At 40.5% G+C, this 55849-nt stretch carries 74 protein-coding genes and 1 tRNA gene (2 of these 75 only partly in view); all 75 read left to right on the plus strand.

The features are described from left to right. On the plus strand, positions 1-237 hold the 3' portion of the coding sequence (locus PGQ38_RS01565; RefSeq protein WP_270430653.1) for a hypothetical protein. Its footprint begins 87 nt before the window's first position; only the last 237 of its 324 coding nucleotides appear in the window; the start codon falls outside the window, past its left edge; it ends in the stop codon at positions 235-237. Then, complete coding sequence (locus tag PGQ38_RS01570; RefSeq protein ID WP_270430655.1) at positions 227-496, plus strand: hypothetical protein; 270 nt, start codon at positions 227-229, stop codon at positions 494-496. Before PGQ38_RS01565 ends, PGQ38_RS01570 begins: the two co-directional genes overlap by 11 nt. Further along, complete coding sequence (locus tag PGQ38_RS01575) at positions 489-659, plus strand: hypothetical protein (protein WP_173735445.1); 171 nt, start codon at positions 489-491, stop codon at positions 657-659. The genes PGQ38_RS01570 and PGQ38_RS01575 overlap by 8 nt, the downstream gene beginning before the upstream one ends. Before the next feature lie 10 nt (positions 660-669). Beyond that, positions 670-1428, plus strand: a complete 759-nt coding sequence (locus PGQ38_RS01580) for a helix-turn-helix domain-containing protein (protein WP_270430657.1) — start codon at positions 670-672, stop codon at positions 1426-1428. Then, positions 1400-3148 (plus strand): HNH endonuclease signature motif containing protein, encoded by a 1749-nt coding sequence (locus PGQ38_RS01585; protein ID WP_270430658.1) that lies wholly within the window; start codon positions 1400-1402, stop codon positions 3146-3148. The genes PGQ38_RS01580 and PGQ38_RS01585 overlap by 29 nt, the downstream gene beginning before the upstream one ends. Beyond that, positions 3139-3336 carry a hypothetical protein gene (locus PGQ38_RS01590; RefSeq protein ID WP_270430660.1) on the plus strand — a complete coding sequence of 66 codons (198 nt, stop codon included), beginning with the start codon at positions 3139-3141 and terminating at the stop codon, positions 3334-3336. Before PGQ38_RS01585 ends, PGQ38_RS01590 begins: the two co-directional genes overlap by 10 nt. A gap of 1 nt (position 3337) precedes the next feature. After that, positions 3338-3487: a hypothetical protein gene (locus tag PGQ38_RS01595; RefSeq protein ID WP_270430661.1), complete on the plus strand. Its 150-nt coding sequence runs from the start codon at positions 3338-3340 to the stop codon at positions 3485-3487. A gap of 52 nt (positions 3488-3539) precedes the next feature. Beyond that, positions 3540-3794 carry a hypothetical protein gene (locus PGQ38_RS01600; RefSeq protein ID WP_270430662.1) on the plus strand — a complete coding sequence of 85 codons (255 nt, stop codon included), beginning with the start codon at positions 3540-3542 and terminating at the stop codon, positions 3792-3794. A 65-nt stretch (positions 3795-3859) separates the two neighbouring features. After that, positions 3860-4072, plus strand: coding sequence for a hypothetical protein (locus PGQ38_RS01605; protein ID WP_270430663.1), 213 nt, complete (start codon positions 3860-3862; stop codon positions 4070-4072). Continuing rightward, positions 4069-4200: a hypothetical protein gene (locus PGQ38_RS01610; RefSeq protein WP_270430664.1), complete on the plus strand. Its 132-nt coding sequence runs from the start codon at positions 4069-4071 to the stop codon at positions 4198-4200. Before PGQ38_RS01605 ends, PGQ38_RS01610 begins: the two co-directional genes overlap by 4 nt. Further along, entirely contained in the window at positions 4197-4412 is a 216-nt protein-coding gene (locus PGQ38_RS01615; protein ID WP_270430665.1) for a hypothetical protein, read from the plus strand. The genes PGQ38_RS01610 and PGQ38_RS01615 overlap by 4 nt, the downstream gene beginning before the upstream one ends. Continuing rightward, positions 4412-4552, plus strand: a complete 141-nt coding sequence (locus PGQ38_RS01620) for a hypothetical protein (RefSeq protein WP_270430666.1) — start codon at positions 4412-4414, stop codon at positions 4550-4552. The genes PGQ38_RS01615 and PGQ38_RS01620 overlap by 1 nt, the downstream gene beginning before the upstream one ends. Beyond that, positions 4549-4743 (plus strand): hypothetical protein, encoded by a 195-nt coding sequence (locus PGQ38_RS01625; RefSeq protein WP_270430667.1) that lies wholly within the window; start codon positions 4549-4551, stop codon positions 4741-4743. Before PGQ38_RS01620 ends, PGQ38_RS01625 begins: the two co-directional genes overlap by 4 nt. Before the next feature lie 219 nt (positions 4744-4962). Further along, the gene (locus tag PGQ38_RS01630; RefSeq protein ID WP_270430668.1) at positions 4963-5280 is read left to right on the plus strand and encodes a nucleoside triphosphate pyrophosphohydrolase family protein; all 318 of its coding nucleotides are present in this window, start codon (positions 4963-4965) and stop codon (positions 5278-5280) included. Positions 5281-5282: 2 nt separating this feature from the next. Further along, a complete protein-coding gene (locus tag PGQ38_RS01635) occupies positions 5283-5570 on the plus strand; it encodes a hypothetical protein (RefSeq protein WP_270430669.1) in 288 nt (95 codons plus the stop codon). Further along, positions 5567-5890: a hypothetical protein gene (locus tag PGQ38_RS01640; protein WP_173735455.1), complete on the plus strand. Its 324-nt coding sequence runs from the start codon at positions 5567-5569 to the stop codon at positions 5888-5890. The genes PGQ38_RS01635 and PGQ38_RS01640 overlap by 4 nt, the downstream gene beginning before the upstream one ends. A 17-nt stretch (positions 5891-5907) precedes the next feature. Continuing rightward, on the plus strand, positions 5908-6111 hold the full coding sequence (locus PGQ38_RS01645; RefSeq protein ID WP_173735456.1) for a hypothetical protein: 204 nt from the start codon (positions 5908-5910) through the stop codon (positions 6109-6111). Continuing rightward, entirely contained in the window at positions 6111-6236 is a 126-nt protein-coding gene (locus PGQ38_RS01650) for a hypothetical protein (RefSeq protein WP_264294899.1), read from the plus strand. The genes PGQ38_RS01645 and PGQ38_RS01650 overlap by 1 nt, the downstream gene beginning before the upstream one ends. A gap of 188 nt (positions 6237-6424) precedes the next feature. Beyond that, complete coding sequence (locus PGQ38_RS01655) at positions 6425-6676, plus strand: DUF7336 domain-containing protein (protein WP_173735457.1); 252 nt, start codon at positions 6425-6427, stop codon at positions 6674-6676. Next, positions 6673-6897, plus strand: coding sequence for a hypothetical protein (locus PGQ38_RS01660; protein ID WP_270430670.1), 225 nt, complete (start codon positions 6673-6675; stop codon positions 6895-6897). Before PGQ38_RS01655 ends, PGQ38_RS01660 begins: the two co-directional genes overlap by 4 nt. Positions 6898-7435: 538 nt before the next feature. Continuing rightward, complete coding sequence (locus tag PGQ38_RS01665) at positions 7436-7819, plus strand: hypothetical protein (RefSeq protein WP_173735459.1); 384 nt, start codon at positions 7436-7438, stop codon at positions 7817-7819. After that, on the plus strand, positions 7816-8196 hold the full coding sequence (locus tag PGQ38_RS01670; protein WP_173735460.1) for an HK97 family phage prohead protease: 381 nt from the start codon (positions 7816-7818) through the stop codon (positions 8194-8196). Before PGQ38_RS01665 ends, PGQ38_RS01670 begins: the two co-directional genes overlap by 4 nt. 325 nt (positions 8197-8521) lie before the next feature. Next, on the plus strand, positions 8522-8680 hold the full coding sequence (locus PGQ38_RS01675; protein WP_173735461.1) for a hypothetical protein: 159 nt from the start codon (positions 8522-8524) through the stop codon (positions 8678-8680). Further along, positions 8680-8829: a hypothetical protein gene (locus PGQ38_RS01680; protein ID WP_173735462.1), complete on the plus strand. Its 150-nt coding sequence runs from the start codon at positions 8680-8682 to the stop codon at positions 8827-8829. The genes PGQ38_RS01675 and PGQ38_RS01680 overlap by 1 nt, the downstream gene beginning before the upstream one ends. After that, entirely contained in the window at positions 8826-8960 is a 135-nt protein-coding gene (locus tag PGQ38_RS01685; RefSeq protein ID WP_264294901.1) for a DUF7336 domain-containing protein, read from the plus strand. The genes PGQ38_RS01680 and PGQ38_RS01685 overlap by 4 nt, the downstream gene beginning before the upstream one ends. Before the next feature lie 85 nt (positions 8961-9045). Beyond that, entirely contained in the window at positions 9046-9918 is an 873-nt protein-coding gene (locus PGQ38_RS01690) for a hypothetical protein (protein ID WP_330674421.1), read from the plus strand. Positions 9919-10080: 162 nt separating this feature from the next. Next, on the plus strand, positions 10081-10353 hold the full coding sequence (locus tag PGQ38_RS01695) for a hypothetical protein (protein WP_270430671.1): 273 nt from the start codon (positions 10081-10083) through the stop codon (positions 10351-10353). Between the two features lie 332 nt (positions 10354-10685). Further along, on the plus strand, positions 10686-11678 hold the full coding sequence (locus PGQ38_RS01700) for a DUF5688 family protein (RefSeq protein ID WP_270430672.1): 993 nt from the start codon (positions 10686-10688) through the stop codon (positions 11676-11678). A 171-nt stretch (positions 11679-11849) separates the two neighbouring features. Continuing rightward, a complete protein-coding gene (locus PGQ38_RS01705; RefSeq protein WP_270430673.1) occupies positions 11850-12221 on the plus strand; it encodes a hypothetical protein in 372 nt (123 codons plus the stop codon). A 115-nt stretch (positions 12222-12336) separates the two neighbouring features. Then, complete coding sequence (locus PGQ38_RS01710; RefSeq protein WP_270430674.1) at positions 12337-12543, plus strand: hypothetical protein; 207 nt, start codon at positions 12337-12339, stop codon at positions 12541-12543. Positions 12544-12650: 107 nt separating this feature from the next. Further along, positions 12651-12854 (plus strand): hypothetical protein, encoded by a 204-nt coding sequence (locus PGQ38_RS01715; RefSeq protein ID WP_195699366.1) that lies wholly within the window; start codon positions 12651-12653, stop codon positions 12852-12854. A 3-nt stretch (positions 12855-12857) separates the two neighbouring features. Then, positions 12858-13112 carry a ribbon-helix-helix domain-containing protein gene (locus PGQ38_RS01720; RefSeq protein WP_270430675.1) on the plus strand — a complete coding sequence of 85 codons (255 nt, stop codon included), beginning with the start codon at positions 12858-12860 and terminating at the stop codon, positions 13110-13112. Positions 13113-13355: 243 nt separating this feature from the next. Continuing rightward, positions 13356-13598, plus strand: coding sequence for a helix-turn-helix domain-containing protein (locus PGQ38_RS01725; protein ID WP_195699368.1), 243 nt, complete (start codon positions 13356-13358; stop codon positions 13596-13598). Positions 13599-13679: 81 nt separating this feature from the next. Beyond that, positions 13680-13925, plus strand: a complete 246-nt coding sequence (locus tag PGQ38_RS01730; RefSeq protein WP_270430676.1) for a hypothetical protein — start codon at positions 13680-13682, stop codon at positions 13923-13925. An 80-nt stretch (positions 13926-14005) separates the two neighbouring features. Continuing rightward, positions 14006-14383, plus strand: coding sequence for a hypothetical protein (locus PGQ38_RS01735; RefSeq protein WP_195699370.1), 378 nt, complete (start codon positions 14006-14008; stop codon positions 14381-14383). Between the two features lie 145 nt (positions 14384-14528). After that, a tRNA-Ile gene (locus tag PGQ38_RS01740) sits at positions 14529-14602 on the plus strand. 24 nt (positions 14603-14626) lie between these two features. Continuing rightward, a complete protein-coding gene (locus PGQ38_RS01745; protein WP_270430677.1) occupies positions 14627-14917 on the plus strand; it encodes a hypothetical protein in 291 nt (96 codons plus the stop codon). Further along, complete coding sequence (locus PGQ38_RS01750; protein ID WP_270430678.1) at positions 14889-15455, plus strand: DUF2800 domain-containing protein; 567 nt, start codon at positions 14889-14891, stop codon at positions 15453-15455. The genes PGQ38_RS01745 and PGQ38_RS01750 overlap by 29 nt, the downstream gene beginning before the upstream one ends. A gap of 1 nt (position 15456) precedes the next feature. Continuing rightward, positions 15457-18369 carry a hypothetical protein gene (locus tag PGQ38_RS01755; RefSeq protein ID WP_330674422.1) on the plus strand — a complete coding sequence of 971 codons (2913 nt, stop codon included), beginning with the start codon at positions 15457-15459 and terminating at the stop codon, positions 18367-18369. Beyond that, positions 18369-18641 carry a hypothetical protein gene (locus PGQ38_RS01760; RefSeq protein ID WP_173735475.1) on the plus strand — a complete coding sequence of 91 codons (273 nt, stop codon included), beginning with the start codon at positions 18369-18371 and terminating at the stop codon, positions 18639-18641. Before PGQ38_RS01755 ends, PGQ38_RS01760 begins: the two co-directional genes overlap by 1 nt. A gap of 304 nt (positions 18642-18945) precedes the next feature. Continuing rightward, entirely contained in the window at positions 18946-19278 is a 333-nt protein-coding gene (locus PGQ38_RS01765; protein ID WP_173735476.1) for a hypothetical protein, read from the plus strand. Continuing rightward, positions 19265-19687 (plus strand): hypothetical protein, encoded by a 423-nt coding sequence (locus PGQ38_RS01770; RefSeq protein ID WP_173735477.1) that lies wholly within the window; start codon positions 19265-19267, stop codon positions 19685-19687. Before PGQ38_RS01765 ends, PGQ38_RS01770 begins: the two co-directional genes overlap by 14 nt. Before the next feature lie 7 nt (positions 19688-19694). Beyond that, positions 19695-20045, plus strand: coding sequence for a phage head-tail connector protein (locus PGQ38_RS01775; RefSeq protein ID WP_270430680.1), 351 nt, complete (start codon positions 19695-19697; stop codon positions 20043-20045). A gap of 1 nt (position 20046) precedes the next feature. Then, a complete protein-coding gene (locus PGQ38_RS01780) occupies positions 20047-20517 on the plus strand; it encodes a DUF7211 domain-containing protein (protein WP_270430681.1) in 471 nt (156 codons plus the stop codon). A 13-nt stretch (positions 20518-20530) separates the two neighbouring features. Next, complete coding sequence (locus PGQ38_RS01785) at positions 20531-22294, plus strand: terminase TerL endonuclease subunit (RefSeq protein ID WP_173735480.1); 1764 nt, start codon at positions 20531-20533, stop codon at positions 22292-22294. Between the two features lie 13 nt (positions 22295-22307). Then, on the plus strand, positions 22308-22556 hold the full coding sequence (locus PGQ38_RS01790) for a crAss001_48 related protein (RefSeq protein ID WP_270430683.1): 249 nt from the start codon (positions 22308-22310) through the stop codon (positions 22554-22556). Positions 22557-22626: 70 nt separating this feature from the next. Next, entirely contained in the window at positions 22627-23871 is a 1245-nt protein-coding gene (locus PGQ38_RS01795) for a phage portal protein (RefSeq protein ID WP_270430685.1), read from the plus strand. After that, the gene (locus tag PGQ38_RS01800) at positions 23864-25654 is read left to right on the plus strand and encodes an HK97 family phage prohead protease (protein ID WP_270430686.1); all 1791 of its coding nucleotides are present in this window, start codon (positions 23864-23866) and stop codon (positions 25652-25654) included. Before PGQ38_RS01795 ends, PGQ38_RS01800 begins: the two co-directional genes overlap by 8 nt. A gap of 24 nt (positions 25655-25678) precedes the next feature. Further along, positions 25679-25978, plus strand: a complete 300-nt coding sequence (locus PGQ38_RS01805; protein WP_270430688.1) for a hypothetical protein — start codon at positions 25679-25681, stop codon at positions 25976-25978. Positions 25979-25990: 12 nt separating this feature from the next. Beyond that, the gene (locus tag PGQ38_RS01810) at positions 25991-26341 is read left to right on the plus strand and encodes a DUF7253 family protein (RefSeq protein WP_465221164.1); all 351 of its coding nucleotides are present in this window, start codon (positions 25991-25993) and stop codon (positions 26339-26341) included. A 298-nt stretch (positions 26342-26639) separates the two neighbouring features. Then, on the plus strand, positions 26640-27320 hold the full coding sequence (locus PGQ38_RS01815; protein WP_173735485.1) for a major tail protein: 681 nt from the start codon (positions 26640-26642) through the stop codon (positions 27318-27320). A 90-nt stretch (positions 27321-27410) separates the two neighbouring features. Further along, positions 27411-27821: a hypothetical protein gene (locus PGQ38_RS01820; RefSeq protein WP_173735486.1), complete on the plus strand. Its 411-nt coding sequence runs from the start codon at positions 27411-27413 to the stop codon at positions 27819-27821. A gap of 28 nt (positions 27822-27849) precedes the next feature. After that, entirely contained in the window at positions 27850-28407 is a 558-nt protein-coding gene (locus PGQ38_RS01825) for a hypothetical protein (protein WP_270430691.1), read from the plus strand. Positions 28408-28425: 18 nt separating this feature from the next. Then, positions 28426-29187, plus strand: coding sequence for an N-acetylmuramoyl-L-alanine amidase (locus PGQ38_RS01830; protein WP_270430692.1), 762 nt, complete (start codon positions 28426-28428; stop codon positions 29185-29187). A gap of 10 nt (positions 29188-29197) precedes the next feature. After that, a complete protein-coding gene (locus tag PGQ38_RS01835) occupies positions 29198-29470 on the plus strand; it encodes a DUF2829 domain-containing protein (protein WP_270430693.1) in 273 nt (90 codons plus the stop codon). A gap of 15 nt (positions 29471-29485) precedes the next feature. Continuing rightward, positions 29486-29863: an HK97 gp10 family phage protein gene (locus PGQ38_RS01840; protein ID WP_173735490.1), complete on the plus strand. Its 378-nt coding sequence runs from the start codon at positions 29486-29488 to the stop codon at positions 29861-29863. Further along, complete coding sequence (locus PGQ38_RS01845) at positions 29860-36888, plus strand: tape measure protein (protein ID WP_270430694.1); 7029 nt, start codon at positions 29860-29862, stop codon at positions 36886-36888. Before PGQ38_RS01840 ends, PGQ38_RS01845 begins: the two co-directional genes overlap by 4 nt. A 2-nt stretch (positions 36889-36890) precedes the next feature. Next, positions 36891-39233: a fibronectin type III domain-containing protein gene (locus PGQ38_RS01850; RefSeq protein WP_270430695.1), complete on the plus strand. Its 2343-nt coding sequence runs from the start codon at positions 36891-36893 to the stop codon at positions 39231-39233. 1 nt (position 39234) lies between these two features. Further along, on the plus strand, positions 39235-40293 hold the full coding sequence (locus PGQ38_RS01855) for a hypothetical protein (RefSeq protein ID WP_270430696.1): 1059 nt from the start codon (positions 39235-39237) through the stop codon (positions 40291-40293). 6 nt (positions 40294-40299) lie between these two features. Then, entirely contained in the window at positions 40300-43602 is a 3303-nt protein-coding gene (locus PGQ38_RS01860; protein WP_270430698.1) for a tail fiber domain-containing protein, read from the plus strand. Between the two features lie 13 nt (positions 43603-43615). Further along, positions 43616-43870, plus strand: a complete 255-nt coding sequence (locus tag PGQ38_RS01865) for a hypothetical protein (protein WP_173715552.1) — start codon at positions 43616-43618, stop codon at positions 43868-43870. 3 nt (positions 43871-43873) lie between these two features. Further along, a complete protein-coding gene (locus PGQ38_RS01870; RefSeq protein ID WP_173715553.1) occupies positions 43874-44176 on the plus strand; it encodes a phage holin family protein in 303 nt (100 codons plus the stop codon). Next, positions 44176-44484 (plus strand): hypothetical protein, encoded by a 309-nt coding sequence (locus PGQ38_RS01875; RefSeq protein ID WP_173715554.1) that lies wholly within the window; start codon positions 44176-44178, stop codon positions 44482-44484. Before PGQ38_RS01870 ends, PGQ38_RS01875 begins: the two co-directional genes overlap by 1 nt. Before the next feature lie 108 nt (positions 44485-44592). Next, positions 44593-44784, plus strand: a complete 192-nt coding sequence (locus PGQ38_RS01880; RefSeq protein WP_173715555.1) for a hypothetical protein — start codon at positions 44593-44595, stop codon at positions 44782-44784. 81 nt (positions 44785-44865) lie between these two features. Beyond that, on the plus strand, positions 44866-45051 hold the full coding sequence (locus PGQ38_RS01885) for a MerR family transcriptional regulator (protein ID WP_173715556.1): 186 nt from the start codon (positions 44866-44868) through the stop codon (positions 45049-45051). Positions 45052-45112: 61 nt separating this feature from the next. Continuing rightward, complete coding sequence (locus PGQ38_RS01890) at positions 45113-46228, plus strand: tyrosine-type recombinase/integrase (protein WP_270430699.1); 1116 nt, start codon at positions 45113-45115, stop codon at positions 46226-46228. Positions 46229-46557: 329 nt separating this feature from the next. Next, positions 46558-47262, plus strand: a complete 705-nt coding sequence (gene radC / locus PGQ38_RS01895) for a RadC family protein (RefSeq protein ID WP_118580334.1) — start codon at positions 46558-46560, stop codon at positions 47260-47262. Between the two features lie 84 nt (positions 47263-47346). Beyond that, complete coding sequence (locus tag PGQ38_RS01900) at positions 47347-48360, plus strand: rod shape-determining protein (protein ID WP_118580233.1); 1014 nt, start codon at positions 47347-47349, stop codon at positions 48358-48360. Positions 48361-48415: 55 nt separating this feature from the next. Beyond that, positions 48416-49414, plus strand: a complete 999-nt coding sequence (mreC, locus tag PGQ38_RS01905) for a rod shape-determining protein MreC (protein WP_173717118.1) — start codon at positions 48416-48418, stop codon at positions 49412-49414. Further along, positions 49404-49931 (plus strand): rod shape-determining protein MreD, encoded by a 528-nt coding sequence (gene mreD, locus PGQ38_RS01910; RefSeq protein WP_173717119.1) that lies wholly within the window; start codon positions 49404-49406, stop codon positions 49929-49931. Before mreC ends, mreD begins: the two co-directional genes overlap by 11 nt. A gap of 56 nt (positions 49932-49987) precedes the next feature. Continuing rightward, positions 49988-52813 carry a penicillin-binding transpeptidase domain-containing protein gene (locus PGQ38_RS01915; protein WP_319017153.1) on the plus strand — a complete coding sequence of 942 codons (2826 nt, stop codon included), beginning with the start codon at positions 49988-49990 and terminating at the stop codon, positions 52811-52813. 130 nt (positions 52814-52943) lie between these two features. Further along, positions 52944-53726: a septum site-determining protein MinD gene (gene minD / locus PGQ38_RS01920; RefSeq protein ID WP_118580227.1), complete on the plus strand. Its 783-nt coding sequence runs from the start codon at positions 52944-52946 to the stop codon at positions 53724-53726. A 91-nt stretch (positions 53727-53817) separates the two neighbouring features. After that, a complete protein-coding gene (gene minE / locus PGQ38_RS01925; RefSeq protein WP_270430701.1) occupies positions 53818-54060 on the plus strand; it encodes a cell division topological specificity factor MinE in 243 nt (80 codons plus the stop codon). A 4-nt stretch (positions 54061-54064) separates the two neighbouring features. Continuing rightward, entirely contained in the window at positions 54065-55225 is a 1161-nt protein-coding gene (locus tag PGQ38_RS01930) for an FtsW/RodA/SpoVE family cell cycle protein (protein WP_270430703.1), read from the plus strand. Beyond that, a protein-coding gene (locus PGQ38_RS01935; RefSeq protein WP_118580218.1) for a D-alanyl-D-alanine carboxypeptidase family protein crosses the window boundary here: on the plus strand, positions 55222-55849 show its 5' portion. 428 nt of this gene lie beyond the right edge of the window; 628 of the gene's 1056 nt are visible here — the first part of the coding sequence; it begins with the start codon at positions 55222-55224; its stop codon lies off the right edge, out of view. Before PGQ38_RS01930 ends, PGQ38_RS01935 begins: the two co-directional genes overlap by 4 nt.

Here is a 55849-nt window from a genome sequence, read left to right on the forward strand (position 1 = left end):
GTACCGTATGGTGATGAAAAACACACCTTTGACTGCCGAAAAATTTGCATAACGCCTTCTGCTTATCAAAAAATCAAAGAATTTTATAAGCAAAGGTTTAATGATTCAGAATTGACCGTTGCTATGTTGTTTCTTGCATGTGGTCCTAAGATGACTGTTAATGAATTCCCTGATAAAAAATATATTGCGGAAGTTGAAGATGGATTTATATTGGAGGAAATAGAAGATGAAAATTAAAATTCGTGGAAATAAAAACGCAGATGAAACAACCGATATCACATTCATTATAAAATCTACATTACAGTGCTATCGTGCGACTATGGCAAGACCGAACATGTTTACCAAGAATCCATCAGAGCCGCCAGAACAAATGGCGATTGTTTTTCGAGATACTGCTGAGATTGATCGAATGATTGACTTACTTCAGAACGTAAAGAAAATGGCAATTGGACAAATTGATGGGTATGAACTGAAGAAGGGAAGTCAAGATGATTAAATGGGGCAAAGTAAAAGAACCAAGTGCTGTTTTGTCATGGAGAGAAGATGTTACAGCGGCCAAGGAACTTTTATATCCAAAAGAAGTTATAAGGCGGCTGGAGGATGAACCAGATCCGAATAAACGTCAGAGGATTCTTCATGATGCCAGACACCGAATGTAGGAGGAATAAAATGAGACCAACCATGAACGATAGTAATAATTGTGATAATTGTAGATTTCGCGAGAATAGGAGTAATATCAGTTCGCCATGTGATAAATGTTCGACTAGCTTATGTGTCGATCCTTTTACTCATAAAAAGTCATTCAGCACACCAAGCGAATGGATGCCTTTAACAAAGGCTCAGCTATTAGAGAGAAATTTAGAAGAAGAACTTCGGGCTGAGAACACATTATTGACAGGCAGTCTTAAAAATGGTTACAGATACAATATATCAGGAAAGGAATATAACAAAATGTATAAAGAAAAAACGCCTAGACAAAAAGCACTCATGTTTGTTAAAAAAGTAATATTCAATCCGCCCTATACAATCGTTTTCTGGGACGATGAAATTAAGACAATCGTAAAGTGTGGAGAAAATGAACAGTATGACCCTGAGAAGGGTCTTGCAATGGCGATGGCCAAACGATTATTTGGAAACCATGGATATTACTATGATGTATTCAAGAAATGGTTACCGAAAGATAAACCTTTAGCACTGGAAAAGAAACTTGTTCTTGGTATTGACCTATCGCCAGAAACAAGACCGCGTACATATTCTGTGAAAGAATTTGCCATGAAGCTGGGAGTGTCTGAAGACACAGTTCGCAGAAACATTAAGAACGGTAAGTTCCCTGGAGCTAAGAAAGAAAATGGCAAATGGGCTATTCCAACACCTGTATTTTGTAGAGGTAATGTCTTAGATGGACGAAACATGGATGGATGTTTATGATTTTCCTAGGTATCAAGTTAGCGATCAAGGAAAAGTAAGAAATAAGAGGACACACAAAATAAAATCCGCACACTATGACAATGATGGATATTTGAAAGTAACCTTGATGAATATCATAAATGGGAATAAAAAAACGAGTAGAAAAACTGTGCACAGGTTAGTTGCCGAATCATTTTTAGGTGGACCGCATCCGGATCTCCAAGTAAATCATAAAAACGGAGTAAAAGACGATAATCGAGTGGTGAATCTTGAATGGTGTACCGGTAGTGAAAACGTTAAGCACGCATATGCTACTGGCATTCGAAAACCATCCGGAGGGCGAGGTACGATACGTCCAGTAAGAGTGACTGAGTTGAATACGGTGTATCCCAATTTACACGAATGTGCAAAAGCAATAGGTTCTAATTCCGGTAATTTATCCCATTATTTGCATGAGAACAAAGATACTATAAAAGGTTACCATGTTGAATATGTGGACAAACTGGTAGAAAAACCAAAACAATTTCTATACGATTGTCAGATGGACGCCGTTAACAAATTACGGAATGGCTCAGTGCTTTGTGGAGGAGTTGGCTCTGGTAAAAGTAGGACCGGGTTATATTATTATTTCAAAGAAAACGGCGGTAGTTTTGTAAATCAGGAATATATTCCGATGAAGAACCCGCAGGATCTATATATTATTACCACCGCTATGAAGAGGGATACATATGAGTGGGATTCTGAAATAGCGAATTACAGGCTGTCCACCGATTCAAAGAAGAACGAACTTTATAACAATAAGATCGTTATAGATTCTTGGAATAATATTAAAAAGTATTCGGATGTTACGGGTGCATTCTTTTTATTTGATGAACAACGCGTATGTGGTTCTGGAGCATGGGTCAAGTCATTCTTAAAAGTTGCTAAAAACAATAACTGGATTCTTCTATCAGCAACGCCTGGGGATTCCTTCGAAGATTACATCCCGTTATTCATCGCCAACGGTTTTTATAAAAATAAAACTGAATTCGCCAGAGAACATATCGTATATTCCAGATTTACCAAATATCCCCAGATAGATCGGTATTTGAATACCGGAAGGCTTATTCGGTTACGAGATAAGATCCTTGTAGATATCGACTTCGAACGGTCCACAGTTTCCCATCATTCGGACGTATATTGCAAGTATGATATTCCGAAATACAAGGATGTGACTCGAAATAGATGGGACCCATTCAAGAATGAGCCGATTAGCCAGGCATCTCAACTCTGTTATATTTTGAGAAGAATCGTGAATACGGACGAATCCCGTGTGATAGCTCTGATGGAGATTTTAGAGAAAACTCCCAGGGCTATTATATTTTACAATTTTGACTATGAAAGAGAAATGCTTCTGCATCTCCTAAGCGATGACGAATATGTCGGCTACGAAATCGCTGAGTGGTCTGGACATGCTCATCAACCAGTACCAAATAGTGAGAGATGGATTTATCTTTGTCAATACACTGCGGGAAATTCCGGTTGGAATTGTATTAAAACAGACACGATTATATTCTTCTCACAAAACTACAGCTACAAAGTAATGGAACAGGCTTGCGGCAGAATCGACAGACTGAATACACCGTTTAAGGATTTATATTACTACCATCTGAAGAGTAGAAGCGGCATTGACCTGGCGATTAGCAAAGCACTTGATAAGAAAAAGAAGTTCAATGAAAGGAAATTTACCAAATGGAATTAAGTAAAGATGATTTTGAATTTTTCGAGACGGCTATGACAGATCAAGAAGCAGCTAATATTCTACGGAATATGATAAAAAATACACCAGCACCAAGGGCGGATATGAAATCTATGATTAGATTCACATTTAGTCTGGCTTTGCATAAGGCAATTAAAGCATTGGAGGAGAAGAATGGAAATGGTCATTAAAATGCACAAAATTAAAAACGGAGCAAAAATCAGTATTGGAAGCGATTTTAAATCACTTAATTTTACAGTAGAACATCATTTCAACTGGTTTCAGAAACTGATGATAAAATGGTGTTTTGGTTTTAAGGTAGAAGATTATGATGAAGAGTAATCGCGTAGAAAACAGTTCCTCTTATGAGAAAAATGTGAGGAGGAACAGATGCATGTTAGATTACGAATGCTTGTTTAGTAACCATTTATACGAAAAACTCAAAGGAGTCATTAAAGGCGGTATATTTGTAAAGATTAACGAAAATGACAGTCTGGTTGTTGAAATCAAAAGAAAGGATGGAAATAACTTTGGCGTATCATTTACGGATTTTTCAAATCGGGTCCTTAATGGCTTCACAACAGAGTATGCGGCGTATGAGGTGACTAAAAGGTATCAGAAATTTGTAATGCGACAGTTCTTTAAGTAATTTTAACAGCGGAAGGGATTCGAGAAAATCGGGTCTCTTCTTTTTGTTTTGGAAAGGATGATTTTATGCAATACGATTATAAAGAGGTAGATTTTGCTAAATACTGCAAAACTTGCGAGAACTACGACAAAGAGGATATTGACGACCCATGCAATGAATGCCTGGCAGAGCCGAAGAATTTATATTCCCATAAGCCAGTAGAGTATGTAGAAGATCCTAAGAGAGTAAAAATGCTAAAGAAAATAAAAATGCTAAAGAAAATGGAGGGTAACAATTGAGCACACTGATATTTGTTATTAAAGTTGGAATTCTTGGCGTGTTAGCAACTGTTGGCTGCATGTTTATGGGAATGGGAATCGCTTATTTTTTTGATAACTTAGAGAAGAAGGGGAGGAATTACAAATGAAAGTGAAAATGACTTATTATGTTTTATATATGACTGAGAACGGCATCGGTAACAGAGTCGTTCAAGTTGATGGATGTATTCAGGCTGCTGGACAGCTCCAGGCTATTTGTAATCAGATTATGAATCAAGATAAAGTAAACGGTGTTCAGATTTTAACATGGAGACATCTACCGGCGCACGACGAAATTATTAATGATGAGGAAATAGAGTGATGACATACGGCGAGTTTCTTTTACAAATATTAGACAGTTCCACGGATGTAGTCACAGCTGCTTATAATACCGGTTTCGAAGCTGGCAAGAAATATGTTATGGAGCAGTTACAGAAATTTCTGGAGGAGAATGAAAAATGAATACAATTGTTTATATTGCATTATCCATCTTATTTTTTGGATGTACGTTTGCTTGCGGATATTGTTGTGCGATGACAAAAGTATGTAAGAATATGAAAGAGATTTTAGAGTCTGTGAACCCCAAAGCAAACGACGCTTTTATCAAGGGCGTGCTGTTTGTTAGCAGAGGATTTTATAATCATATGAGATAAGGAGAGCAAAGATGTTGATCATCAAAATTATCGTATTATTATGGGTTATAACTGGCACGCTTTTAGGTGTTGGATTTTGTTATTCGGATAAATCAGATGGATACTTCGACGGTCTTGACAACTTTACTCTTATCGTAACGGTGCTAAGTATGATATTAATTGGACCTCCGCTATTTATATACAGTGTAATCAAACATCATAAAAGAAGAGGATAAAACAATGCAGAAAGAAAAATTTATATCCGGAATGAACGGGCATATTGTGTTGTCACCTATGGAACGAGAAAGGATTATCCAACGTAGTGTAGAACGTGAGCACTGGAAGACCAAGTCTACTATTTGCATGGAGGAAATGGCAGAACTTCAGCAGCAGATAAGTAAGCAAATCAGAGGGTATGATGATAGATATGGACTCTTAGAAGAGATGGCGGACGTTTATATTTCGTTAAAACTTCTTGAGTCCATTTTCAATGTCACACCGGAAGAAATGCAGAAAGCGATTGATGTGAAGCTGGCTAGGGAAAGGAGTAATCAGTAGGGATGAATGTTAATTATCACTGTGATGAACTGATTAGTGAGATTGTGATGAAATTCGAAGAAACCCAGGAACAATTTATATTTCAGACAATTAGTGATTTTACATCAAATGTTTACCAGATTGAAATTGATAAGCAGGAGCTGATTGATGCAATTACGTTAATCCGAAAATCCAGAGGAGCGGATATTATCTTTAAAGACCCCAAAATCAGATTAGGATACGTGGCTGGATATGATGATGGTAAGATTGATGCCGAAAGAGAAAAGATGAGAAAAGAGGAGACAAAATGAAAGATATCATTGTTAATGTTTTTGCTGTGGTTGGAGTTTTTGCAATTATTATTACCATTGGAATGTTCTTATTGATTATTATCGAGGACATCCGAGATTACATTAGAATAACAAAACATAGAATGAAGCGGGAATATGAAATCACTCACAGATTTGAAAAGAAACCATTAGCAAAATGTTATTGCATAGATTGTATACATTGTCGAGGATTCACATCGGATAATGATCATGTTCCGAGAGCAATTCCTTGCGATTTATGGGGATGTAATATCATTGCATATGACAACAGTTTTTGTTATCGGGCAGAACCCAAAATGTGAAAGGAGAAATAAAAAAGATGATTAAAGTTATTAAACCAAGGTCTCGTAGAAATATAGAATGCATGAACTGTGGAGCTTTGTTGAGCTATGAGAAAGAAGATGTGAAAAAAGCTGCTAGTAAAAAATTTAATGAGACGGCTTTCGAATTTGTTAACGATTACCACGATCATATCATATGTCCGGAATATGGAGAGGAGATTCGATTGGGGGCTATACGCTAATGGATAAAGATGAAATCATTGAACTCGCAAAAATATCAGGTTGTGATCTTGATGGGGATGTTGTTCTTATAGGCGATAAAACATATTACGTTCATATATTTAAAAATATTGTGGAGGAGATGTGAGTGAGTAATATTGGGATAACTTTATAATATATTTCAACCAAATGCAAAATGCTTACAATGCCGATATTGGGAGTCCGCTAGAAAAAACTTTATGGGGATTATTACTGGTGGTCGGTGTAGATTTAACTACTGTAAAAACCCACGACCAGAAAGGAGAAATCGGTAGGTATGAATAAAGGAGATTTCATATGAAAAAATTATATTTGGTATACGGGAATACGTGGTTTGGCGGATACGGTGAAGAAATACATATTTTCGGTGTTTTTTCGTCGCGTAAAATGGCTGAGAAAGTAAAGAAACAGGCAGAAGACGAATACTTCGAACAAGATCAACAATCTAGGTTTACAGAACTCAACGATAGATCTGAAGTCGAGTTTTATATCGTAGAGATACCTGAAGACACACGTATAGACGAAAAATTAGGAGGATACATAGAATGATTAAATTAAAAGATTTATTATCATGTTGTAGATCTAACGTGTACATTATGACTGGTCCCGTTCCAGCTCTTATTGTTTCTCCTTCACTCGATGCAAACGGCATCATTGACAAAGTGTTACTTGATACTGAAGTTAAATCTATATCGACATTGAATAATGATGGAATTAAAATACAACTCAAAACCAAAGGAGAAAGAGAAAGGGAGAAGCAAGATGAGTAAATCGTTATGCCATAGCTGTCGCCATAACTGCACAGATCATAAAACCAAATCGTCCATTAATCATAATGGAATCTGGTGCAATGCTAATTACGGCAGGGTCATAAAGAAGAAAGTTAAGGGTTGTAAAGATTATGAGCCTCGATCCGGAAGAGAGAAATGAGTGATGAGGATAAGAAAAAAATATAAAATGCCACATGGCTGGTATAAATTAAGAAAGAATGGCAATAAGTGGATGTATGAACAAAATTGTCTGATATTCGACACAAATAATTATCGTAGGCATCACGGGAAACGTTCTATTAGAAATGTTCAGATATGCATGGCTCTTAATTAGGCGCATATCAACCTCAGAAAGAAAGGGATAATAATATATGAGTAATATTGGAATCGCTGCCAACTTATTTCAACCAAGCGGAAAGTGTTTAAAATGTCGTCATTGGAATCCAGCCACAAAAGATTTCATGGGAAATGGAATGGGCGGATATTGTAGACTTGCTTACTGCAAAAATTCCCGACCAGAAAGGAGAAACAAAAAGAGATGATTAACATAATAATCCATAGACGGAAGGAAATTGACATTCACATTGTATTTGAAGCCCTTTCTGAGCAATTAACGATTCCATACAAGTACAATAGACGAACCCATACGATTGAGATACGAGAAAAGGTATCTCATCCAATTATGATTAGAGGAATGTATGGCTCGCTTCGGCAAACGCAAGGTTTGTATCCGGATTTCTATAACTGTTCTAGTCAAGAAGCAGAAACATATTTATCCGAGAGATCAACTGCGGTTGATGGTGTGGGTCTTAAACATGTCACAGACGTGGTAAAAATCATTGATATTTTAAAAATAGTAGAAAGTAATGATGATGAGTCTGATACAGCCGTGGATGTTAACTTAGGAGGGTATTGTGAATGATTCGGTTATCTGGGCGGTTTCTAAAATATAATCTTATTGATAAAAATGGTGTCCAATTTTCAAAATCAGCAACTATTAAAATCCCAAGCAAAGTCTTTGTGCTCTTCAATTTTGATAAGTCACATCCCATTGGTATTGCGAAAGTTATTAAAGATGAAGAAGGACTTTTGGCAGAAATTGAAAGCGGAATGGATGATGTCTTAGAATTACTTGAAGACGATAAGATTGGATGTGGTGGATATTATCGTGCGGTTAAAAGTCATATGGAATACGGTATAAAAGTTATCGACTCCGCTGAATTGGTGTCTATATCTATCACATTAGTGCCATCTAGTGCGGAATATTATGTTTCCAGAAAGGAGACGAGAAATGATTAAATTAGACGAAGAATCAGTATCTAAGATAATCAAAATCGCCATGTCCAATAATCAAAAATGTAATATTTGTGAATTTAGAGGAATGTGCTTTTTTTGCTTATTCATGTCTCAGCAATGATTATAAATATTATTCAAAGGGGTGACGGAAATGAAAACGATACAAATAGTCGTTCACGATTGTTGGGCGGAAGAACTTTATTCGAAACTTTCATGTTTATCTAGTATGATTCCTATTAGACAAGAACGACGTAGAGATGTGATAGAAATATCGGACGGCCTAATCTGCCCTGTACTTATTATCGGTAAATATGGGAGTTGGAATAGATTGGCAGGTTTGAGACCAGACTTTTGGATTGCTGGAGATGACGATTGTCGTGCAATGCTGACAATGAGTGCTGCCAAGGTCGGAGGAGTAGAACTTAACAGGATAGAGGATGTGCTGAAAATTGTAGAGATATTAAGAGTGGAGGATGTTTGTAAATAATGACGAACAATAAAGATTTCATCGAGGAACTCGCGGAGAGAAAAATCAGTCTCAAAGATTTCTTTGATTTGTTGAATGTCTGGGAAGGCATGAGATATGCGGAGAAAGGCATTGTTATAAGAAAACTTGTAGAGGAGGAAAAGAAGTGATCTTATATGTAGTTCATGGAAATACTTATTATAACGATTATGGTTATGGTCATATCGAAAAAATCTTCGGTGTTTATACAGAAAAAGACGCTGCTGAGGTGGCTAAAGATCTAGTAACAAAAGAGCTGTAGTTGAGAATTTATCAGATGTCGACGTGGATATTCTGGAAATCGAAGCTGACAAACTTGTGGAAATTGAGCTGGGAGGATATTGTGAATGAGCATTAAATTAGAAAATGTGGTTCTGGCAAGTCCGGAGCAGATGGAGTTTATTATTCAGGGAATGAGAAATCCTATGAATTCTTGGGAGAAGAGTGATACGTGTTTTTCTGATGAATCATGCGTGAATTGTTATGATAATCAAAGGGATTTATGTGATAAAGATTCGTTTTTTAGAAAAGATGAAAAACTTGGATCTAACGACCACTCGCTCATGCAGCGCTTATCCAATGCAGATACTGAGCATCGGAAGTATATGAGAATGATGCCGGTGTATGTGAGAATTACGGCACCGCTGTACTGGTGGAAAGAATTTGATACATATAAAGTTGGTACTGTTGCAAACTCCTGTAGTACGATGCACAAAATTGCTGAAAAAGAATTTACTCTTGAGGATTTCTCTACAGAGCATCTTATTTCTGATGAATCTATTCCAACCCGCATATATTCTGCTAAGGATATGATGGAAACCACGATCAAAAACCTAAATATGTTTCGTGAGTTATATTTAAAAACCAGAGATAAAACATATTGGTGGCAGATGATTCAGCTTCTTCCGAGTAATTATAACCAGACTCGTAACGTTATGCTGAACTATGAGGTGCTAGCGAATATCTACAGACAGCGGAAGAATCACAAGCTGGATGAATGGCGAGAGGTTTGTAAGTGGATCGAGAGTCTTCCGTATAATGAGTTGATTACCGTAGACTCTCGTGAGGCGATAAAAGAAGAGCTCAGGAAGGAAATCATGAAAGTCAATAAAATTCCAGCCCCTTGGGAACCTTATAATACAGCTGAAATGCATCCTGATCGGTTAATAACAATAGCGGAGATGGAAGCTGATGCAAGACGAGCGATAAGGGAGGAATAACGTATATGACGACAGTTGTTAGCAGTTTGGTATTGATATTAGAAAGTACTGTTATGTGTAGTATGGGATACAGCATAAATACTTGGCAGTGGTGGGCGATGATTTTGCTCACTATATTATATGCGTTTATAGTGACGGTTTCACATTATTTGGAGGACTAAAATGCAGGAACAAATGACTATAGATTCTTTATTAGGTATACTCACCGCTATTTCTGAAGCTGGTCATGGAAGCATGCCTATATTCATTGGTGAAAAATATCCACTGTTGGATAGTGCTTTGACAATCGACCATCTTCGGGATAAGTTAATAATCAGAAACAACTATTACGACGAAAAAATGGCAGAAGCATTGAGTAAGGCAAGGAGCGATTTAGGAAAAATCTATTATACTTATTTAGCGGATTGCCTTAAAGCCGGTGAGATGGAGGAATGAACTTGGAAACTGTAAAGTTTATTATCAGATTCGTTACTGTGATTATTGCCATCAGCATGTATTTCGCTGGATGGGTATTATATGTATGCATGTGCTCTAAAAATAAGGAATATGGTAATGCAGCGGATATCTTCTATGCCATATGGACAGTTCTACATCTTGTTGCTGTGATAATTATTTTTGTTTGGGCTTGGATGTGATTCGCAAAATTAACATTCTCTGTAATGAGTAGAAAACATATATGCAGACTGACGGTTGTACTCGAATAGGGCTACGGTAGAAATACTGTGGCTCTATTTTTATTTTCACACCACGAAAAGGAGGATTTTTGTATGAACAAAAAGTATGAAGAATTTGTAGGCTGTCTAAGGCATGAGTTAATGGAGCGTCTTGGGCTTGGGGAGAAACAAATCTACTTTGAAGAGCGAGATGAGAATGGAATGACTCCTAATGGTGATCGACTGTTTGTAGAAGTCCGAGCTTCAGCGGCAGGAAAAGAAGTCTGTGGAATTCACACGGAGGAACTTTTTGAAGATTACGAAGATGGTGTTTCAATAGAAACAATCGCAAACACAGTGGCGGGAGAGGTGCTGAAATTAAGAGCAGCTGGATTTTTTGAGAAGACAAAGAATCTGAACGATTATGAGAAAATAAAAGGGGACTTATTCATCCGCCCTCTTAATAGAAAACTCTATGAAAAAGAATTGTCCAAAGCCGTGTACAAGGTGATTGGGGAAATTGCGTTGGTGTTGTATATGCAAGTGGGAAAGGCGGAAAACCGGATCGCCAGTATGAAAATACGACGAGAGAATCTGAATGAGTGGGGGCTGAGCGCAGAGACAGTATTTGATACGGCGCTTCTGAATACCTATTTCATTTCCCCTCCTCGTATTTACTTATGGGAAGAAATGTTATCCAATCCAGATTACAGCGGTGAATGCTTTATGGATTTAAATAATATTTTTCAAATAGATAATTATGAGGTTGGAAATTGTCTTAGCACCGTAAGAAAAACAAATGGAGGAGTCGCAATATTTTTACCAGGCGTAGCTCAAAGATTAGCCCATTTGCTTAATGGAGACTTTTATGTAGTATTCACAAGTATCCATGAAGCAATGATACATAGTGTAGATAGTTTATATCCTCCGGAAGATTTGGAGCGAATCTTGAAAGAAACTATCATGGAGGCGACACCGGAGGAAGATTTTCTCACTGACAAGATATATAAATATAGTAGGAAAACCGGTACTTTTTGGATTTATAAAGATGGTACTTTCTTTAATCTTGGAGTGCCAGAATTTCTTGAACAAGAAAGGAAAATGTGATGACAAAAGCAATTGGATTATATCTAGTCTGGACTGGAATCATTTGGTCCGTTATTTTTATGGTAGGGATAGAGCTAGATGCGAACGAAAGAATTAGGACTGGTTTAGGATATATGCTTATTTCGGCTCTTATCGAGATTGGCTTTTATTTGTTGAACGGAGGCTTTTAATATGACCAGAGCTGAAATGCGACGACAGAAAAGAGAATCTGAGAAAGAGCACACAATCACATATAACCTCACTAAGGCTCAGCTGGATCAAATGGTGAATAGTCTTGTGCAGAAACAGATATCTGAAGCAAAGCGAGAGGCGGCAGATGAAGCAATCAACACTGCGCTTGCGTTATTTCTTGGACTACCTCTTTGTGTTTTGATGGATGAGTATTGGAAGAAGTCTTATGCGCAAAAACTACCGGGATTCACAGATAAGGTTATCGAATATTACGAAGCATGGCAGGACGGTAAGCTGAGCTTGGATGAGATTAAGGATAAGCTTTGGAAATATGGCGGAGTCCGGTTAAAGGCTGAGAAAGTGATGGTGTGAGGATGTTTGATTTTTTAATTGATGTCATGCTCGGGATGTTGTTAATATGTTTGATGGCAGTTGCGGTGTCATGGACAATTAAAATTATTATTGATATTTGGAGGAGTATTTGAAAATGGCAATAGCAAGAAAATGCGACAGGTGTGGAAAGTATTATGATGAGAATAAGAAATATAGATATGACTTGGGTATGGGAACTGTAATGGGGTTACGCTTCGAGACCCTTCAAGGTTTCAACAGTAGTAGAATTGATTTGTGTGATGAGTGTCTTGGAAAGATAAAAGAATTTCTTGGCACAGATATATTAAAGGAAAGGGAATGAAAGAATAAATTATGATGTTAGACTTATTGATTAGTATCTTATTCGGGATATTATTGGTGATCGGGCTTTGGACTCTCTGGATTATTTAAAAGAAAGGAAGAAAAGAAATGGGAAGACACAGTAATAGAAATAGTGAGGGGTTTGATGATCCTACAGCCTGTGGAGCGATAAACAGAGCTGATCGTGAGATTGATTATCGTAGATTTAAAAAGACTATGAGAGATTTGCATAATATTTGTGCAATGAATGGTTTTGTTATCCAGGGGCGTGTGGTGCTTCAGGATAAGACGAACGGAAAGGTTTGGAGATAGAATGTGGGAAGACCGAAAGGATTTAACGGTAAATGTGAACAGTATCGACTTCGACTGTCGCAGGAGGAGAATTACATTTTAAAAAAATTAGCGGAAAAGGAAGGTTTGTCTAAGGCAGAAGTCTTGAGAAAAGGATTGAAAATTTTCAATTATTTATCGAAAAATGATGGAATTATTGGATATCCAGAAATAGAAGAAAATGATAATGACATTAATGGATATCCAAAAACTGACGAGGAAGACGAAGACATCTGGTAATTATTGGATATCCAAAAAACTAAAGTAATAATTATTGGATATCCAAAAACTCGGTCAAAATCGTCAAAAAACACCATTTTAGGGCTATTTTGGACTAAAAATGGGATAATTGTTGGATATCCACTTATCCAAGAGGTAACCCCCTTATTATTACGTGAGAAAAAAATAAAATATATAAAGACTTTTGCCACCCCTTACCGCTTGGATAATATTGGATATCCAAAAACTAAATGGAGGAATTTTATGCGAAACAGCATTAGCGAAGTTGAGTTCATTTGTATTTTTGCAGACAACCTTAGCGATATTATGGATGAGGTTGGAATCAGTCAAAGACAGTTGGCGAAAAAAGCTCATATTACAGAGGCTGCGTTGAGTAGATATTTGAATAAGCAGCGAATGCCGAACATGAGAACGTTTATGAATCTCTGCTATGCTCTGCAATGTGAGTATTCTGATTTACTTCCTACATACAGTATGGTTGAATGATGTGGAAGTGACTCGTGATATTTACAAGCTCTATTATGGAACCATAAGGTTTACATTTATATTTCAGGAGGATTGAAAAAAATGAGCGAAGAAGCAAAAGTGACAGAAGTCGAGGAGAAAAAGTTAAGTGCGAAAGAGAAAGGGTTACTTATCGTAGGCGGGGTTATTACTATTGCTACTATTGGTGTAAGTTATAAACTTGGTAGCAAGGTGACTGCTTATAAAATAGAACTCGGTCTTGAGAATTGCTTTAAACATGATCCGACACTTGAGTCACACATGAAAAAAGTACTTGGTGAAGTAACATCTGAAATGAAAAAGAAATAAAAACTTTATATTCTAAATCAGGGCGCTTGAATTACAGGCGCTCTTTTTTTGGCTATACCACGAAAGGAGTGATATTTCTTGTGAACGAATTTGATACAAAAAGAGACGGTATTCCGGTTCGAATTGTCGAAACTGGCGAGGAGTTTAATTCTATACAAGCATGCGCAAACAGACTGAATGTTGATGCTAAATGGTTGGGGAAAGTCGTTAGAGGAGAAACAGGATTCAACACATGTCATGGTTATCATATCGTCGTTTCAGGAGGACGATATTCTTCAGATCCTCCACTAGATATTATAGGACGTCCTGGACAGCGAATTGAAGTTTTGGAATCTGGCGAAGAATTTCAATCGGCTAGAGAATGTGCAAGAAATATTGAGGGTGATCATAAGAGCGTGCTTAGAGCAGCTCGTAATAATAGAGAGTATAAAGAGAGGCATTTCAAGTTAATTACCTGATGTTACGAACGTGCCCCAAAAGATTACGTGCGAAAATTACATACACTTTTATAGAGAGAAGATGACGGATTAGCGATTTACGCTGGTTCGTTGTCTTTTATATTTTGGAACGTACTCGGATGTTCTTCGGACTCCGGGTCTTATTGGACCTTTAGCTCAGTTGGTTAGAGCGTCCGGCTCATAACCGGGATGTCGATGGATCGTACCCATCAAGGTCCACTCTATAAAAGAAAGGGATTTGCCATGAAAGAAAATAAATTTCAGGCTGACTTGAAGAAAGAATTAAAAAGCAGATTTCCGGGTTGTATTGTAACAAAATTGGATTCTGCTGATATTCAAGGAATTCCTGATTTATTGGTTTTGTATAAAGACAAGTGGGCTGCTCTTGAAGTCAAAAAGAGCGCTACAGCTCCACATCGACCGAATCAGGATTATTACGTTGAAAAAATGGATAATATGTCATTTTCAAAATTTATATATCCAGAGAACAAGGAGGAAGTATTAGATGAACTTCATCAAGCATTCGAATCTTAGCGGACTTCATGCACCGTTTTCTGCAAGTTCAAGTGCATGGCTGAGATATTCGGACGACAAGTTACTCACTGTATTTGAAAATCTGAAAGCTAAAGAAATCGGCACTAAGCTTCACGCTTGGGCTAAAGACACGATTGATTTAGGAATTAAGCAGCCTCGATCAAAGAAGACGATATACGCATATGTGAACGATGCGATAGGCTTCAAGATGGATACCGAGGTTGTCTTATACTATTCAAATAATTTCTTCGGAACAGCCGATGCTATCTGCTTCAGAAATAACATATTACGAATACATGATTTAAAGACAGGCAAAACCGGAAAAATCGAAGATCATATTGAACAATTGGAAGTATATGCAGCTCTGTTCTGTTTGGAGTATAAATATAGGCCCAGTGCGATTGATATCGAACTCCGTTTGTATAAACAGGATGAAGTTCTGGTACATCATCCTGATCCAGAAAAGATTTCCTACATTATGGACACTATTATTCATTTCGATGAACTTATAGAAAAGAGTAGATTGCAGGAGGTGTGATATGAGTTCCATACTTGAAGAGATAGATTCGTATTTTGGTTGCGGATCTATGAGCGATGAGGAATATTTGGAGCATTACGGTATGCCTAGAAGATCCGGTAGATATCCTTGGGGATCTGGTAAAGAGCCATTTCAGTCCAGTAGGGATTTCTTAGGTCGTGTCGAACAGATGAGAAAGAACGGATTCACCTATACTGACCCGCAGACTGGAAAGAAATATACTGGCGATAATGCTATTGCAAAGTCTCTTGGATATTCTTCTACTGATTTCCGAACTGTGTACGCTATCGCCAAGGATGAGCGTCGTGGATATGACGTGGCAAGAGCACAAGCTCTGAAGAAAAAAGGCGTGAGTGCAACTGAAATCGGAAGACAATTAGGTGTCAATGAATCTACGGTCAGATCATACTTGAACCCAAATTCGGAATCCAGAATGAAACAGGCAAGAGCTACTGCCGAGATGTTAAAGAAACATGTTGATGAGAAAGGTATGATTGATGTCGGGACTGGCGTCGATCGCGAATTAAACATTTCAAAAGAGAAGTTAGATCAGGCTCTCTTCATCTTACAGGCTGAGGATGGATACAAAGTCTACGGTGGTCGCTTTGCGCAGGTGACCAACAAGGGCCAGATGACAACACAACGAGTGCTCTGTAAACCAGACACTCCTCATAATGCCATTTATGATTTGGACAAGATTCATACCATTAAAGATTATATTTCAAGAGACGGCGGAAACACATACGAAAAGAAATTTCATTACCCAGAAAGTATGGATTCTAAACGACTGAAAATCCGCTATGCAGAAGAAGGCGGATTGGAAAGGGATGGTTTAGTTCAACTCCGTCCTGGTGTTGCTGATTTGTCTCTTGGTGAATCCAGATATTCCCAGGTTAGAATCATGGTTGATGGAAAGAAGTACATCAAAGGAATGGCTGTTTACGGTGATCCAAAAGACTTTCCGGCAGGTGTGGATGTTATATTTAACACCAACAAATCTAAGAGCGTTTCTAAACTTGATGTTCTGAAAGACATTAAGAACGATCCAGATAACCCATTTGGCGCAGCCATCAAAGAGAAAGATCAGGGTGGACAGTATTGGTATACCGATAAAAAAGGCGAAAAGAAACTTGGTTTAATTAATAAGACACGAGCTGAGGGTGATTGGACTGAATGGAAAGATTCTTTACCATCCCAGTTCTTGTCCAAGCAGTCCAAGGCTATGGCCGAGAAGCAGCTTGGTATTGCTAAAGCAGATAAGAAAGAGGAGTTTGCTGAGATTAATGCTCTCACGAACCCGACTATAAAGAAATATTATTTGGAGAAGTTTGCTCAGTCTTGTGATTCTGCGGCTGTACATTTGAAAGCTGCTGCTCTTCCGGGACAGAAGTATCATGTTATACTTCCGCTTACTACTATGTCAGATAAAGAAGTGTATGCTCCTGGTTATCCAGATGGAAGTAAACTTGCTCTTATTCGTTTTCCGCACGGAGGGACTTTTGAGATACCTATTCTTACCGTAAACAATAAGAATAGAGAAGCCATCAAAATGATCGGTAAAACTTCAATTGATGCTGTTGGTATTAATAGCAAAGTTGCCGAACGATTATCTGGGGCAGACTTCGATGGCGATACAGCAATGTGCATTCCTACCCATGATAAAGCTGGTAAGGTGAAGATTGCTTCCCGTCCTGCTCTTGAAGGTCTGGTTGGATTTGATCCTAAGATGGAATATGGTGGAGAGAAAAGAGTCGATAGTGAAGGAAAGGAGCATTACTATCGTGGCGGGCATGAGTATCAACTGTTGAAGAAGACCGATACCGAAATGGGTAAAATCAGTAATCTTATCACCGACATGACCCTTGCTGGAGCAGACGATAATAAGATGGCAAGAGCTGTACGCCATTCGATGGTTGTCATTGATGCAGAGAAGCATCATCTGGATTACAAGCAGAGCGAGATAGATAATAATATACCTGCTCTGAAGAAAGAATACCAGGCGCACTACGATTCGACCGGTCATCTGAGATTTGGTGGAGCATCTACCCTCATCTCAAGAGCTAAAGGTGAGATAGATGTAGATAAACGACAGGGACAACCGCATCCAAACCTGAAGGGTAAGCCGGATTATGACCAATCAAGACCAGAAGGCTCACTACTGTACAGGAGAGCCGATGACGCGGATTACACCACTACAAAAGTGGACAAGCGAACCGGAGAAATCATCGAAGAACATAAAGTTCGTACTCAGAAAAGCACTAAGATGGCGGAAACCGACAATGCCATGACCCTGGTGTCAGAGTATAGACACCCCATGGAACTGATCTACGCTGACTATGCTAACACAATGAAATCACTCGCTAATCAGGCACGTGTTGAAATCAGTAAGACCGGTAAGATTGCTTATAGTAAGGAGGCCAAGGCTAAGTATCAGATAGAAGTTGATAGTCTTGAAGAAAAGTTGAATAAAGCGCAACTTAATACGGTACGTGAGAGGACTGCCAACCGCATGGCTGCAGCCACCATCAATGCCAAAAAGAAAGAAGCTGAGGAAGCTGGTATTAAATTGAAGACTAAAGAAATTAAGAAGGATTCACAGAGAGCGTTGAGTAAAGCTAGAGAAGAAGTTGGTTCTATCTCCAGAAAAGATAGAAATATCCAGATAACTGACAAAGAATGGGAAGCTATTCAGGCAGGCGCAATTAGTGAGAACAAATTGAAATCCATTCTTCAAAACTGTGATCCTGATTCACTTCGTCAGAGAGCAATGCCTAAATCATCTGCTTCTATAAGCGCAGCTACAGCAAATCGTATCAAAGCAATGTCTTCCTCTTATACAATTCAGCAGATCGCAGACAAACTTGGTGTTTCTACATCAACAGTTTCTAAATATTTGAAAGGAGCAACAGCTTAATGAGTGATTGTAGATTAACGACATTTGACAATCCGTATGATCCATTTGAGCAGTTTGCTCTTTGGATGCTGTTTGATAACCGAAATGGTTACAATACATGCGGAAAGATAGATAGACTTACCCATTATTCTGATGATATGTCAGAAAAAGAGTTCGATGATGAACACGAAAGAGTTATTGATGAAATCATTGATAACGATTTTCTTAATATTTACAAAAAAGTGTACAGAAATCAAAAGAATACAGATCCAAATACCACAGAGGTGGCTTAATTGGAGTGAAAGATATAGAGGGGGGGTCTCGAAAATCACACCCCCTCCCTACATCGCCCCGGTCTTTGAAAATTCTCCGGGGGATATTTTCCAGAAAACATTTGGGTGAAACCACGGCTGATATTTTCTTAATTTACTGTGTTTAGGCGAACTTATAGAACTATTTCGCGCTATTTACGTATTTTTTTCATAGGTAAAATTCTCCTTTCAGTGAAAAGATAAATCCACATTTTCCGATGGCTCTATAAGTTCACCTAAACACAGTACAAAGTCTATTAAATTTGCAAGAAAGAGGTGTACAACTATGTCAAAAGCCAAGGAATCTAAGCGCCTTCGACCGGTATTGTCGCCGGAGGCAAGAGAAAACCAGCTCATATCCTTGGCGATGGACCGCGCTGAGGAAAAATTACTTAATGGAACGGCATCTTCCCAGCTGATTACTCATTTTCTTAAACTCGGAACAGAGAAAGAGCGATTAGAGAGGGAGAAACTAGCAAAAGAGAATGAACTACTCAAAGCTAAAACCAGTGCGATTGAAGCTAGCAAAGAATCTGCTGTAGAATATGCCAAAGTTCTTGAAGCCATGCGTGCTTATGGTGGCAACGGAAATATAGGTGAGAGCTATGACGAATATTAGAACATACTCCGAACTGGTGCGCTTGCCGACATTTAAACAGCGGTATGAATATTTGCGTTTAGGTGGCTCCGTTGGAGAAGATACGTTCGGGTTTGACCGATATTTGAATCAGATATTTTACAAATCTAAAGAATGGAATAGAATTCGGGATCAGGTGATTATTCGAGACCATGGGTGTGATCTTGGTTTGGACGGATACGAGATAAATGACCGAATACTCATTCATCATATGAACCCAATCACCAAAGCCGATATTTTGGAGCGTACTGAGTTTCTACTAAACCCAGATTATCTTATTTCGACTATGAAACGCACGCACGATGCCATACATTATGGCACATATGAATCACTGACTGATGTTTTTGTTATAGAAAGAACTAAAAACGATACATGTCCATGGAGGAGGTGATACTGAGATGGATAATGAAAGTATACTTGTGACAATCAAGAAAATGATTGGATTACCCGAAGAGTACGAGCAATTCGATACAGACATAATTACACATATCAATACCACATTCATGATTCTTAATCAGTTGGGGGTTGGACCATCTAAAGGTTTCAGAATCTCTGATAAAACAACTACTTGGAGCGAGTATCTACCAGAGGGATCTGATTTAGAGGGTGTAAAATCATACATACATCTGAATGTGAAATTGCTCTTTGATCCACCTCAGAATGCTACTCTCATGGATTCTATTAACCGACAGATTAACATGCTCGAATTTAGATTGGTTGTGAACGCTGATAAAGGAGAGGAGGTGTGATATGGAAAATGAATACTTATCCCATCACGGAATACTTGGTATGAAATGGGGTGTGAGACGGTACCAGAACAAAGATGGAACGCTTACTTCCGCTGGCAGAAAAAAAGCTTCAAAGATGATAGCTGAGTATACAAATCTTACCGGAAAGAATCTTAGACGTCATCCAGAGAGCGCCAAGGGTTCCGAATCTTCAAAGACGAAGTCGAAATCAAAATCCGTGAAAGATATGTCCGATGATGAAATCCGACAGAAGATTAGCAGGATAAAACTAGAACAAGAATTGAGCTCATTAACTCCAAAGCAAGTTTCTAAGGGTAAGAAGATTGCGCAGACAGTGATGAAAGATATGATTACTCCGGCAGCAATTGATGTTGGTAAACAGTTGTCAAAATCTTTCATGACAAAGACGATAAACAACACATTCAAGTTGGATGATGATGTAAAAATCTATACCAACAATAAGAAGAAGTAACAGGTGAACATTTATGGCATTATCGAATACAGCCACCCCGATTTATTACGGCCGTTTTCGAGATGCCGTGATTCGAGGTGAAATACCAGTTTGTAAAGAAATCTCCATGGAGATGAACCGAATAGATTCCTGGATCGAAAACCCAGGTATTTGGTATGACGACCAGGCTATTCTAGGTTTCGTAAGTTATTGCGAGAACGAGCTTACACTGACAGATGGAGAGAATCTTCATTTACTGGATTCATTTAAGTTATGGGCTGAACAGATATTTGGTTGGTATTACTTTGTCGATCGAAGTATTTATGTCCCAGGAGAGAATGGACAACCCGGGCACTATGAGAACCGCCGAATAAAAAAAAGGCTTATAAAGAAACAATATCTTATAGTTGCCAGAGGTGCAGCTAAATCTATGTACGCTTCTTGTATTCAGAATTATTTTCTGAACGTCGATACATCGACCACTCATCAAGTAACAACAGCTCCCACTATGGCACAGGCGGAAGAGGTAATGTCACCAATCCGAACTGCCATAACGAGGGCCAGAGGTCCTTTATTTCAGTTTCTTACCGAGGGTTCGTTACAGAATACAACTGGATCAAGAGCTAACAGGGTTAAATTAGCTTCCACCAAAAAAGGAATCCAGAATTTTCTTACTGGCTCACTGTTAGAAGTCAGACCTATGTCCATTGATAAGCTTCAGGGTTTACGTGTCAAGGTGGCCACGGTTGATGAATGGCTTTCTGGAGATATCCGAGAGGATGTTGTTGAGACACTGGAGCAGAGTGCTGCCAAAGAGCAGAGTGGTGGTAAGAATGATGACTACTTAATTATAGCCATCAGCTCTGAGGGTACTGTGCGTAACGGTCCTGGTGATGACGTCAAAATGGAATTAATGAAGATTCTCAAAGGAGAATATAACGCACCACATACATCAATCTGGTGGTACAAGCTTGATTCCATGGAGGAAGTTGGCAAGCCTGACATGTGGATAAAAGCTAATCCTAATCTAGGAAAGACTGTGTCCTATGAGACTTATCAGCTAGCTGTCGAGAAAGCAGAAAATAGTCCGGCAGCAAGAAACGATATCCTGGCAAAACGTTTTGGCATCCCGATGGAGGGTTATACCTATTTCTTCACGTATGGAGAAACTAAAGTACACAGAAAACGAGAATTCTGGCAGATGCCATGCGCTTTGGGAGCTGACTTATCTAAGGGTGATGACTTCTGTTCGTTTGTGTTTCTGTTTCCTTTGAGTAATGGCGATTTTGGAGTCAAGACCAGAAATTATATAACCGAACTTACTCTTGCTAAGTTACCAGGTGCGTTACGACGAAAATATGATGATTTCATAAAAGAGGGAAGTCTTCATGTTATGAATGGGAATATACTCGACATGACTCAGGTATATGATGATCTGGATAATCACATCATAGAAACAGGCTACGATGTTCGGTGCTTTGGATACGATCCATACAATGCAAGAGATTTCGTGGAACGATGGGAGCGGGAAAATGGTCCATTTGGCATTGAGAAAGTAATCCAAGGTTCGAAGACCGAGTCTGTCCCCTTAGGTGAACTAAAGAAACTTTCAGAAGAGAGAATGCTGCTTTTTGACGAGCAGCTTATGACGTTTACAATGGGTAATTGCATAGTTATGGAGGACACCAATGGTAATAGGAAATTATTGAAGAGAAGACACGAAGCAAAAATTGATACCGTAGCGGCTATGATGGATGCTTTTATTGCATTCAAACTGAATAGAGAAGCATTTGAATAATGGAGGAAGAATAATGAATGAATTGAAAGATACAATTGAACTTATGAACAGTTCCGATTATAAAGATCGGTTCAAAGCTGAGTATTATCAGCTCAAAATTAGATATACCAAACTTCATGCCATGCTTGTGAAATTAGAGGCTGGCAAACTTGATTTCACCCCATCCTCTTCAAGAGCAATCCTTTATGAGCAACAGCGGTATATGGTTGAGTATCTTCGTTGTTTGGAAGTTTGTGCGGAATTTGAGGGAATTGAGCTTTAAAATTTTTTACCCAAGAGTTAGCATATACTAACTTTTTGAGCCTGGAAAATATATATGGAGAAAAATCAAAATGGAATTTAATATCACAAGACGATTACAGCGTGCATTCAATGCATTTGCCAATCGTGATCCAACACGTGGGTACCAATCAAATGGACCGGGGTATTCTGCCAGACCAGATCGCCCACGATTAAGCGGTGGTAACGAGAGGTCTATTATCACCGCTATTTTTAATCGAATTTCTTTGGATGTAGCGAGTATCGGATTCAGACATTGTAAGCTGGATAAGGACGGTCGATACATAGAAGATGTGGATTCAGAGCTGAACAATTGTTTAACTCTGGAAGCAAATATCGATCAGACCGCACGATCATACATCCAAGATGTAACGATGTCTGCTATGGATGAAGGCGGGGTTGCTATGGTTCCTGTTTATACTACGGCGGACCCAATGCTTACAGATTCATATGATATTTTGTCTATGAGAACTGGAAAGATTTTGGAATGGTATCCGGAAAAAGTTCTGGTTCAAGTCTATAACGAACGTACTGGTGAGAAAGAGGATATTCTCCTATCTAAGCGCCAGATCGGTATTGTCGAAAACCCTCTGTACTCAATAATCAATGAACAAAACTCCACGTTTAAGCGATTGAGTAGGAAATTGAGCCTGCTGGATGTGACAGACGAAAGAACGGCGTCTGGCAAGTTAGATTTACTTATTCAGCTCCCTTATGCAATTAAGTCAGAAGCAAGAAGAAATCAGGCTGAGACCCGACGAACTGACATTGAAAAGCAGCTTACCGGGTCGAAATATGGTATTGCGTACATTGATTCCACAGAGAAAGTCGTTCAGTTAAACAGGTCTTTAGAGAATAATCTTATGAAACAAATCGAATATCTTCAGGATCTTTTGTATTCCCAGTTAGGTATCACACAGGAAGTATTGAATGGTACGGCTGATGAAAAAACGATGCTGAATTACATGAATAGAACGGTGGAGCCATTTGTGTCTGCTATTGCAGATGAAATGAAGCGTAAGTTTCTGTCTAAAACGGCTCGAACACAGGGGCAGTCGATCATGTATTTCAGAGACCCATTTAAACTTGTTCCGGTCAGCGGTGTGGCAGAGATTGCAGACAAGTTCACAAGAAACGAGATAATGACTGCGAATGAGATTCGCCAGGTTATCGGTATGAAACCGTCTAAAGATCCCAAGGCAGATGAACTCAGAAATAGCAACATAAGCCAGGCTAAAGAAGATCTGGCAGAAACACATAAATATCAAGAAGGAGGAGACAGAGATCAAAATGAATAATTGTGATTTCAGTGGATATGCCACACGAAATGATCTTACTTGCGGAGACGGTCGGGTTATTCGAAAAAATGCTTTCGCGGACAACGATGGATGCACTGTACCGCTTGTTTGGAATCACGATCATAAAAATCCTGAAGCTGTTCTCGGGCATGCGTTGTTAAAGAATCGTGCAGACGGAGTGTATGCCTACGGTAAATTTAATGACACTGAAGAAGGTAAACGCGCTAAGATGCTCGTTCAGAACGGTGATGTGAAATCCCTTTCTATCTGGGCAAACCAGCTCAAACAGATTGGGAGTGATGTAATTCATGGTAACATCAGAGAACTTAGCCTTGTTCTGGCTGGTGCGAACCCCGGAGCATATGTGGATTTTGTAATGGCGCACGGCGCTGACAAAGAGGATGAGCTTTTTGCTTCTTATGATGAGAACATTATGCTCTATCACTCAGCAGAACAGGAGGAAAAGAAAGTGACTGACGGAGAGCAGACAAAAGAAACAACCAAACAGGAAAATGGAAAAACAATTAAAGAGATCCTCGACACCCTTACCGATGAACAGAAAGATGCTGTCTATGCAATGGTCGGCATGATTGGAGGGGCTGCCGATGACGATGATAAGGAGGATAACGAAGACATGAAACATTCTATTTTTGACCAGGGTAATACCCAGCAGCAGACAAATGTGCTCAGCCACTCTGACGAAGTGGATATCATTAATATGGCTAAGAAGAGCAGTGTGGGAAGTCTGAAACAGGCCATGACAATTTTCGCCGAAGAGCATTCTGATGAGCTGGCTCACGGTGTATTTGATGCAGAAGTTGAGAAGCTTTTTCCAGAGTATGAACTTCTGAAGAAAGGTGAGCCGGAGACCCTTGAGAGAGACCAGTCCTGGATTGATACAGCTATTTCTAAAGTTCATAAATCTCCATTCAGCCGCATCCGTACCAGACATGCTGATGCCCGTATCGCCGAGCTTAAAGCCAAAGGTTATCAGAAGAAAGGTGACTACAAGGAGAACATGGAGAAAATCAAGCTGATTGGTAGATCTACCGACCCGCAGACCATCTACATCAAAGATGAGCTGAACAGGGATGATATTGTGGATATCACCGATTTCAAAATTGTAGATTATCAGTGGAAGATGATGAGACATGTTCTCAACGAGGTGATCGCTATGGCCATCCTGGTTGGCGATGGACGCGAAGAGGGTGACGCAGATAAAATCCATGAAGATCATATTAGATCTATCTGGAACGATAATGAACTGTATTGCATCCATGCTGACGTTGATGTGGCTGCCGCTAAGACTAAACTCCAGGGCACAAACACAGGTGCTAACTTCAGTGAGAACTATATTCTGGCGGAGGCTATGATCGAGGCTGCTCTGTATTCCAGAGAGAAATTCAAAGGAACTGGAACTCCAGATCTGTATTGTACACCGCATCTCCTTAACGTGATGCTGCTTTCCAGAGACCTCAACGGTCGTCGCATTTATGATTCTAAATCCGACTTGGCGAAAGCACTCAACGTAAACGAGATCCATACCGTTGAACAGTTCGAGGGTCTTCAGAGAACAACCAGTACCGGCGAAAAGAAAAATTTGCTCGGTCTGTTTGTGAATCTTTCTGACTATCAGTTAGGCGCAACTAACGGCGGAGAAATTACAAAATTTGAAGATTTCGATATTGATTTCAACCGTTATAAATACCTGCTGGAGACCAGACTTTCTGGTTCCCTCACAAAACTGTATTCCGCCATCGCTCTTGAAGAGCCGGCGGCTTAATTTATTTTAGGAGGAAATAATATTATGGAAATCATTCGTATGAACGCTGATGACAGAAATGTAGCAGCTAGAAAAATTTACGCCAAGGCTGACGGCGTAGCGTATCTTGATAAAACTCTTAAAGTGAAAACTACTCCGGCGGAACTTGAAGATGCATACATCAAGGGGATGCTTGTCGTTGATACAGCAGGTGTTATGTATCGTCCGATCAGCTGCAAAAATGTTTCCGACACAGTTACAGTTACATACGTAACAACTGACACAACTTCTGCTACAACTGCCAAACTGGCTACTGTAAAGGCAGAACCTGCTGCTAAAGAGTAAAGGAGATAAAAAATGAGCAAATGGTTCGGCAAAGTCGGGTATCAATTTCCCGCTACAGAAACTTCTCCCGGTATATGGAAATCAAGTGGAGTAGTGGAGCACGAGTATTACGGTGATATCACAAGTGACCGGCGTAAACGTCAAAATTTCGGCGAGATCAATGACACCCTCAATCTGGCAGATGTGGTTAGCATTCTTGCCGATCCATTTGCCTATGATAACTGTTCTCGTATCGTCTATGTAGAGATTATGGGAACAAGATGGAAAGTCACTGAGATAGATCCGAGTCAGAGACCGCGTCTGATACTTACCGTAGGAGGTGAATGGCATGGGGACACGCCTAGATCTTCAGATGAAACTTGAAGAATTGCTTGGGTGCAGACATGTGTATTATCAGCCACCTGACTCTGGTGTCGGTGCGGTCAAAATGGAGTACCCGGCTATCAGATACTCTAAAAGTAAGATTGATGTTCAAAGAGCTAATAACTCTGTGTATAAAAAAGATTACAGATATGACTTAATCGTGATAAGCAGAACTCCAGATCATCCAGTCATAGAGAAACTGTTAGAACTTCCTTATTGTTCATACGGTAAGCACTATATTGCGGATAATCTGCATCACGATACTTTAAAACTATATTTTTAAGGAGGATAACCTAAAATGTCAAAACTGAAATGGGATCAGATTGGTGAGCGTCTGTTTGAGACTGGTGTTGATCGCGGCGTGCTTTTTGTACAGGAAAATGGAACATACGAAAAAGGCGTTGCATGGAACGGTCTTAGTAAAGTATCAGAATCACCTTCTGGAGCAGAAGCGACACCGCTTTATGCGAACAATCACAAGTACCTTAACCTGCTTTCCACTGAAGAGTATGCAGGAACAATTGAAGCATATACATATCCGGACGAATTTGCCAAATGTAATGGTGAAAGTGAGATGCTTAAAGGCGTAACAATCGGTCAGCAGAAAAGACAGCCATTCGGCTTCGCTTATCGAACACTTATTGGTAATGATACCGATGGCACATCCCATGGTTATAAAATTCATCTGGTTTACGGAGCGCTTGCTTCTCCAAGTCCTGAGGAACATGAATCTGCAAACGCAGATCCAAATGTAAATCCGTTGTCTTGGGAGTTCTCGACTACTCCAGTTGAGGTTGAGAACTGCGAACCGACAGCTACACTGGAAATTGATTCCACCAAGGTGACTGCAGCTCAGATGTTAAAGATCGAGGAAATTCTTTATGGTAAAGATGCGACTGCTTCAGGGAACGATGGCGTAGAGCCAAGACTTCCACTTCCTGACGAGATTGTAACAATCCTCAAGGCAGTTACAGAATGATTTATATAATTAAATGAAAAAACTTGAAGACCCTTCCTTGTAATGAGGTTGGGTCTTTTTTATAGCCGAAAAGTGAAAGGAGAAAATAACATGTTAGCAAAGACAATTAAGTATACCGATTATAACGGTGTCGAAAGAAAAGAGACTCACTATTTCAATTATAACAAAGCTGAGATTGCTGAGATGGAGCTTTCTACAGCTGGTGGTCTTTCCGAAATGATTAAGAAAATTACCGAGGCTCAGGACGGTCCATCAATCATGAAGTTATTTAAAGACATTATTCTTGGGTCTTATGGTGTTAAGAGTCCTGATGGGAAGCAGTTTATCAAATCAGATGAGCTTTCAAAACAGTTTTCACAGACAGAAGCATACTCTGAGCTGTTCATGGAACTGGTTACAAATGCGGATGCCGCGGCAGAGTTTGTAAATGGAATTGTACCAAAGAATGCTGCAAAAGCTGCCAACAATGCTGAAACTCCGGTTTTACCACCGGTAGCGTAATTAACATGAAAACAATGGAGGATGGAATATGCTTCAGATTGTGATACCTGGTGTAGAAAGGGAAGAGTGGGATGAACAAAAAGATGAGTTTGTTTATCACACTTTAACAAAGCCCCAAGTATTACATTTGGAGCATTCACTCATCGCTCTTTCTAAATGGGAGTCAAAATGGTGTAGATCTTTCCTTTCCAAGGAGGAAAAAACTAAGGAAGAGATCGTTGATTATATCCGTTTTATGACTCTTGATAAAAGCATTGAGTCTTCAGTCTATGATAGACTCAGCGAGGGAAATTTGAAAGATGTAATGAATTATATAGAAGCTCCGATGACAGCCACTACATTTCCAAAGAGTAACGATAGACCTGGAAGAAAGCGACGTATTACATCGGAGCTTATCTATTATTGGATGATCGCGTGTGGAATACCATTCGAGTGCGAGCGATGGCATCTTAACAGATTATTGACTTTGATTAGAGTATGCAATACAGAAAATGCGCCGTCCAAAAAAATAAATGCCAGAGAAGCTGCCATGAGAAATGCTCAACTGAACGCAGCACGTAAGAAACAATGGCATACAAAAGGATAGATTTAAGGAGGATGCTACATGGGAACATATAACGTTCATGCGGGTCACTCGTTAGTTTGTCGAGGAGCTTCTGGTTTTCTTGACGAGGTTAATGAGGACCGTAAAGTAAAAAACAAAGTTATTGAGCTCCTTAGAAAAGAGGGGCATACAGTATACGACTGTACAGACGATGTTGGCGATGAAAGAGGAAACCTGGCAAATATTGTTGAGAAATGCAATAAACATGAGGTTGATATTGATATCTCAATTCATCTTAATGCAGGTGGCGGCACAGGACCAGAAGTATGGTTATACAGTGATAAGCTGAATGACGTTGCTGCTCGTATTTCCGCAAAGATCGCAAAGACTTTTGGTCTTAATGACCGTGGTGTTAAATATTCACAGAAACTGTACGTTCTCCGCCATACAACAGCTCCAGCACTATTAGTAGAATGCTGCTTCGTAGATTCCGAAAAGGATAAGAACGTGTGGGATGCTGACAAATGTGCCAAAGCGATTGTAGAAGGAATTCTCAATAAGACGATCGTAGAAAAAAAGCCGCAGAAACCAGCGAAAACAGGTGTTGTCGTAGGTCCTTGTGATTTCAAGGTTAAGGTCGAGACCGATAAACTGAAGATTCGAAAAGGTCCTAGCACCAAGTACAAATTAACTGGTCTTCGTACCGGAAAAGGTGTGTTTACGATTGTGGAAGTAATGACAGGAAAAGGGTCTGATTCCGGCTGGGGTAAGCTTAAATCTGGAGCAGGCTGGATTCCGCTTGATAAAGTGAAAAGAGTTTAAGGAGGATAATATGAATTTCGGACAGGCATTAGAAAAAGTAAAAGCAGGAGATAAGATTTTCAGACATGGATGGAACGGTAAGGGAATGTTCGTTGTCTACCAGAAAGGCTATCCAGATGGAATCCCTTGTAATCTTCAGACTGCCAAGGCGTGGGGAATGAATGAAGGCGATCTGTTTAAATGCGAACCGTATTTACAGATTAAAACAACAGATGGAAGTCATGCTATGTGGGTTCCAAGCATCAGGGACGTTCTTGCAGAAGATTGGGAATACATTCATTAATAAGGAGATCGTAGCATGATAAGTTTCGAACAGAAAGGCGACTTCAAAAAACTGTCTCGATACTTTGAGAGGCTGAGAGAAGTCACAAAACTCGGTGTGTTGGATAAGTATGGCCGAGAAGGCGTGGCCGCTCTTGCTTCCGCTACACCTGTAAAAACTGGTAAGACTGCCGCATCATGGACGTATGAAATAGAACGTCAAAATGGATCGGTGGCTATAGTGTTTAAGAACACAAATGTCAATAAAGGTGTTCCTATTGCGATCATTCTACAGAATGGTCATGGGACTGGAACAGGAGGCTGGGTTCAAGGGAGAGATTATATTAATCCTGCGATCCAGCCTATTTTTGACAAAATCGCCGAGGCTGCTTGGAAGGAGGTGACCAATCTATGAGTGCAGTTGTTGATGAACGAGTCGTCGAAATGCGATTCAATAATAAAGACTTTGAGCAAAACGTTAAGACAAGTATGTCAACCTTGGATAAACTTAAACAGAAGTTGAATTTAAAAGGCACTTCCAAGGGTTTTGAAGAGTTGGGAGCTGTCTCGAAGAAAGTTGACATGAATGCTTTAGGTAAAAGTGTTGATGTTGTTTCTGCTAAATTTTCCGCACTTCAAGTTATGGGAGTTACCGCTTTAGCTAATATCACAAATTCTGCAGTTAATTCGGCTAAAGCGATGATTTCAGCTATCACAATAGATCCTGTTCGTGACGGTCTGACAGAATATGAGACTCAGATGAATGCGATACAGACAATCTTAGCTAATACTCAGAAAGAGGGCACCGATGTAGAGAGAGTCAATGCCGCCCTTCGTGAATTGAATACATACGCGGATAAAACAATATACAATTTCACTGAGATGACAAGGAATATCGGTACCTTCACCGCAGCTGGTGTAAAACTGGACGATTCTGTATCTGCAATTAAAGGTATAGCAAACCTTGCAGCCGTGTCTGGCTCTAATTCTCAACAGGCTTCAACCGCTATGTATCAGTTATCTCAGGCGCTTGCTTCTGGAACTGTTAAGCTTATGGACTGGAACTCTGTAGTAAATGCCGGAATGGGTGGACAGGTCTTTCAAGACGCTTTAACCAGAACGTCCGAACATCTTCAGACCGGAGCTAAGGCTGCTATAGAAGCTAATGGCTCATTCAGAGAATCTCTCAGCACTGGGTGGTTGACTACAGAGGTTCTTACTCAGACTTTGGATCAGTTTGCTACGGCAGCTGAGACACAAGAAGAGTATCAAGCAGCTGTCAAAAAGTTTGTGGAGCAGGGATACACCAAAGAAGAAGCAACTCAGATGGCTGACATGGCAAAAACTGCTAATGACGCAGCCACAAAAGTAAAGACATTCCATCAGCTTATAGACACCTTAAAAGAGGCTATGGGGTCTGGTTGGACTACATCATGGCAGCTCATCATCGGTGATTTCGAAGAAGCAAAAGAAATGTGGTCTAATGTCAGTGATTTCTTCAGCAACATTATCAATAACGTATCTGATTTTCGCAATGACGTTCTCAAAAGTGCATTGGGTAAGGGGTTCACAGAGCTTGCTGATAAGATCACTGGTGTTACTGAGCCTGTCAATAAAGCTATCGCTGCTGTCGAAGATCTTGGTTCTGTCGTAGATGATGTATTAGCAGGTAAATTTGGCAACGGAAACGAAAGATTCAATGCTTTAACCGAAGCAGGTAAAAATTATTACGCCGTCCAAAACAAAGTAAATGAAGCTCTTGGATGCGCATTTAGATATACTGAGGATCAAATCAAAGCGCAGGACGAAGCTCTTGGCACAACTACAGCTGAAACTGGGGCAACTACAGAGCTCACCGACGAAAAGAAAAAACTCATTAAAGAGATTGCTAATTTGTCTGAAGAAGAAATGCGAGCCAAAGGATATACTGAAGATCAGATAAACGCATTCAAAGAACTTAAAACGATATCCGAAAAACTTGGTATCCCGTTGAATGATTTCATTGACAATATGGATCAGATTAATGGGCGTTGGTTGCTTTTGCAGTCTTTTGTAAATATTGGAAAATCTATTTCGGCTGTTGTTGGAAGTATTGGTAAATCTTGGACTGATCTCCATGGAGCACTGTCAGTTGATGATCTTGGGAATAAATTGTTTAACGCTATAGGAGCATTTCATAGTTTTACGGCATCTTTGATTCCAACAGACGAAACCCTAGGTAAGCTTGAAAGAACATTCAAGGGCGTTTTCGCAATATTGGACATAATTTCTACTGTTGCTGGAGGAACGGCTAAGTTTGCTTTTCGTGGCTTGAACGCAGTTCTTAATGCTTTTGATTTGGATTTACTTGACGTTACGGCAGGAATTGGCGATGCAGCTGTGGCGTTCAGAGACTTTTTATTTAGCAATGACTTGGTAAATAAAGGGTTCGAAGCATTTGGCTCAGGGGTCAAAATGGCTGTTGAAGCGTTCGCAGATTTGGTCGATGCTATCGGAAATATACCTCAAGTCCAGGAGTTTATTGAAAACTTTAAGAATATTGACTGGTCTGAGATTGGAAACAATGTCGTCGAAGGATTAAAGAATGGGTTAGAGGCTGGTATTTCTTCTGTACCGGACATCCTTATTGAGATTGGTCAGAGTATGCTGTCTGCAATTAAAGGCGTACTTGGCATTCATTCTCCTTCAACAGAGATGTACGATATAGCAAAAAATGCAATCGCGGGCTTGGTGAATGGACTGAAGGATGGAATAACTGACGCGACAAGCGCATTGAAAGACGTTGGTTCAAACTTACTTTCAGAAGCACGAAAGTTAGATTGGGGTAGGATTTTTACAATTGGGTCGATAGGAGCATCCGTCATTGCTGGGATTGTAACTATCAATAAGATAATTGATATAATGGATAAATTCGCTACACCATTTGAAAAGTTTGGAAAAATTCTTGGAACTGTAAATGAAAGTATAAAAACAATTACAGAATCATTCTCTAAGAATTTAAAAGCTAAAGCGTTCAAAACCAGAGCTGAAGGTATCAAAAGTATGGCGATTGCTATTGGTATCTTGGCTGCATCTGTTTATGCGTTAGCTCAACTTGACCAAGGCGCACTCGCGAGATCGGTAGCAGCTATTGCTTTGCTATCTGGAATTCTTGTTGGGTTGGCTTTAGTTGTAAATAAGCTTAGCGAGGCGACCGTAACGTTGGATGGCGAAGGACGTGCTTTGAAACTCGACGGTTTGAAAACCGGACTTGCAGGAATAGGTGTCGCTCTTCTGATGTTAGCTGCAGTTGTTAAAATCATGGGTGGAATGAAACCGGATGAAATGATGCAAGGCTTTATCGGATTGGCTGGTGTCATTGTTGCCATTTCCATAGTATTGAAAACATTTGGTAAATGTGTAAAAGGTGAATCGGCTAAAAATATTGATAAAGCAGGTATAATGATAAAGAAAATGTCTGTTGCGTTGATATTAATGGTTGCGGCAATTAAGCTTATTGGACTTCTTTCCGCAGAAGACCTAGTTAAGGGCGTCGCATTCATGGGAGTATTCATCGTGTTTACCGGTCTGTTATCAGCAGTTACCAGACTGAGTGGAAAAGGTGTTAGTAAACTTGGTGGCATGATGGCTAAGATGGCAATTGCTATGGGATTGATGGTGGGTGTCTGTAAGCTTGCCGGTATGCTTTCCGCTGAAGAGATGCTCAAGGGCGCAGCATTTGCGCTTGGCTTTATTATATTTACGACAGCACTGAAAAGAGCAATCAAATCAAAAGATGATGCTAAATATCTGAAAATGGCTGGTGTTATAACATCCATGGCACTGGCTTTAACTATGATAGTTGGTGTCTGCAAACTTGTAAGTATGCTATCGGCTGGTGAACTGATAAAAGGATCTGTGGCCGTCGTTGCTTTTGGTGCGTTACTTGTAGCTCTTGTGAATGCTGTTAAAGCGACTGGACCGGAAGCGACAAAGATTGGTGGAACACTATTAGCTATGACCGCTGCAATAGGTATATTAGCTGGTATTTGTGTTCTTATGAGTTTGATGGATGTTAAGAGTCTAGCGAAAGGTCTTACAGTAGTTGGTTTATTGTCTGGTATGATGACGGCTATGGTTTGGGCTACCAGAGGAGCAAGCGATTGTAAGAAGAATCTGATTGTAATGACAGCTGCTATCGCCGTTATGGCGACGTCTGTGGCGGCGTTGTCGTTGCTCGATTCATCGAAGCTTATCGGTGCGACTGTTTGTTTATCAGCCCTTATGGCGACGTTCGCGCTAATGTCCAAAGCATCAGGAGCAGCCGGAAGCTCGATCAAAGGCGTGGTTGTTATGACAGTGGTTGTTGGAGCACTTGCTGGAATAGTGTACATGTTGGCGCAACTTCCAGTTGAAACAACATTACCAACGGTGACAGCTTTGTCATCGCTGATGCTGTCCCTATCAGCATCCATGCTAGTTATGAGTAAAGCCGGGAACGTGTCGGCAGGAGCAGTAGTAGCGGCAGCTGGTATGGCATTTGTTGTTACGGCACTAGGCGCAGTAATCACGCTGTTAAGTCAAAATGGAATGATGAATGTTCCTCTTGATACCGTTGTTTCTTTGTCCGCTCTATTATTGGCACTTTCTACATCTTGTGTGATACTTAGCAAAGTTGAACCGATAGCTGGAGCAGCTGCTTCTGGGGCTTTGAAACTTATGGGTGTGCTTGGTATTGTGTCAGCTGTCATTTTAGGAATTGGCGCATTAGTTAGTCATTTCGTAGATGAATCTGAATTGGATAAGTTGGTTACAACTCTAAGTAAGCTTGGCGAAGCTTTAGGAACGTTCTTTGGAAGCATCATTGACGGATTTCTCAATGGCGCTACTGATGGTCTTCCTGAAGTGGCATATAATCTGAAAGAGTTCATCAACACGTTCTCTGGAATTGACAATAATGCTGCTAATAAAGTTAACTCGCTGATAAACGCTTTGTCGGCACTCGGAAGTGCAAGCTTAAAGAATGCTATCGCCAACTTTTTGGGTCATGGACTTGGCGATTTTGGTGCTCAGATAGGTGATTTCGCAGATCAGATGAATACTGCGGCAGATGCTGTTGCTGGTATATCCGATCCCGGTTTGGATAACCTAAAAGCCATTGCAGACATTGGACAGTTATTTGGTGAGCTGCAGTCTACGATCAAACCGACTGGTGGGATATTAGCCGGTATCGCTACTTACGACATAGGTGATTTTGGCTGGGATATTGGTACGTACGCCCGAAATCTTAATCAGGCGGCATCGGCAGTAGCTGAAATCTCGGATGAAGGACTTACAAATCTCGGAACAATAGCCGATATCGGTATGGCGTTTGGGAAATTACAGAACACGATTGAGCCGACAGATGGGTTGGTGACTTTGATTTCCGAGAAAAGTCTTGGTGATTTTGGCTGGAATATTGGTACGTACGCCCGAAATCTTAATCAGGCGGCATCTTTTGTGGCGCAGATTTCGACTGATGGCCTTGCCAATTTAGGAAAAATAGCCGATATAGGAACAGCGTTTTCCGAGCTACAGTCTACACTTGATCCAACCGATGGAATCGTTACGTGGCTGGATGGCCATAAGGATATAGGAGATTTTGGTGAAGAAATTTCAACGTACGCGAGCAATCTTAACACGGCAGCTTCCGCAGTTGCAGAGTTATCTGACGATGGAATAACAAATCTTGGCGTAGTCGCTAACATTGGCGACGCCTTTGCTGATCTTCAGAAATCAGTAGGAGATGCTATTGATTTATTTGATGTGCTCGACGGAGCGACCTTAGATGGCTTTGGTGAGAAAGTTAAAACATATGCAGAAAATGTTAAGAAAGCGTCAGATGCCGTAAGCGGAGATAACGCAATTGACACCGAAGCGATAGCACGCGCTAAAGAAATGGGCGATTTACTCGTTGCGTTCCAGGAAACCATTCCGAAAAAAGGATGGTTTGACGGTATAGTTGATCTTGGTGAATTTTCTAATGAAATAACACTATTCGGTGATGCTATCGGCAATCTTAATGAGGCTGCTAGTAAGGGGGATTTATCTAAGACTAATGCTGTTATAACGTTCGCAAATAGTCTGAAAGCATTTACTCAGGATATAACTGACGGTGAACTGGCTACTCTTCAGAATTTTCCAGAAAAGGTCGGTTATGTCGCAGATGGAATTTCGGCATATTACGAGATTTTAGACGGCGTAGATACTGCGGCGGTAGCTTCTTCTATTAGCTCAGCATATAAGATCAAATCCTTTGTGCTGAGTCTCAGTAACTTCTCATCCGATGGAATTGAGAACTTCAAAGTTGAAGACCTTGGACAGTCGTTATCTGATTATGCAGGAAAAGTGGCATCCATGGATTTCACACAGATTGCTGGATCATTGACAGTAGCCTCAAGACTTGCAACTTTCATTAAAGGTCTCTCTGGACTCGATACAAGTGGAGTGAGCAGCTTTAAGAAAGCTGTTTCGACTCTTGGTCAGACAGATACAAGCAACGTTGCTAAAGCGTTCAGCTCTGCTTCTGGAGACATAACAAGTGCTGGAAATAGTATTGTCGAGTCTCTTTCCAAGGGTATAAGCAGTAAGAGTAGTGAAGCCACTTCAGCGGCATCTGGTGTGATTGACAAGATGAACTCTGAAATTATGCACAAAGCTTCTGTGTTTTTAGCAGCTGGTACAGCTCTTATACTGAAGCTTGCAGCTGGCATCAGAGAAAATAGTAGCTATGCCGAATCAGCAGCAAACTCAGCCGTAAGCAATGCGGCAAATTCTATACGAGGGTTCTATAGTAGTTTCCATGAGTCTGGCTCTTATGTCGGAATAGGACTCATTAATGGTCTTAATTCGCAGTATCAGGCAGTATACAATGCTGGTTACCGTTTGGGACAAGCAGCAATCCTAGGTGAACGTGCTGGACAGCAATCCCATTCGCCATCTAAACTGGCAGAACAGTCAGGTGTCTGGGTAGGCGAAGGTCTCGTTATCGGCGTTGATTCTATGGGGCGCAAAGTATATGAAGCTGGCGAATCTCTTGGCGAGAATGTTACCAGTTCTTTATCATCTGTAATTTCCAAAGCTTCAGATCTCTTTGAGATGAGCATGGATGCTGAGCCAGTGATTAGTCCAGTTGTGGACTTAACGAATGTGAAAGCTGCATCTAGCAGTATGAGCAGCATGTTCTCTGACTTATCTATTGGAACGAACGCTAATCTTAGAGCAGTTGACGTAATGATGTCCAACAGAGGTCAAAATGGAAATTCTGACGTTGTGGCTGCAATTAACAGACTTGGAAAGAAACTTTCAAATATGGGTAACACGTACAACAGTATAGACGGCGTTACCTATGACGAATCAAGTAGTGTAAGTAACGCAATTCAGACATTAACACGAGCTGTGGTAGTAGAAGGGAGGCGATAATAGTGGCTGATGCCAAAAAGAATACTTCAATGGTGACTTTAAGTAAAATCCAGATTCAGAATGGTACAGAACGCACTATGTTCGCCACCTGGACATGGAATAAGAGTCATACTTCTGGCTATAGGGTTATATGGAAATATGGAACAGGTCAGGGGAAATGGTTTTGGGCTTCTGATACGACTGAAACACAGAAACAAAGTGTATGGACAGCTCCGGAAAATGCAACGAAAGTACAGATTTGTGTCACACCAATTTCCGAAACCCATAAAGTAAATGACAAAGAACAGGCGTATTGGACAGGAAAACAGGCATATAGTAAGTCATATGTTTTTCAAAAGGCTGATGAAAAAGTTCCTGATAAAGCGCCTACTCCAGATGCTAAGCTGAATGAGTATACTAAAAATCAGCTGGATATAAGCTTGTCGAACCTAGACAACGATTGGTCTGCCGTCGGAGTCAAGTTCGCGATAAAAAGAGACGACTGGGATTACATGAATGAAATCGGAAGCGTCGAGATAAAAGATCGTGGAGCAAGTATTTCATATATTGTTGAACCTGGACATACATACAAAGCATGTTGCGCAGGATATAACAAGAAAGATCAGCTTGGAGATTATTCTGACTATTCAAGTGAAGTAGTTACAGCACCGTCCACTCCGGATCACTTCATAATTTCCAGAGCAGTGTCTTCCACATCTGTTGAATTGACTTGGGTAGAAGTCGCTAACTGCACGGGATACGAAATCGAATATACTACAAACGATGCATATTTCGACGCGAACCCAGATCAAGTAAGCAGCAAGACAATCGAGTCCACTGCGACGTATGCTACTTTTACTGGTTTGGAGTCTGGTAAGGAATATTATTTCCGAGTAAGAGCTACTAATAGTGCTGGTAATTCCGGATGGAGTATGCACGCTTCAGTTGTTCTCGGCAAGGAACCATCCGCACCTACCACGTGGTCGTCCACTACGACTGCTATGGTTGGGGAATCATTGAATCTTTATTGGGTTCATAATTCTCAGGATGGTTCTTACGAGAAAATGGCAGAACTTGAATTGACGGTGAATGGTTCTACCGAAACAAAAACATTTTATAACAACACGTCAGAAAACGATCAGGATAAAGCTCGTTCTTATTCGGTAAATACAGGGCAATATACGGAAGGTACAACTATTAAGTGGCGAGTAAGGACTTCCGGCATCACCGGTGCGTACAGTGAATGGTCTGTATTACGTGAAGTGAATGTATACGCACGCCCAACGGTTGCTTTAATTGTAACCAATCAAAATGGAGCAGTAATATCTTCATTATCCTCGTTTCCGTTCTATCTTAAAGCTTCTCCTGGACCGGCTTCTCAAAAGCCTATTAGTTATCATGTAGAAATTACAGCTGACGATGGTTATGAGACTGTCGATCAGGTCGGGAACGTGATTCGGATATCTGCCGGTGAGTCTATATACTCCAAATATTTCAATTCCAGTTCGATATTAATAGTTGAATTCTCGGCTGGTAATGTTGATTTTGAAAATGGCATGACTTATACGGCAACAGTCACAGTATCCATGAATTCCGGACTTAGCTGCAGCGCATCGAAAACTTTTACTGTTGATTGGGAAGAGACAATATCTGAACCTAATGCGGAGATTGGATATGATTCTGAGAGATATACTTGTCAGATAAGACCCTATTGTGAAGATATGGACGGAAATCTCATAAACGGCATATTACTGTCCGTATACAGAAGAGAATACAATGGCGAATTTATTGAGATAGCAAGCGGTCTTCCTAATAGTGCGTCTCACTACGTTATAGACCCGCATCCTGCATTGGACTACGCAAGATACAGAATTATAGCCACAGAGACTGCAACTGGTGCTGTTTCGTATTACGATGTACCTGGTTATCCAATCAACGAACCTGGTGTTATTATACAATGGAGTGAAGCATGGTCAGCGTTTGATGTGTCGGATGCAAACGAAGCTGATGTTGTTGATACACCTCCGTGGTCCGGATCGTTAATAAGAATTCCTTACAACATTGATGTATCGGATAAAGCAGATCCGGATGTAACTTTAGTTAAGTATGCAGGAAGAAAGCGTCAAGTAAGTTATTACGGAACGCAACTTGGGGAATCATCGACATGGAAAGTTGAAATTCCAGCTGATGATAACGAAACATTATATGCTTTGAGAAGACTCATGATTTGGACTGGTGACGTCTACGTGAGAGAGCCGTCCGGAAGTGGATATTGGGCTAATGTCAAAGTATCGTTCAGCCGAACTCATTGTGCACTAACTATACCAGTCACGTTTGATATTACAAGAGTAGAAGGAGGAATGTAACATGCCGGATTGGACGAAATCCATGCAGCAGTCCTTTGAATACTATATTGTTGACCCGGGTACATGGAAAGACGCCGATCAAATCGACACTGTAAAATCTTCAATCATAGAAAGAGATTCGGATGCCGAAACAAAAGGGTCTGCATCTTTTAACATCAATGAGAGACTCGGCGAATGTTACATCCGAGCTTACCTCATCACAATTCAAAATGGAGTTAGAGAAAAATACCCACTTGGGACATTTTTGATTCAGACCCCATCTTCAAGCTTCGATGGTATGGTTCATACAGTTAGCATGGAATCGTATACTCCACTACTTGAATTGAAAGAGAATCCTCCGCCTGTTGGTTATTTTCTTCCGAAAGGCTCTAATATCATGGAGGAAGCATACAAGATCATAAGAGAACATGTAAGAGCTCCGGTTGTTCAGGCAAAAAGCAACGAAAAGTTGTATAACGATTTCGTGGCAAATACTGACGATAAATGGATCTCTTTTGTGTCAGATTTAATAGCAAATGCAAAATTTGAATTAGGACTTGATGAATTAGGCCGTGTTCTGTTCTTACCAGTTCAGGATACGGCCACATTACGTCATGTAGCTGAGTTCAGCGATGGTAACAGTTCTATTCTCTATTCAGACATCAGTGAGGAGTATGACCTGTATGGTATTCCAAATGTAGTGGAGGTTGTATATTCAAAGAATAATTCGAATTTTTACGTAAGAGTCGTAAACGACGATCCGAATAGTCCGACATCAACCGTAAGTCGTGGCAGAGAGATTATATATCGTGATTCTAACCCGGAATTCTCTGGAGAGCCAACTAACTATCAAATCAAAGAGTACGCGAATAAGCTACTTCAAAAACTTTCCACTGTAGAATACAAAATCACTTTTTCACATGGTTATTACCCGATCCGGCTTGGGGACTGTGTGCTGTTAAATTATAAAGCTGCCGGGATAAACAATGTAAAAGCTAAAGTAATCAAACAGTCAATCACTTGTGAGACTGGCTGCAAGGTCACAGAAACGGCTGTATATACATCGAAATTGTGGGGGTGATAATCATTGAGTTTATCTAATGATGTCGTATCCCAGTTTGCGAAGACAGTAAACGGTAAAAATAAAGAAAAAACTGAAAGTACGGTTTATGGAACAGTAGTCATTTATGGAGGACAGAGATACGTCAAAATGGATGGCTCAGACTTGCTTACCCCTTGCGATACCACAGTAAGTGCTAATGAGGGAGAGCGTGTTACCGTTCTTGTGAAGAATCATACCGCCACCATCAACGGTAACCTTTCTTCACCATCAGCACGAACTGGGGATGTCAAAGATGTAAGGGAACAGGTTTTAGAAGTACAGCGGGTGGTTGCTGATAAAGCCACCATCAAAGATTTAGAAGCAGAACGAGCTCGAATCAAAGAATTAGTTGCCGATAATGTTGTGATCAAAGGACGCATGTCCGCAAGTGAAGCTGATATTGGAGAGTTGAAAACAAATAACGCAAAGATTACCGGTCGACTGGATGCCAATGAGGCAAGCATTAAGAAGCTGGATGCCGAGAAGTTAACCGCTAAGGACGCAGAGCTGAAGTATGCGACTGTTGAAAAGTTACAAGCTACAGATGCTAAGGTTGGTAATTTGGAAACAGATAACGTGTCTGTTAAGGGACGATTGGACGCTGCTGAAGGTAACATTAAGAATCTGAATGCTGATAACGTTGCCATTAACAAGCATTTGAGTGCTAATGATGCCGATATTAAATCCTTGCGGGCAGAAAAACTAAACGCAAAAGACGCTGATATCAAGTATGCGAACATTGATTTCTCCAACATTGGTATAGCAGCTATGGAGAAATTCTATTCTGAGTCGGGTCTCATTAAGAATGTGGTGGTCGGCGATCAAACCATCACTGGTGAATTGGTTGGCGTAACTATTCGAGGAGATTTAATCGAAGGCAATACTATTAAAGCTGATAAGTTAGTTATTAAAGGAGAAGATGGACTTTATTACAAACTTAACACGAATGGTTCTACCATTACTTCTGAACAGACGGACTACAACAGTCTTAATGGTACTTTGATTCAGGCTAAGAGTATTACAGCAGACAAGGTGGCTGTGACTGATTTGGTAGCTTTTGGAGCAGATATTGCTGGAAATCATATAGGAAATGGTGCTATATATTCTGGGGTAAAAACATCAGCTCTTAATACGACAAAAGGATTCTATCTCGGTTCCGACGGACAAGTTGGTATAGGCGATGCAAATCATTATATTCAGTTCTATAAGGGAGACAATGGAGAATTTCATCTTAGAATTAGTGCTGAAGACATTTTGTTCGGAAAGAGCAAAAAAACTATCGAAAGTGCAATCAGCGAAATAGATACAAAAGTCAACAATGTTAAATCCATAGTTGGTAAAACGTATACATATCAAATCGGTACAAATATGACAGATGTCCCTACAGGAGGATGGTCTATTTCGATGCCTAATGTTCCGCAAGGACAGTATCTGTGGACAAAAGAGACCACTTTATATTCAGATGCGAGTACTTCAGTTGGATATGTTGCTACCAGAATGGGCGTTGATGGAACAGGAGGAGCAACCGGTCCACAAGGTCCGCAAGGTCCTCAGGGCGTTAAGGGTGAAAAGGGAGCAACTGGTCCACAAGGTCCTCAGGGCGTTCAGGGTGTTCAGGGTGTTCAAGGTCCAAAGGGGGATGGTCTTGATGTTAAAGATACCAGAAACACCAACCAATCTCCAATCTGGTATATACAGAATTATCCGATGACAACAGTGAATGAGCTAAAATTGGCTAGTTCACTTGGTCTATCTGGTGAAAGTTATTGTTTATTAACAACATATGTTCCATGGAAAGATAGTACTGGAGGATATCCCAAACAGACGGCAAAGATAGAGAATCGTGAGTTGTGGCGAGTCGGCATTAATAATACGACATGGGGTAATTGGAACGATGCCTATTCCCTTGCAAGTTCTGCTGACATGGGAATAGCCAATTGGTGTTACAACAATGATCGTACCTATATCAACGGAGGACGATTATATGCCGGAACTGTTACAGCAACTCAGCTTGCAGCTGATTCAGTTACTGCTGACAAAATAGGAGCCGCTGCTGTAACCTCAGAGAAAATAGCTGCATTGTCTGTTACAGCCGCCAAGATTGATGTTGCCGATTTATTTGCGCAAAACATTACGGCAACAGGAACTATTAGCGGTTTGACATTAACGAGTGCAGACGTTGTTGCTAAAAGAATCATCGCTACAAAAGAAATCTCGTTGTCATGTAAAAACACTGCTGATGTCGAAAGGGTTCTTTATTACGATGGAACTTCTGTACGAGTTGGAAAATTACTCAATGCTGCCGGTGCACAAAGTGGGGCTGGATTCGAGTTCTTTGATAAAACAATCACTATGTATGGTAGTCTGAATCTATACAGCGGCGACATTACAATTCCTGGCAAAGTTCAGGGAAAAACAATAACTGCGACTGTAGACATGAATACTAATACCATATATGCATCTAATTGGTTTAGATCGCGCGGTACTACAGGATGGTATAGCGAGGATTATGGTGGTGGCTGGTATATGACGGATGCCGATTGGATTCGGGCATATAACGGAAAAGGTATAACAACCAATGGTAACATGTCCATTGGCGGTTATATTCAGAGTAATAACATAATAAATACAACCTTCGAATATCAGTCCAATAGAGGATCAGTAGATTGGCGCTTTGGTGCGGCAACGGGTACAGGCGATGAAAACTTCTTTGGCTTTTTTGACGCCAACAATAGAAAAATCCCACTGGCAATTGACGGAAATTTCGGAAACATTTACGTTGGGTTCAATGTGGGAGGTTCAGGTTCGAAGACTGCTGTAGGGATTTATCTTGGCGCTCAAGTGGATGGAAATAGAGCTTTTATTTACCACGGAGATTCGTACGCTGGATCAATATGGATTCAAACCAGACTTGATGGATCGTGGAAATGGTTTAGTCTCGGAAGGGTATGTAGCACAGCTCTTTCCGACATTCGACTAAAAGGTAACATAAGAGACACTGAAGTAGAAAATGCCACCAAAGTTATAGAATCAATGAAAATTCGTTCTTTCGAGCGAAAAGATTCTCATAAGAAATACAAGATTGGCTTTATAGCAGACGAACTCGAACAGCTTGTTCCTAACCTTGTCGATGGCGGCGGAGAAGTTGATGGACACCCATATTATAAATCTGTCAACAACTTGCAGATGCTCGCATATGTTGTGAAGTCAATGCAAGAACTCAATCAAAGAGTAAGTGAATTAGAAAAAGAAAACGAAAAACTCAAAAGAAAACTTAACTTAAACTAGGAGGATTAACATTATGGCATTAACAACATCAAGAAGTATTAGTTTATCAGGTCAGTCTATAATAAATGGAATAACAGTAGAAACATACAATGCGTCTGTAAGTGAAACAAATCCAGAGAGCATGTATATCAACCAGTCTACTGTAAACCATGAGATGCGCAAGGCGAATCGAGCCCAGTGTCGCAAAGACAGAGACGAATTTGAGGAACTTGCTTACAGTATCCAGGATGAAATAATTTCTAAAGTGGCAACAGCAAAGGAGGACTAAAACATGGATATTTCAACTTTAACTTCATTATTAACCGATCATTTTGTAGTGGTGATCTTTGCGGCTTCATTAATCGTGGGATATATTATCAAGAACACAACCATTTTCAAAAAAGTGCCAAATGATGATATTCCAGCCATTCTTGCTGTATTCGGAGGCATTCTTAACGCAGTAGTATCAGGACCGTCTGTGGAAACGGTTGTGTGGGGAGCTTTTATGGGATTGGCGTCTACAGGTGCGCATCAGGCGTTCAAGGCATTTGTGGAAGGTAAGAGAAGCACAGATACAATTGAGGGGGACAAATAATGCCGGAAGCAGGTTTTCTAATCACATCAGAGCAGATCATCTACCTCTGCGGATTTGTCGCGGCTGTTTGGGGAGTCTACAAAATTATCAAAGAACTTCGTAAGCCATCTGATGATTTGAGAGATAAGGTGGAAAAACACGAACGGCTCCTGGATAACGATAATAAGCGTATACATAAAATCGAGGAATCAAACCAGTTGATTCTCAGATGTATGCTAGATCTCATCAATCATGCGATAACCGGTAACGGAATCGAGAAAATGAAAGAGACAAGAGATGTTCTGCAAGATTTTCTGATTAATAATTGATAAGTAATGAAGAAAGAGGCTGCGTATATTTTACATGGCCTCTTTCTTTTCGCGAAAAGCACATGCTCCTTTATGAGAAAAACATACCTATTGAAGGAGGATTAGATTATGAATAAAAAGAATGAAAAAATTATAAAAGAATTAGTGTGGTTGGAAGCTGTCATAATGACGTATATAGTTACGTTCGTGTTGGTGATGCTTGGGTCAGCCTATGCTGGTGTAATGTTCTTTATGGTTGCATTCTTGGTATTTGGTTTCTGTTTCAGTGTGTGTGAAGAGAAAGATGAGGGTCAGCAATGACTCTCACTTTTTCTTTTAATTTTCCGTACGCAGGCGACGGTCTCCGTTGGTACTATCAAAACTAGAATGGAGGTAGTCAAAATGGAAAATAAAGAAGAAAAGAAGTTACTTACTGTGAAAGACTTGTGTGCATATTTGAGTATAGGAGAAACCAAAGCGAGAGAGTTGTTGCATAATCCTGATAATGGTTTTACTGTTCGAATAGGAAACCGATTATATGCTCACAGGGATAAAGTCGATGCTTGGTTATTGCGAAATATCTTTTAAAATGGTATATTTGGGGTAAGTTCAATTTGGATTTTCCCCATTACGGAAAGGAGTAGTACATATGGGAAAATCACTAAAAGGAAAAGAACTGGGTATCGGTATCACTCAAAGACAAGACGGCTTATATCAAGCTAGATTCACAAATCGCTTTGGAAAAAGGGAAACTTTATATGATAAGAACCTAAACAATCTCAGAACCCAAATGCGAAAAGCCCAGACTGCTGATGACAATGGAGTAAATCTGGTAAAAAGTAACATGACATTAGACGAATGGTATAAGGTTTGGATAACTACATGTAAAGGAAATTGTAGAAATACGAGCGTCATCCAGTATGGTCGGATTTATGACAGTGTAAAAAATGAACTTGGTTGGCGGAAACTACAATCTTTGACTCCTGTGCTACTGCAAAAAGCATTAAATGATCTTAAAAGCGATCAGCATAGACGAGACGTTAAAATGGTACTATCGAATATGCTAAGTAAAGCGATGGAAAATGACTTGTTAGTTAAAAATCCTGCGAAACATTTAGTCACTAGAATATGCAACGAACCTAAGAAGGAACGTCGAGTACTTACCATCAAAGAGACGGAGTTATTCATCGAGTATGCGAAGAACTGTCGATACTATAATTTGTTTATTGTTGCTCTTGAGACTGGAATGAGAATAGGAGAACTTGGTGGTTTGTTTTGGAGCGATGTTGATTTCAAAAAGCGAGCTATTTCTATAAACCGAACAATGTGCTATGTACAAGGTAAAAATGGATATTATTTCGAAACGCATAGTCCAAAAACAGTCTCCGGAAAACGACTGATCCCTATGACAAATAAGTGCGCAGAAGCTCTAACACGTCAAAAACTTATTCAGTCGTCATGTAAAAACACTGAATTTTCTGATTTAGTATTTTCAACAATGCGAAATCGTCCGTTGCAAGAAATGTCCATTATTACCTCAATAAACACTATATTAACCAACATGTCCAAAGATGGCATTCATATTCAAAAATTTCGTCCTCATGCTTTTCGGCATACTTTTGCAACAAGAGCTATAGAAAACGGAGTTAATCCTAAAACTCTTCAAAAGTTATTGGGACATAGTACATTACAAATGACGATGGATCTTTATTGTCATGTTACTGATGATGCCTTGTTTAACGAGATGAAAAAAATGGAAATATAGAAATGGTGTAAAAATGGTGTAGTAGTTCATAATGATTGTTGAGACTACTGAAAATACTGGGAAAGTCAGTACAATCATTAAAAAGTTCAGAAATTTTTAGGAGAGAGTGTACATCTCTCCTTTTTTATGCTAAAATGAGTCTGCATTGTGAAACACAGTGCGGGGGAATTTGTCTTTGTGTCTCGGGGAATAAGAAGTATCTGCTTATTATGGCATGAAGAACAGTCCCATTACTGTTCATTGGCAAAGCTGTGCGAAGTAAGTTTCAGGTATGGCGTGAGCAGTATCCTGTCAGTCCTGGAGAACTGCAGGTGAAAGATATGAATGAAATGAAACAGACCATCAGAGAACTGCCGGAGTCGTCACGTCCTTATGAGAAATGTCTGCAGTGGGGACCATCCGTGCTCAGCGACAGCGAGCTTCTGGCAGTGATCCTGAGAAGCGGTGTACAAGGCTGCAATTCTCTTGTACTCGCCAATCAAATCTTAAGTCTTACGAAAGATACCTCCTATCCGGGACTTCTGGGACTTTTACATATGTCCATTCCGGATCTGATGAAGGTGAACGGAATCGGGAAAGTCAAGGCCGTCCAGCTGAAATGTATCGGGGAGCTTTCCAAGCGGATGGCGTCTGCTGTTGCCAGACCAAGACTTTCTTTTAACGAACCCATCACGATAGCAAAATACTATATGGAACGTCTCCGGCACGAAGAGCAGGAAATATTGATCGTTATGCTGCTGGATGGAAAAAACCATTTTCTTGGCGAGCAGATGCTTTCCCGGGGAACCGTGAATTCAACTCTGATCACTCCAAGGGAGGTTTTTATGGAAGCATTGAAGTTTCACGCTGTAAGTGTGATCCTGGTTCATAACCATCCAAGCGGAGATCCTACGCCCAGTGAATGTGATAAGAAAATTACAGAGCGTATTTACCGGTCTGGGGAGATTCTTGGGGTGAAGCTTCTGGATCACGTTGTGATCGGTGACCAGAGATACATTAGCTTTAAAGAACAGGGAATGATGCCGGAGGAATGATCCGCCGGAAGTGCTGACGCCGTCTGTAAACCAGTGGCGGGTATTTGTTTTTGCAGGGCATAGTAATGATGAAGGGACAGATATATGCTGTTTGAAAAAACATATGGAATAGACCTTGGAAGCAGTTCCGTCAAGGTCTATTCCATGATTCGAAATAAAAGCTACATTGAGAAGAACATGATTGCGGCCAAGGGCCGCAAAATCATAGCCGTGGGCAACGAAGCGTATGAAATGTTTGAGAAAGCACCCTCTGATATTTCCGTAAGTTCGCCGATGGCTTTTGGTATGATAGCCAATCTGGAACTGCAGGAAATTGTACTTTACAGTATGATGAAAAAAATTGATAAAATTTTGGGAATAGGCTCTGTCATGTACTTTGCAGTTCCTCTGGACATGACTGCTATTGAAAAAAGAGCTTATTATCAGGTGGCGAATGGACATTGGCTGCGGAAGAACAGGGTTTACATGGTAGAGGCTCCTATTGCAGATGCCATAGCTATGGGTGTGGATCTGGAGAACAATGCAGGAAGCATGATTGTAAATATTGGTGCCCAGAGTACGAATTTTTCCATTGTTACGGGAGGCCGTATTATCATAAATAAGAAGATTCCAATTGGCGGACGTCAGATGAATGAGGCAGTGTGCAGTGAAGTACGCAAGCGTTATAATCTTCAGATCGGCACCCGTACAGGGAAGCGGCTGAAGCTGGTAATGGGACGGCTTGCAGACCAGCACAAGCAGGCCCGTAAGGTTGTAGGAATTGACAGTGTTTCCGGTCTTCCCAGGGAAGAGGTTATTTCTGCCTATGTAGTCAATGCGGGAATCATGAACTGTGTCAATGAGATCGGTGCCCAGATGAAAGTTTTTCTGGAACGTATCCCGCCGCAGATCTCCTACCACATTGCGAAAGAAGGCATTTTCCTTACCGGAGGGAGCACCAGAATCCCTCATATTGATACATATCTGGCAAGTTATACAGGCTATTCTTTTAACCTGTCAGATCTTTACGAAACTTCAGCTGTCAAAGGGCTGGAGAAGATCATCCACGACAAAGAACTTCGTAAATGGGCTCAGCCCATCACACAAAGAAAATTATAGTAACTGTGAAGGTACTGAACAGTTATAAATCATAAATTTTTAGGGGTGCCATTTTATGAAAAACCTTAAGAAAAAATTTCGATTTCGCATAAATCTGAAAAGTAAACATTTGCTGGCGATTATGACACTTTTCTGCCTGAGCTGTATTGTTGCTACATTTGCTTCAGGAATTTCCACGGCTCCTTTGCAGGAAACAGCAGGAATTGTCATAGTTCCTTTTGAAAAAAGCATTGAAAAGATCGGCAGTATGGTCCGTTCCGTCAGGGACAGCTTCAAGGACAAACAGGATCTGCTTTTTGAAAATGAAGAGCTGAAAGCAGAACTGGACAGCCTGACTACACAGAATAACAAACTGATTCAGGATCAAGGGGAATATCAGAGACTGAAAGAGCTTTACAATTTGGACCAGACCTATGAGGACTATCCGAAGGTAGCTGCGACTATCATTTCCAAAGATCCTGGAAACTGGTACGATACCTTTATGATCAACAAAGGTTCTGATGATGGGATAAGGGTCGATAATAATGTGATCGCAGGCAAGGGGCTTGTTGGAATTGTCACAGAAGTTGGTTCCTCCTGGGCTACTGTCCGTTCCATTATTGATGACAGTAGCAGTGTAAGTGCCATGACAGTAAGCACTTCTGATAACTGTATTGTAAACGGAGACCTGGAACTGATTGATGAAGGAAAGCTTCGCTTTGAGCAGCTTTATGATCAGGAGAACAAGGTGACTGTCGGGGAACGTATTGTCACTTCCAATATCAGTGAGAAATTTGTAGAAGGATTGTTTATCGGCTATGTAAGCGAAGTGCAGGTAGACAGCAATAACCTGACTAAGACAGGAACCATTGTAACACCTGTGGATTTCCTTCATTTGAAGGATGTATTTGTTATTACTGTGAATAAGCAGGATCTGGTAGACGGAACCGCGCAGGTGGAAGGTAATTCTGACAGCGGCAGTTCTGACAGTACCTCTGGCGACAGCAGTCAGGAGAGTAGCGACAATACTGACGGCAGTGCAGCAGACGGACAGGAGGGCGCAGATGAAGGGTAAGATTGTCTATTTTCTTACGATCGTAATATGTTTTCTTCTGCAGTGTACGGTTATGGATCTGATTTCTATTGGCTCTGTAACTCCTAATCTGATGCTGGTTTTCTGTGTATCCATGGGGCTTATGCGCGGGCGCAAAAGCGGCCTTTGGGCAGGATTTTTTTCAGGGCTTTTTGTGGATCTGTTCTTTGGATCCGTATTTGGATTTTATGCTTTGATCTATATGTATATTGGTTATTTAAGTGGATATGCGCACAGGATTTATTACGATGATGATGTGAAGGTTCCTATGTTTCTGACTGCAATTGCAGATCTTTTATATAATCTGTCTGTTTATGGGTTGCAGTTCCTCCTAAGAGGCAGACTGGGACTTGGGACTTATCTGTACAGGATCATTATCCCGGAAATGTTTTATACGGTATTTATTACCTTGATTGTATACCGAATTTTCCGTTACATAAACTATCACTACATGAACATAACCAGGAAAGAAAGTGAGTCAATTTGGGTACTAAAATAAAACGAATTTACAAAAAAATCAGTTTAAAACGAACAACAGTCCTGATCTTGGTATTTGTGATAATGTCAGTTGTTCTGGTGCGTAGATTATTTGATCTGCAGATTATTCAGGGAGAGGATTACATCAGCAAATTCCAGGCCAGGACAACCAAAGAGCGTGTGCTCAAGAGCACCCGCGGAAATATTCTGGACAGAAATGGTGATATTCTTGCATCTAATGTGCTTTCCTATTCTCTGACACTGGAGGATAATGGAACTTACACTTCTACAAGGGAGAAGAATCTTACATTAAATGGTGTAGCCTATCAGGTGCTTCAGATTCTTCACAGCAACGGAGATGATATTACCCATTCCTTCCATATTGTGGTAGATAAGAATGGAGAGTATGCTTTTGATGTTGCTGAGGGCTTTACCCTGAACCGTTTCCGTGCTGATATTTATGGACAGGCATTGATCGATGATTTGAAAGATGAACAGAAGACGGCGACTGCGGATCAGATGATGGAGTTTCTCACTGGTTCCGAGAAATTTTCTATCGTTCTTAGCGGTGATCGTGCTTATACAGAGGATGAACTGACCTCCCATGGTCTGCCTCTTACTTTGACCAAGCAGGAAATGCTTGATATTGCAACTATCCGCTATGAATTGAATACCAACAGCTTTAAGAAATATATGCAGGTTACCATTGCTACCAATGTCAGTGAAAAGTCGGTAGCTGCGATCATGGAGAATAAGACCGGACTGCAGGGAATTGATGTGGTTGAGGATTCCATCCGCCAGTATATTGATGATGAAAGTATGGCACCAATCCTTGGCTATACAGGTAAGGCTTCTTCCGAGGAGCTGACAGAGCTTCGGAAACAGAATCCGGATTATTCCAATGATGCGATCGTAGGTAAAGCAGGAATTGAGCAGTATATGGAACTTACCCTTCAGGGAACAGACGGCAAGGAGACGGTTTCTGTTGATAACCTTGGAAAGGTTCTGAAAATTGACGAGGATACCAAAGTAGAGCCGGTTGCGGGAGATGATGTGCAGCTTACTATTGATACTGACTGGCAATCGGCAATCTATCAGATCCTCAAACAGCGTGTGGCGGGTGTTCTTCTGACGAAAATTGATGCGGCAAAGACTTTTGATTACACGTATGTCACAGATGCCAGTCAGATCCGTATTCCTATTTATGATGTATACAATGCCCTGATTTCCAACAGTGTGATTGACATCACCAAATTCAGCAATGAGGATGCCTCTGATATAGAAAAAAATTTATATGCCAAATTTCAACAAAAGCAGCAGAGAGTTTTTGATACAATAAGCACGAAGCTGAATGGCTCAAACCCGCCAGCCTATAAGGATGAAGATGAAGAAACACAGGAATATCTGTCTTACATCTGTAATGACCTTCTTAGAGACACGCTTGGAATTATTTCCAAAGATGCCATTGATACATCAGATGCTACTTACAAGGCCTGGACAACAGATGAAACCATCAGCCTGAAGGATTACCTGACTTATGCCACAAGCCAGGGCTGGATCGACATCAGCAGCTTTTCACCGGAAGGAGAGTATCTGGATTCTGAGGAAATTTATCAGGCACTGACAGCATATATTATCGACTATCTCAGTACAGATACTGGATTTTCCAAGCTCCTTTACAAATACATGCTGCAGGAAGATACAATTTCCGGACAGGAAATCTGCCTGGTGCTTTATGAGCAGGGAGTCCTTGACAAAAATGATGATGATTATGAGAATCTGGCTTCCGGAGCAATGGGAGCTTATGATTTCATGATCAACAAGATATACACTCTGGAGATAGAGCCTGCACAGCTGGCATTAATGCCATGCTCAGCGTCCGCTGTGGTTGTAGATGTAAAGACTGGAGATGTAGTTGCACTTGTTTCCTATCCCGGATATGACAATAATCGTCTGACCAATGATATGGATACAGATTATTATGCAAAACTGGCACTTGACCAGTCCAGTCCGTTCTTCAATAAAGCGACCCAGCAAACCACTGCACCAGGTTCCACTTTAAAGCTTCTTTCAACAATTGCAGGAATGGAAGAAGGAATTATTGACGAAGGTACATATATTGAATGTACCGGAACTTTTGACTATGTAGATCCGCCTATTAATTGCTGGTATAAGAATGGTCATGGAAGTCTGGATATCCGTACAGCAATCGAGCAGTCCTGTAACTATTTCTTTAACATGATCGGTTTTCAGCTGGGAAAAGTTGGGGACAATGAGTTCTCCGAGGTGCAGAGTCTGAATAAGCTTCAGGAATATGCCTCATTGATCGGTCTGGATCGGAAGACTGGAATCGAGCTCTCAGAGGCAACTCCGAAGGTTTCCGATGCCAAAGCAGTTCCATCCTATATGGGACAGGGAAATAACCTGTTTACTACATCAGAACTGGCTCGTTATGCTACTGTTATGGCTACTTCCGGAAATGTATTTAAACTGACTCTTCTGGACAAAGTAATGGACCCGAAGGGAGAGGTGATTCAGGAGTATGAGCCGGAAATCGAGGATGTGGTAAATATTTCTTCAAATATCTGGGATGTGATCCATGATGGTATGCGTCGTGTGATCCAGACTCATTCCCAGTTTGATGGTCTTGGAGTAGAAGTGGCAGGTAAAACCGGTACAGCAGAGCTGGATCTTCGCCATCCAAACCATGGTCTGTTTATCGGTTATGCGCCGGCCTCTGATCCGGAGTATGCGGTGGCAATCCGTATTGCCAATGGATACAGCTCCGGTAATGCATGTCTGATTGCTAATGATATTTTTAAATATATGTACAATCTTGCAGATAAAGATTCTATTCTCACAGGTATTGCTTCTACAGATACCAGTGATACATCGAATGACTAAAAACGATTTTGCTGCTGTTTATAGTCTGATCAGCAGTACTGGATATGCCTGCCGGGAGTGTTCCGGCAGGCATATCCATAAGAGAAATACCAGGATTTTGGAACATTTTGTTTAGGAGGAATCAGAAGAAATGGGTGAAGTCATTGTCATTACATCCGGAAAAGGCGGTGTAGGAAAAACCACTACAGTTGCCAATATAGGAACTGGTCTGGCTATGATGGGAAAGAAAACCGTGGTTGTGGATACGGATATTGGTCTTCGTAATCTGGATGTTGTGCTTGGGTTGGAGAACCGGATCGTATATAATCTGGTAGATGTGGTGAATGGAAGCTGCCGTCTGAAACAGGCTCTGATCAAAGACAAGCGGCATCCGGAGCTCTATCTGCTGCCATCTGCGCAAACTAAGGATAAAACCGCCGTATCACCGGAACAGATGATCAAACTGACGGATGATCTGCGGGAGGAGTTTGATTATATATTGCTGGACTGTCCGGCTGGAATTGAGCAGGGATTTAAGAATGCCATTGCAGGTGCAGATAAAGCTCTTGTAGTGACGACCCCGGAGGTATCCGCAATTCGCGATGCGGATCGTATCATTGGTCTTCTGGAAGCAAATGATCTGCGGGATATCCATCTGATCATCAACCGTCTTCGTCCTGACATGATCGCCAGGGGAGATATGATGTCTGTGGATGATGTGACAGAGATTCTGGCTGTAGATCTGATTGGAACTCTTTTAGATGACGAGCAGATTGTGATAGCAACCAATCAGGGAGAGCCTCTTTCTGGTAAAAATTCTCAGGCAGAGGAGGAATACCGGAATATTTGTAAACGGCTTATGGGCGAGGAAGTTCCCTTTGCAGAACTCAGACAGAAGAAAGGTATGTTTTCACGACTGTTTAAAAGACATTGATATTCAGGTAATAATTAGTTACGCAAAATAGCATGTTGGTTGTTTGTAATAATGTTATGTCAACTAATGCTCTGAAATGGAGGGATTTTGCATGAAGACCTTTTTAAATGAAAGAAGGCGTTCAGCAGGATATGCTCGCGACAGGATGAAACTTCTTCTTATCTCAGAACGCATAGAATGCTCTCCACAGATGATGAAAATGTTAAAAAGCGATCTGGTACATACAGTAAAGAAGTATGTGACCATAGAGGAAACTAAAGTGAAAATACAGATATCACAGGAACCGCCTGTCTTAATGGCGTATATCCCTGTGTTGATGAAAAAGGACAGATAAATTTATGATTAAACAGTATAAGCTACGTTTTTACAATTTTAAACTAGTGATCCTTCTGACTGCGATCAGTCTGTTTGGAGTGCAGCTGGTAGCAAGTGCATCGCCAGATCTTCGAAATAAACAGCTTTTGGGCGTTGTGATGGGGCTTGTGTTGCTGGTGATCTTATCGTTAATGGATTATTCCTGGATATTGAATTTCCAGTGGATCATGTATGGTTTTAATCTGCTTATGCTTATTGGTGTACGATTGTTCGGAAGTGAGGCTGGAGGTGCGTCCAGATGGCTGGATATCGGTGGTTTCCGTTTTCAGCCTACCGAGCTTTCCAAAGTTATTATTATTCTGTTTTTTGCCAAGTTTTTTATGGACCATGAAGATGATATCAATACTTTCAGGGTGCTGGCAGAATCAGTGCTCCTTCTGGCTGTTCCATTGGCTCTTATTTATGCACAGCCGGATATGAAAAATACCATTACGGTAACCATTATTTTCTGTATTCTGCTGTATATAGCAGGACTGAGTTACAAAATCATCGGAGGTGCGATCCTGATCGCGGTTCCCCTTCTGATCATATTTTTGTCTATTGTTGTGCAGCCGGATCAGACTTTGATCAAGGATTATCAGAGAACACGTATTATGTCTTTCCTTTACCCGGAAAACGAGGAATACCAGGAGGATATTGAACAGCAGAATAACTCGAAGACGGCGATTGCCTCCGGAGAACTGGTTGGAAAAAAACTTACCGGGGATGACCAGGTTTCTTCTGTAAATGCTGGAAACTTTGTTGCAGAGAACCAGACCGACTTTATCTTCGCAGTTGCCGGAGAGGAGTATGGATTTATAGGATGTACAGCTTTGGTTGTATTATTGCTGTTGATTTCAGTTGAATGTATCAGGATGAGCCTTAGGGCCAAGGATCTGGCCGGGAAGATTATCTGTTGCGGAATTGGCAGTGTTGTAGCTATACAGAGTTTTTTGAATATCTGCGTTGCTACTGGACTGGCACCCAATACTGGTACACCTCTTCCTTTTGTAAGTTATGGTCTGACTTCCCTGGTCAGCTTGTTTATTGGTATGGGGCTTGTGATGAATGTAGGTCTGCAGAGCAGTACTTATAATAAAGAACTTAAGAGAAAAGAAATTGATAAGAAAGAGGAATATTTATGACAGCCGCAAAAAAGAAGAACTCAAGACGTAAACAGGCAAGATTTCGAAGCTCCAGAAGAAAGAGAATCAGAAATACTGTTCTTTTACTGTTGCTTTTGGTTGTGCTTGGCGGTACTGGGATCGGTGCAATTTATGTTCTCCGAAATGGAACTGTTTTTGATAAGCTGGAGGATGCATATGTAGCTTCCAGAGAGTTTTCTGGTGGAATTACAGACTTAGACAGCCTGAGAGCTGATGGTTTTGCTAAGAATTTGTGTGTGGTCGTATCAGATGTTCCGATGGATGGTGTTTCCCTTGGGGAAAACCAGAAAGGACTTCTTCTGGATCTGGATGACAGAAAGGTGCTTTATTCCAAACAGGCACTTCAAAAGGTATACCCGGCAAGTATCACCAAGATCATGACAGCTATGCTGGCACTGAAATATGGAAATATGGATGACGTAGTAACCATTACACAGGAGAATCTGAATCTGGAGGAGGGTTCACAGGTTTGCGGCTTTTGGGCAGGTGACCAGGTGACTATGGATCAGCTTCTTCATTGTCTGCTGGTTTATTCAGGTAATGACGCAGCAGCGGCTATTGCAGAGCATGTGGGTGGTTCTACAGATGGGTTTGTGGAGATGA

Source organism: Blautia faecis (genome assembly GCF_027662325.1).
Classification (GTDB): domain Bacteria; phylum Bacillota; class Clostridia; order Lachnospirales; family Lachnospiraceae; genus Blautia_A; species Blautia_A faecis.

What these genes read in the sequence shown, in the direction of transcription:
- PGQ38_RS01570 (WP_270430655.1), top strand. Translation starts at nt 227, where the DNA reads ATGAAAATTAAAATTCGTGGAAATAAAAACGCAGATGAAACAACCGAT.
- PGQ38_RS01575 (WP_173735445.1), top strand. Translation starts at nt 489, where the DNA reads ATGATTAAATGGGGCAAAGTAAAAGAACCAAGTGCTGTTTTGTCATGG.
- PGQ38_RS01580 (WP_270430657.1), top strand. Translation starts at nt 670, where the DNA reads ATGAGACCAACCATGAACGATAGTAATAATTGTGATAATTGTAGATTT.
- PGQ38_RS01585 (WP_270430658.1), top strand. Translation starts at nt 1,400, where the DNA reads ATGGACGAAACATGGATGGATGTTTATGATTTTCCTAGGTATCAAGTT.
- PGQ38_RS01590 (WP_270430660.1), top strand. Translation starts at nt 3,139, where the DNA reads ATGGAATTAAGTAAAGATGATTTTGAATTTTTCGAGACGGCTATGACA.
- PGQ38_RS01595 (WP_270430661.1), top strand. Translation starts at nt 3,338, where the DNA reads ATGCACAAAATTAAAAACGGAGCAAAAATCAGTATTGGAAGCGATTTT.
- PGQ38_RS01600 (WP_270430662.1), top strand. Translation starts at nt 3,540, where the DNA reads ATGTTAGATTACGAATGCTTGTTTAGTAACCATTTATACGAAAAACTC.
- PGQ38_RS01605 (WP_270430663.1), top strand. Translation starts at nt 3,860, where the DNA reads ATGCAATACGATTATAAAGAGGTAGATTTTGCTAAATACTGCAAAACT.
- PGQ38_RS01615 (WP_270430665.1), top strand. Translation starts at nt 4,197, where the DNA reads ATGAAAGTGAAAATGACTTATTATGTTTTATATATGACTGAGAACGGC.
- PGQ38_RS01620 (WP_270430666.1), top strand. Translation starts at nt 4,412, where the DNA reads ATGACATACGGCGAGTTTCTTTTACAAATATTAGACAGTTCCACGGAT.
- PGQ38_RS01625 (WP_270430667.1), top strand. Translation starts at nt 4,549, where the DNA reads ATGAATACAATTGTTTATATTGCATTATCCATCTTATTTTTTGGATGT.
- PGQ38_RS01630 (WP_270430668.1), top strand. Translation starts at nt 4,963, where the DNA reads ATGCAGAAAGAAAAATTTATATCCGGAATGAACGGGCATATTGTGTTG.
- PGQ38_RS01635 (WP_270430669.1), top strand. Translation starts at nt 5,283, where the DNA reads ATGAATGTTAATTATCACTGTGATGAACTGATTAGTGAGATTGTGATG.
- PGQ38_RS01640 (WP_173735455.1), top strand. Translation starts at nt 5,567, where the DNA reads ATGAAAGATATCATTGTTAATGTTTTTGCTGTGGTTGGAGTTTTTGCA.
- PGQ38_RS01645 (WP_173735456.1), top strand. Translation starts at nt 5,908, where the DNA reads ATGATTAAAGTTATTAAACCAAGGTCTCGTAGAAATATAGAATGCATG.
- PGQ38_RS01650 (WP_264294899.1), top strand. Translation starts at nt 6,111, where the DNA reads ATGGATAAAGATGAAATCATTGAACTCGCAAAAATATCAGGTTGTGAT.
- PGQ38_RS01655 (WP_173735457.1), top strand. Translation starts at nt 6,425, where the DNA reads ATGAAAAAATTATATTTGGTATACGGGAATACGTGGTTTGGCGGATAC.
- PGQ38_RS01660 (WP_270430670.1), top strand. Translation starts at nt 6,673, where the DNA reads ATGATTAAATTAAAAGATTTATTATCATGTTGTAGATCTAACGTGTAC.
- PGQ38_RS01665 (WP_173735459.1), top strand. Translation starts at nt 7,436, where the DNA reads ATGATTAACATAATAATCCATAGACGGAAGGAAATTGACATTCACATT.
- PGQ38_RS01670 (WP_173735460.1), top strand. Translation starts at nt 7,816, where the DNA reads ATGATTCGGTTATCTGGGCGGTTTCTAAAATATAATCTTATTGATAAA.
- PGQ38_RS01680 (WP_173735462.1), top strand. Translation starts at nt 8,680, where the DNA reads ATGACGAACAATAAAGATTTCATCGAGGAACTCGCGGAGAGAAAAATC.
- PGQ38_RS01690 (WP_330674421.1), top strand. Translation starts at nt 9,046, where the DNA reads ATGAGCATTAAATTAGAAAATGTGGTTCTGGCAAGTCCGGAGCAGATG.
- PGQ38_RS01695 (WP_270430671.1), top strand. Translation starts at nt 10,081, where the DNA reads ATGCAGGAACAAATGACTATAGATTCTTTATTAGGTATACTCACCGCT.
- PGQ38_RS01700 (WP_270430672.1), top strand. Translation starts at nt 10,686, where the DNA reads ATGAACAAAAAGTATGAAGAATTTGTAGGCTGTCTAAGGCATGAGTTA.
- PGQ38_RS01705 (WP_270430673.1), top strand. Translation starts at nt 11,850, where the DNA reads ATGACCAGAGCTGAAATGCGACGACAGAAAAGAGAATCTGAGAAAGAG.
- PGQ38_RS01710 (WP_270430674.1), top strand. Translation starts at nt 12,337, where the DNA reads ATGGCAATAGCAAGAAAATGCGACAGGTGTGGAAAGTATTATGATGAG.
- PGQ38_RS01715 (WP_195699366.1), top strand. Translation starts at nt 12,651, where the DNA reads ATGGGAAGACACAGTAATAGAAATAGTGAGGGGTTTGATGATCCTACA.
- PGQ38_RS01725 (WP_195699368.1), top strand. Translation starts at nt 13,356, where the DNA reads ATGCGAAACAGCATTAGCGAAGTTGAGTTCATTTGTATTTTTGCAGAC.
- PGQ38_RS01730 (WP_270430676.1), top strand. Translation starts at nt 13,680, where the DNA reads ATGAGCGAAGAAGCAAAAGTGACAGAAGTCGAGGAGAAAAAGTTAAGT.
- PGQ38_RS01745 (WP_270430677.1), top strand. Translation starts at nt 14,627, where the DNA reads ATGAAAGAAAATAAATTTCAGGCTGACTTGAAGAAAGAATTAAAAAGC.
- PGQ38_RS01750 (WP_270430678.1), top strand. Translation starts at nt 14,889, where the DNA reads ATGAACTTCATCAAGCATTCGAATCTTAGCGGACTTCATGCACCGTTT.
- PGQ38_RS01755 (WP_330674422.1), top strand. Translation starts at nt 15,457, where the DNA reads ATGAGTTCCATACTTGAAGAGATAGATTCGTATTTTGGTTGCGGATCT.
- PGQ38_RS01760 (WP_173735475.1), top strand. Translation starts at nt 18,369, where the DNA reads ATGAGTGATTGTAGATTAACGACATTTGACAATCCGTATGATCCATTT.
- PGQ38_RS01765 (WP_173735476.1), top strand. Translation starts at nt 18,946, where the DNA reads ATGTCAAAAGCCAAGGAATCTAAGCGCCTTCGACCGGTATTGTCGCCG.
- PGQ38_RS01770 (WP_173735477.1), top strand. Translation starts at nt 19,265, where the DNA reads ATGACGAATATTAGAACATACTCCGAACTGGTGCGCTTGCCGACATTT.
- PGQ38_RS01775 (WP_270430680.1), top strand. Translation starts at nt 19,695, where the DNA reads ATGGATAATGAAAGTATACTTGTGACAATCAAGAAAATGATTGGATTA.
- PGQ38_RS01780 (WP_270430681.1), top strand. Translation starts at nt 20,047, where the DNA reads ATGGAAAATGAATACTTATCCCATCACGGAATACTTGGTATGAAATGG.
- PGQ38_RS01785 (WP_173735480.1), top strand. Translation starts at nt 20,531, where the DNA reads ATGGCATTATCGAATACAGCCACCCCGATTTATTACGGCCGTTTTCGA.
- PGQ38_RS01790 (WP_270430683.1), top strand. Translation starts at nt 22,308, where the DNA reads ATGAATGAATTGAAAGATACAATTGAACTTATGAACAGTTCCGATTAT.
- PGQ38_RS01795 (WP_270430685.1), top strand. Translation starts at nt 22,627, where the DNA reads ATGGAATTTAATATCACAAGACGATTACAGCGTGCATTCAATGCATTT.
- PGQ38_RS01800 (WP_270430686.1), top strand. Translation starts at nt 23,864, where the DNA reads ATGAATAATTGTGATTTCAGTGGATATGCCACACGAAATGATCTTACT.
- PGQ38_RS01805 (WP_270430688.1), top strand. Translation starts at nt 25,679, where the DNA reads ATGGAAATCATTCGTATGAACGCTGATGACAGAAATGTAGCAGCTAGA.
- PGQ38_RS01810 (WP_465221164.1), top strand. Translation starts at nt 25,991, where the DNA reads ATGAGCAAATGGTTCGGCAAAGTCGGGTATCAATTTCCCGCTACAGAA.
- PGQ38_RS01815 (WP_173735485.1), top strand. Translation starts at nt 26,640, where the DNA reads ATGTCAAAACTGAAATGGGATCAGATTGGTGAGCGTCTGTTTGAGACT.
- PGQ38_RS01820 (WP_173735486.1), top strand. Translation starts at nt 27,411, where the DNA reads ATGTTAGCAAAGACAATTAAGTATACCGATTATAACGGTGTCGAAAGA.
- PGQ38_RS01825 (WP_270430691.1), top strand. Translation starts at nt 27,850, where the DNA reads ATGCTTCAGATTGTGATACCTGGTGTAGAAAGGGAAGAGTGGGATGAA.
- PGQ38_RS01830 (WP_270430692.1), top strand. Translation starts at nt 28,426, where the DNA reads ATGGGAACATATAACGTTCATGCGGGTCACTCGTTAGTTTGTCGAGGA.
- PGQ38_RS01835 (WP_270430693.1), top strand. Translation starts at nt 29,198, where the DNA reads ATGAATTTCGGACAGGCATTAGAAAAAGTAAAAGCAGGAGATAAGATT.
- PGQ38_RS01840 (WP_173735490.1), top strand. Translation starts at nt 29,486, where the DNA reads ATGATAAGTTTCGAACAGAAAGGCGACTTCAAAAAACTGTCTCGATAC.
- PGQ38_RS01845 (WP_270430694.1), top strand. Translation starts at nt 29,860, where the DNA reads ATGAGTGCAGTTGTTGATGAACGAGTCGTCGAAATGCGATTCAATAAT.
- PGQ38_RS01855 (WP_270430696.1), top strand. Translation starts at nt 39,235, where the DNA reads ATGCCGGATTGGACGAAATCCATGCAGCAGTCCTTTGAATACTATATT.
- PGQ38_RS01865 (WP_173715552.1), top strand. Translation starts at nt 43,616, where the DNA reads ATGGCATTAACAACATCAAGAAGTATTAGTTTATCAGGTCAGTCTATA.
- PGQ38_RS01870 (WP_173715553.1), top strand. Translation starts at nt 43,874, where the DNA reads ATGGATATTTCAACTTTAACTTCATTATTAACCGATCATTTTGTAGTG.
- PGQ38_RS01875 (WP_173715554.1), top strand. Translation starts at nt 44,176, where the DNA reads ATGCCGGAAGCAGGTTTTCTAATCACATCAGAGCAGATCATCTACCTC.
- PGQ38_RS01880 (WP_173715555.1), top strand. Translation starts at nt 44,593, where the DNA reads ATGAATAAAAAGAATGAAAAAATTATAAAAGAATTAGTGTGGTTGGAA.
- PGQ38_RS01885 (WP_173715556.1), top strand. Translation starts at nt 44,866, where the DNA reads ATGGAAAATAAAGAAGAAAAGAAGTTACTTACTGTGAAAGACTTGTGT.
- PGQ38_RS01890 (WP_270430699.1), top strand. Translation starts at nt 45,113, where the DNA reads ATGGGAAAATCACTAAAAGGAAAAGAACTGGGTATCGGTATCACTCAA.
- radC (WP_118580334.1), top strand. Translation starts at nt 46,558, where the DNA reads ATGAAACAGACCATCAGAGAACTGCCGGAGTCGTCACGTCCTTATGAG.
- PGQ38_RS01900 (WP_118580233.1), top strand. Translation starts at nt 47,347, where the DNA reads ATGCTGTTTGAAAAAACATATGGAATAGACCTTGGAAGCAGTTCCGTC.
- mreC (WP_173717118.1), top strand. Translation starts at nt 48,416, where the DNA reads ATGAAAAACCTTAAGAAAAAATTTCGATTTCGCATAAATCTGAAAAGT.
- mreD (WP_173717119.1), top strand. Translation starts at nt 49,404, where the DNA reads ATGAAGGGTAAGATTGTCTATTTTCTTACGATCGTAATATGTTTTCTT.
- minD (WP_118580227.1), top strand. Translation starts at nt 52,944, where the DNA reads ATGGGTGAAGTCATTGTCATTACATCCGGAAAAGGCGGTGTAGGAAAA.
- minE (WP_270430701.1), top strand. Translation starts at nt 53,818, where the DNA reads ATGAAGACCTTTTTAAATGAAAGAAGGCGTTCAGCAGGATATGCTCGC.
- PGQ38_RS01930 (WP_270430703.1), top strand. Translation starts at nt 54,065, where the DNA reads ATGATTAAACAGTATAAGCTACGTTTTTACAATTTTAAACTAGTGATC.